This window comes from Marinomonas sp. TW1, from assembly GCF_001625355.1.
GTDB lineage: Bacteria > Pseudomonadota > Gammaproteobacteria > Pseudomonadales > Marinomonadaceae > Marinomonas.
Genome location: NZ_JSEE01000012.1, coordinates 57,091 through 113,429, shown reverse-complemented (window position 1 = coordinate 113,429; position 56,339 = coordinate 57,091). Strand labels below are relative to the sequence as shown.

The 56,339-nt window shown below is 43.6% G+C and carries 56 protein-coding genes and 11 tRNA genes (1 of these 67 running past the window's edge); 40 read left to right on the top strand and 27 right to left on the bottom strand.

What is annotated here, in order from left to right:
• Positions 1–145: 145 nt before the first annotated feature.
• Positions 146–613, top strand: a complete 468-nt coding sequence (locus tag OA79_RS12465; protein ID WP_156486265.1) for a hypothetical protein — start codon at positions 146–148, stop codon at positions 611–613.
• Positions 614–639: 26 nt separating this feature from the next.
• Complete coding sequence (locus tag OA79_RS12460; RefSeq protein ID WP_063333592.1) at positions 640–1,404, top strand: CLCA_X family protein; 765 nt, start codon at positions 640–642, stop codon at positions 1,402–1,404.
• A gap of 84 nt (positions 1,405–1,488) precedes the next feature.
• Here the strand turns inward: OA79_RS12460 and gcvP are convergent, their stop codons facing one another.
• From gcvP to glyA, 3 genes are all read right to left on the bottom strand, one after another.
• On the bottom strand, positions 1,489–4,353 hold the full coding sequence (gene gcvP, locus OA79_RS12455) for an aminomethyl-transferring glycine dehydrogenase (RefSeq protein ID WP_063333558.1): 2,865 nt from the start codon (positions 4,351–4,353) through the stop codon (positions 1,489–1,491).
• Positions 4,354–4,439: 86 nt separating this feature from the next.
• Entirely contained in the window at positions 4,440–4,823 is a 384-nt protein-coding gene (gene gcvH / locus OA79_RS12450) for a glycine cleavage system protein GcvH (protein WP_063333591.1), read from the bottom strand.
• A gap of 55 nt (positions 4,824–4,878) precedes the next feature.
• Positions 4,879–6,156: a serine hydroxymethyltransferase gene (gene glyA / locus OA79_RS12445; protein ID WP_063333557.1), complete on the bottom strand. Its 1,278-nt coding sequence runs from the start codon at positions 6,154–6,156 to the stop codon at positions 4,879–4,881.
• A gap of 372 nt (positions 6,157–6,528) precedes the next feature.
• Between glyA and gcvT the strand changes: the two genes are divergently transcribed.
• The 4 genes from gcvT (at position 6,529) to OA79_RS12425 (ending at position 10,132) form a co-directional block, all read left to right on the top strand.
• Entirely contained in the window at positions 6,529–7,629 is a 1,101-nt protein-coding gene (gene gcvT / locus OA79_RS12440; RefSeq protein ID WP_063333590.1) for a glycine cleavage system aminomethyltransferase GcvT, read from the top strand.
• 114 nt (positions 7,630–7,743) lie between these two features.
• Entirely contained in the window at positions 7,744–8,286 is a 543-nt protein-coding gene (locus OA79_RS12435; RefSeq protein ID WP_063333556.1) for an elongation factor P hydroxylase, read from the top strand.
• Positions 8,267–9,397 (top strand): 4-phosphoerythronate dehydrogenase, encoded by a 1,131-nt coding sequence (locus OA79_RS12430; protein WP_063333555.1) that lies wholly within the window; start codon positions 8,267–8,269, stop codon positions 9,395–9,397. Before OA79_RS12435 ends, OA79_RS12430 begins: the two co-directional genes overlap by 20 nt.
• An 18-nt stretch (positions 9,398–9,415) precedes the next feature.
• Positions 9,416–10,132, top strand: a complete 717-nt coding sequence (locus OA79_RS12425; protein WP_063333554.1) for a flagellar brake protein — start codon at positions 9,416–9,418, stop codon at positions 10,130–10,132.
• Between the two features lie 75 nt (positions 10,133–10,207).
• Here the strand turns inward: OA79_RS12425 and htpX are convergent, their stop codons facing one another.
• Both htpX and OA79_RS12415 read right to left on the bottom strand, forming a co-directional pair.
• On the bottom strand, positions 10,208–11,086 hold the full coding sequence (gene htpX / locus OA79_RS12420; protein ID WP_063333553.1) for a protease HtpX: 879 nt from the start codon (positions 11,084–11,086) through the stop codon (positions 10,208–10,210).
• A gap of 79 nt (positions 11,087–11,165) precedes the next feature.
• The gene (locus OA79_RS12415) at positions 11,166–12,380 is read right to left on the bottom strand and encodes a pyridoxal phosphate-dependent aminotransferase (RefSeq protein ID WP_063333552.1); all 1,215 of its coding nucleotides are present in this window, start codon (positions 12,378–12,380) and stop codon (positions 11,166–11,168) included.
• A gap of 65 nt (positions 12,381–12,445) precedes the next feature.
• On the opposite strand from OA79_RS12415, the gene msrB reads away from it, so the two are divergent.
• Positions 12,446–12,856 carry a peptide-methionine (R)-S-oxide reductase MsrB gene (msrB, locus tag OA79_RS12410; protein ID WP_063333551.1) on the top strand — a complete coding sequence of 137 codons (411 nt, stop codon included), beginning with the start codon at positions 12,446–12,448 and terminating at the stop codon, positions 12,854–12,856.
• A 75-nt stretch (positions 12,857–12,931) separates the two neighbouring features.
• Here the strand turns inward: msrB and OA79_RS12405 are convergent, their stop codons facing one another.
• Positions 12,932–13,501 (bottom strand): YajG family lipoprotein, encoded by a 570-nt coding sequence (locus OA79_RS12405; RefSeq protein ID WP_063333550.1) that lies wholly within the window; start codon positions 13,499–13,501, stop codon positions 12,932–12,934.
• A gap of 130 nt (positions 13,502–13,631) precedes the next feature.
• Here OA79_RS12405 and OA79_RS12400 point away from each other — a divergent pair.
• The 17 genes from OA79_RS12400 to OA79_RS12320 all read left to right on the top strand — a co-directional run bounded on the left by OA79_RS12400 (position 13,632) and on the right by OA79_RS12320 (position 21,777).
• A tRNA-Glu gene (locus tag OA79_RS12400) sits at positions 13,632–13,707 on the top strand.
• A 58-nt stretch (positions 13,708–13,765) separates the two neighbouring features.
• Positions 13,766–13,840: transfer RNA gene (locus OA79_RS12395), tRNA-Gly, on the top strand.
• 28 nt (positions 13,841–13,868) lie between these two features.
• Positions 13,869–13,944, top strand: a tRNA-Glu gene (locus OA79_RS12390).
• Positions 13,945–14,014: 70 nt separating this feature from the next.
• A tRNA-Glu gene (locus tag OA79_RS12385) sits at positions 14,015–14,090 on the top strand.
• Between the two features lie 58 nt (positions 14,091–14,148).
• A tRNA-Gly gene (locus OA79_RS12380) sits at positions 14,149–14,223 on the top strand.
• A gap of 28 nt (positions 14,224–14,251) precedes the next feature.
• Positions 14,252–14,327 (top strand) — tRNA-Glu (locus OA79_RS12375).
• Between the two features lie 58 nt (positions 14,328–14,385).
• Positions 14,386–14,460: transfer RNA gene (locus OA79_RS12370), tRNA-Gly, on the top strand.
• Between the two features lie 28 nt (positions 14,461–14,488).
• Positions 14,489–14,564: transfer RNA gene (locus OA79_RS12365), tRNA-Glu, on the top strand.
• A gap of 70 nt (positions 14,565–14,634) precedes the next feature.
• Positions 14,635–14,710, top strand: a tRNA-Glu gene (locus OA79_RS12360).
• Positions 14,711–14,768: 58 nt separating this feature from the next.
• Positions 14,769–14,843: transfer RNA gene (locus OA79_RS12355), tRNA-Gly, on the top strand.
• Positions 14,844–14,854: 11 nt separating this feature from the next.
• A tRNA-Glu gene (locus OA79_RS12350) sits at positions 14,855–14,930 on the top strand.
• Between the two features lie 47 nt (positions 14,931–14,977).
• On the top strand, positions 14,978–15,805 hold the full coding sequence (gene pabC / locus OA79_RS12345; protein WP_063333549.1) for an aminodeoxychorismate lyase: 828 nt from the start codon (positions 14,978–14,980) through the stop codon (positions 15,803–15,805).
• Positions 15,792–16,823, top strand: a complete 1,032-nt coding sequence (mltG, locus tag OA79_RS12340) for an endolytic transglycosylase MltG (RefSeq protein ID WP_063333548.1) — start codon at positions 15,792–15,794, stop codon at positions 16,821–16,823. Before pabC ends, mltG begins: the two co-directional genes overlap by 14 nt.
• 12 nt (positions 16,824–16,835) lie before the next feature.
• Positions 16,836–17,474, top strand: coding sequence for a dTMP kinase (tmk, locus tag OA79_RS12335; protein WP_063333547.1), 639 nt, complete (start codon positions 16,836–16,838; stop codon positions 17,472–17,474).
• A 2-nt stretch (positions 17,475–17,476) separates the two neighbouring features.
• Complete coding sequence (gene holB / locus OA79_RS12330) at positions 17,477–18,412, top strand: DNA polymerase III subunit delta' (RefSeq protein ID WP_063333546.1); 936 nt, start codon at positions 17,477–17,479, stop codon at positions 18,410–18,412.
• A 7-nt stretch (positions 18,413–18,419) separates the two neighbouring features.
• Positions 18,420–19,226: a TatD family hydrolase gene (locus OA79_RS12325; protein WP_063333545.1), complete on the top strand. Its 807-nt coding sequence runs from the start codon at positions 18,420–18,422 to the stop codon at positions 19,224–19,226.
• Between the two features lie 112 nt (positions 19,227–19,338).
• A complete protein-coding gene (locus OA79_RS12320) occupies positions 19,339–21,777 on the top strand; it encodes a Lon protease family protein (RefSeq protein WP_063333544.1) in 2,439 nt (812 codons plus the stop codon).
• On the opposite strand, the gene OA79_RS12315 is transcribed toward OA79_RS12320, so the two are convergent.
• A complete protein-coding gene (locus OA79_RS12315) occupies positions 21,774–22,106 on the bottom strand; it encodes a hypothetical protein (RefSeq protein ID WP_231908866.1) in 333 nt (110 codons plus the stop codon). The genes OA79_RS12320 and OA79_RS12315 overlap by 4 nt on opposite strands.
• 143 nt (positions 22,107–22,249) lie before the next feature.
• On the opposite strand from OA79_RS12315, the gene OA79_RS12310 reads away from it, so the two are divergent.
• The 9 genes from OA79_RS12310 to OA79_RS12270 all read left to right on the top strand — a co-directional run bounded on the left by OA79_RS12310 (position 22,250) and on the right by OA79_RS12270 (position 32,960).
• A complete protein-coding gene (locus OA79_RS12310; protein WP_197465391.1) occupies positions 22,250–22,681 on the top strand; it encodes a cytochrome b562 in 432 nt (143 codons plus the stop codon).
• A gap of 60 nt (positions 22,682–22,741) precedes the next feature.
• Positions 22,742–23,089, top strand: coding sequence for a hypothetical protein (locus OA79_RS12305; protein ID WP_063333542.1), 348 nt, complete (start codon positions 22,742–22,744; stop codon positions 23,087–23,089).
• A gap of 101 nt (positions 23,090–23,190) precedes the next feature.
• Complete coding sequence (locus tag OA79_RS12300; RefSeq protein WP_082825463.1) at positions 23,191–24,264, top strand: AraC family transcriptional regulator; 1,074 nt, start codon at positions 23,191–23,193, stop codon at positions 24,262–24,264.
• Positions 24,265–24,394: 130 nt separating this feature from the next.
• Positions 24,395–26,164, top strand: a complete 1,770-nt coding sequence (locus tag OA79_RS12295) for an acyl-CoA dehydrogenase (protein WP_063333541.1) — start codon at positions 24,395–24,397, stop codon at positions 26,162–26,164.
• A 41-nt stretch (positions 26,165–26,205) separates the two neighbouring features.
• Positions 26,206–27,855, top strand: coding sequence for an electron transfer flavoprotein-ubiquinone oxidoreductase (locus OA79_RS12290; protein WP_063333540.1), 1,650 nt, complete (start codon positions 26,206–26,208; stop codon positions 27,853–27,855).
• A gap of 117 nt (positions 27,856–27,972) precedes the next feature.
• Complete coding sequence (locus OA79_RS12285) at positions 27,973–28,422, top strand: YaiI/YqxD family protein (protein WP_063333539.1); 450 nt, start codon at positions 27,973–27,975, stop codon at positions 28,420–28,422.
• A 93-nt stretch (positions 28,423–28,515) separates the two neighbouring features.
• Positions 28,516–29,805, top strand: a complete 1,290-nt coding sequence (locus OA79_RS12280) for an NAD(P)/FAD-dependent oxidoreductase (RefSeq protein WP_063333538.1) — start codon at positions 28,516–28,518, stop codon at positions 29,803–29,805.
• Between the two features lie 157 nt (positions 29,806–29,962).
• Complete coding sequence (locus tag OA79_RS12275; protein WP_063333537.1) at positions 29,963–30,415, top strand: MerR family transcriptional regulator; 453 nt, start codon at positions 29,963–29,965, stop codon at positions 30,413–30,415.
• Entirely contained in the window at positions 30,399–32,960 is a 2,562-nt protein-coding gene (locus OA79_RS12270) for a heavy metal translocating P-type ATPase (RefSeq protein ID WP_063333536.1), read from the top strand. The genes OA79_RS12275 and OA79_RS12270 overlap by 17 nt, the downstream gene beginning before the upstream one ends.
• Positions 32,961–33,547: 587 nt before the next feature.
• Here the strand turns inward: OA79_RS12270 and yjjG are convergent.
• From yjjG to sppA, 6 genes are all read right to left on the bottom strand, one after another.
• Positions 33,548–34,219 carry a pyrimidine 5'-nucleotidase gene (yjjG, locus tag OA79_RS12265; protein WP_063333535.1) on the bottom strand — a complete coding sequence of 224 codons (672 nt, stop codon included), beginning with the start codon at positions 34,217–34,219 and terminating at the stop codon, positions 33,548–33,550.
• A 27-nt stretch (positions 34,220–34,246) separates the two neighbouring features.
• Complete coding sequence (gene yjjX, locus OA79_RS12260; protein ID WP_082825462.1) at positions 34,247–34,792, bottom strand: inosine/xanthosine triphosphatase; 546 nt, start codon at positions 34,790–34,792, stop codon at positions 34,247–34,249.
• Between the two features lie 76 nt (positions 34,793–34,868).
• A complete protein-coding gene (aroC, locus tag OA79_RS12255) occupies positions 34,869–35,966 on the bottom strand; it encodes a chorismate synthase (protein ID WP_013796222.1) in 1,098 nt (365 codons plus the stop codon).
• Positions 35,967–35,975: 9 nt separating this feature from the next.
• Positions 35,976–36,884, bottom strand: a complete 909-nt coding sequence (prmB, locus tag OA79_RS12250) for a 50S ribosomal protein L3 N(5)-glutamine methyltransferase (RefSeq protein ID WP_063333533.1) — start codon at positions 36,882–36,884, stop codon at positions 35,976–35,978.
• 50 nt (positions 36,885–36,934) lie between these two features.
• Entirely contained in the window at positions 36,935–37,702 is a 768-nt protein-coding gene (locus OA79_RS12245; protein ID WP_063333532.1) for a hypothetical protein, read from the bottom strand.
• A 137-nt stretch (positions 37,703–37,839) separates the two neighbouring features.
• Positions 37,840–38,850: a signal peptide peptidase SppA gene (sppA, locus tag OA79_RS12240; RefSeq protein WP_063333531.1), complete on the bottom strand. Its 1,011-nt coding sequence runs from the start codon at positions 38,848–38,850 to the stop codon at positions 37,840–37,842.
• 78 nt (positions 38,851–38,928) lie between these two features.
• On the opposite strand from sppA, the gene OA79_RS12235 reads away from it, so the two are divergent.
• Positions 38,929–39,351, top strand: coding sequence for a MaoC family dehydratase (locus OA79_RS12235; protein WP_063333530.1), 423 nt, complete (start codon positions 38,929–38,931; stop codon positions 39,349–39,351).
• Between the two features lie 73 nt (positions 39,352–39,424).
• Here OA79_RS12235 and sdhD read toward each other — a convergent pair whose 3' ends face one another.
• The 3 genes from sdhD to adhP all read right to left on the bottom strand — a co-directional run bounded on the left by sdhD (position 39,425) and on the right by adhP (position 41,454).
• A complete protein-coding gene (gene sdhD, locus OA79_RS12230) occupies positions 39,425–39,775 on the bottom strand; it encodes a succinate dehydrogenase, hydrophobic membrane anchor protein (RefSeq protein WP_063333529.1) in 351 nt (116 codons plus the stop codon).
• Complete coding sequence (gene sdhC, locus OA79_RS12225) at positions 39,766–40,146, bottom strand: succinate dehydrogenase, cytochrome b556 subunit (protein ID WP_063333528.1); 381 nt, start codon at positions 40,144–40,146, stop codon at positions 39,766–39,768. The genes sdhD and sdhC overlap by 10 nt, the downstream gene beginning before the upstream one ends.
• A gap of 291 nt (positions 40,147–40,437) precedes the next feature.
• Positions 40,438–41,454 carry an alcohol dehydrogenase AdhP gene (gene adhP / locus OA79_RS12220; protein ID WP_063333527.1) on the bottom strand — a complete coding sequence of 339 codons (1,017 nt, stop codon included), beginning with the start codon at positions 41,452–41,454 and terminating at the stop codon, positions 40,438–40,440.
• Positions 41,455–41,660: 206 nt separating this feature from the next.
• On the opposite strand from adhP, the gene OA79_RS12215 reads away from it, so the two are divergent.
• The gene (locus OA79_RS12215) at positions 41,661–41,960 is read left to right on the top strand and encodes a hypothetical protein (RefSeq protein ID WP_063333526.1); all 300 of its coding nucleotides are present in this window, start codon (positions 41,661–41,663) and stop codon (positions 41,958–41,960) included.
• Positions 41,961–42,009: 49 nt separating this feature from the next.
• A complete protein-coding gene (locus tag OA79_RS12210; protein WP_063333525.1) occupies positions 42,010–42,603 on the top strand; it encodes a CBS domain-containing protein in 594 nt (197 codons plus the stop codon).
• Positions 42,604–42,643: 40 nt separating this feature from the next.
• Here OA79_RS12210 and tusA read toward each other — a convergent pair whose 3' ends face one another.
• The gene (gene tusA, locus OA79_RS12205; protein ID WP_063333524.1) at positions 42,644–42,877 is read right to left on the bottom strand and encodes a sulfurtransferase TusA; all 234 of its coding nucleotides are present in this window, start codon (positions 42,875–42,877) and stop codon (positions 42,644–42,646) included.
• A gap of 34 nt (positions 42,878–42,911) precedes the next feature.
• The gene (locus tag OA79_RS12200) at positions 42,912–43,508 is read right to left on the bottom strand and encodes an alpha/beta family hydrolase (RefSeq protein ID WP_063333523.1); all 597 of its coding nucleotides are present in this window, start codon (positions 43,506–43,508) and stop codon (positions 42,912–42,914) included.
• A 138-nt stretch (positions 43,509–43,646) separates the two neighbouring features.
• On the opposite strand from OA79_RS12200, the gene hemN reads away from it, so the two are divergent.
• The 3 genes from hemN to OA79_RS12185 are packed head-to-tail and all read left to right on the top strand — an operon-like array spanning position 43,647 to position 46,367.
• Positions 43,647–45,017 carry an oxygen-independent coproporphyrinogen III oxidase gene (hemN, locus tag OA79_RS12195; protein ID WP_063333522.1) on the top strand — a complete coding sequence of 457 codons (1,371 nt, stop codon included), beginning with the start codon at positions 43,647–43,649 and terminating at the stop codon, positions 45,015–45,017.
• A gap of 22 nt (positions 45,018–45,039) precedes the next feature.
• Positions 45,040–45,801, top strand: coding sequence for a fumarate/nitrate reduction transcriptional regulator Fnr (fnr, locus tag OA79_RS12190; protein WP_063333521.1), 762 nt, complete (start codon positions 45,040–45,042; stop codon positions 45,799–45,801).
• A 23-nt stretch (positions 45,802–45,824) separates the two neighbouring features.
• Positions 45,825–46,367 (top strand): adenine phosphoribosyltransferase, encoded by a 543-nt coding sequence (locus OA79_RS12185; protein WP_063333520.1) that lies wholly within the window; start codon positions 45,825–45,827, stop codon positions 46,365–46,367.
• Between the two features lie 83 nt (positions 46,368–46,450).
• Here the strand turns inward: OA79_RS12185 and OA79_RS12180 are convergent, their stop codons facing one another.
• From OA79_RS12180 to OA79_RS12165, 4 genes are all read right to left on the bottom strand, one after another.
• On the bottom strand, positions 46,451–47,020 hold the full coding sequence (locus tag OA79_RS12180; RefSeq protein ID WP_063333519.1) for a YfaZ family outer membrane protein: 570 nt from the start codon (positions 47,018–47,020) through the stop codon (positions 46,451–46,453).
• A 10-nt stretch (positions 47,021–47,030) separates the two neighbouring features.
• Positions 47,031–47,870: a tRNA 2-thiocytidine(32) synthetase TtcA gene (gene ttcA / locus OA79_RS12175; protein WP_063333518.1), complete on the bottom strand. Its 840-nt coding sequence runs from the start codon at positions 47,868–47,870 to the stop codon at positions 47,031–47,033.
• A gap of 173 nt (positions 47,871–48,043) precedes the next feature.
• On the bottom strand, positions 48,044–48,574 hold the full coding sequence (locus tag OA79_RS12170) for a SprT family zinc-dependent metalloprotease (RefSeq protein ID WP_231908865.1): 531 nt from the start codon (positions 48,572–48,574) through the stop codon (positions 48,044–48,046).
• Between the two features lie 11 nt (positions 48,575–48,585).
• Positions 48,586–50,346 (bottom strand): RecQ family ATP-dependent DNA helicase, encoded by a 1,761-nt coding sequence (locus OA79_RS12165; protein ID WP_063333516.1) that lies wholly within the window; start codon positions 50,344–50,346, stop codon positions 48,586–48,588.
• A 96-nt stretch (positions 50,347–50,442) separates the two neighbouring features.
• Here OA79_RS12165 and OA79_RS12160 point away from each other — a divergent pair, with 96 nt between their 5' ends.
• The gene (locus tag OA79_RS12160; protein WP_063333515.1) at positions 50,443–51,078 is read left to right on the top strand and encodes a YecA/YgfB family protein; all 636 of its coding nucleotides are present in this window, start codon (positions 50,443–50,445) and stop codon (positions 51,076–51,078) included.
• A 5-nt stretch (positions 51,079–51,083) separates the two neighbouring features.
• On the opposite strand, the gene OA79_RS12155 is transcribed toward OA79_RS12160, so the two are convergent.
• The 5 genes in view from OA79_RS12155 to OA79_RS12135 are tightly spaced (at most 23 nt apart) and all read right to left on the bottom strand, a layout consistent with a single transcriptional unit that may run on beyond the window.
• Entirely contained in the window at positions 51,084–52,226 is a 1,143-nt protein-coding gene (locus OA79_RS12155) for a SpoIIE family protein phosphatase (RefSeq protein WP_063333514.1), read from the bottom strand.
• Positions 52,227–52,234: 8 nt separating this feature from the next.
• A complete protein-coding gene (locus OA79_RS12150) occupies positions 52,235–52,537 on the bottom strand; it encodes an STAS domain-containing protein (RefSeq protein ID WP_063333513.1) in 303 nt (100 codons plus the stop codon).
• Positions 52,538–52,560: 23 nt separating this feature from the next.
• Positions 52,561–52,866: a BolA/IbaG family iron-sulfur metabolism protein gene (locus OA79_RS12145; RefSeq protein ID WP_063333512.1), complete on the bottom strand. Its 306-nt coding sequence runs from the start codon at positions 52,864–52,866 to the stop codon at positions 52,561–52,563.
• 11 nt (positions 52,867–52,877) lie between these two features.
• Complete coding sequence (locus OA79_RS12140; protein WP_063333511.1) at positions 52,878–56,294, bottom strand: SbcC/MukB-like Walker B domain-containing protein; 3,417 nt, start codon at positions 56,292–56,294, stop codon at positions 52,878–52,880.
• Between the two features lie 9 nt (positions 56,295–56,303).
• Positions 56,304–56,339: the 3' end of a DUF4194 domain-containing protein gene (locus OA79_RS12135; protein WP_013796246.1), read on the bottom strand. The gene runs 612 nt beyond the window's last position; the window shows 36 of its 648 coding nt (coding positions 613–648); its start codon lies beyond the right edge, outside the window; its stop codon occupies positions 56,304–56,306.

The following is a 56,339-nucleotide window of genomic DNA, read 5'->3' as shown; positions in this document are numbered from 1 at the left end:
TTTTTTGTGGCTAGCTTGTCAGCATCGGACATTAGATTGTACAGATGAGATTCTATTGTGCATTTGCATAAGACCGTCTTGCCGCTATTCATTGGCTCAGGCTTAATGATTAGACTGTTAATGTAATGAGACCCTAATGATGTTGATGTCTACATTAAAATATTTAAAGTCGTTTACTGCGACATGTTTGGTGGTAATTTCTCCTATTGGGTTCACTGGCACTGTTGAGAATAATAACGAGTTTGTTCAGTCTATTACTGAAGTTAGAACCAGTTCCGTTTCAAATGGTCGAAATGATAGACGGGAACGAGACGATGAATTGCCATCACTATTGTGGCAACAAACATTCAATTCTGTTGGCAAGCAGCTGGAGTCTCAAGGTTTGACTTTGAGTTTAGAGCAGCAAATTGCTCTGACTAAGATCGAAGAAGCATATCAGGATGAAGTGGATCGCTTACTTGATTGGCAAGATGAGCAAGTGATAAAACTGAATCAAGATGAGCGAGCGATTGCCGCAGTACGTTCTCATGTGCAATGTGAGTTGTCAGTCTGCAAACAGGTTAAGCTGGCTAAACTTAAACAAGTTAATTGTCTATATTTACATAAGGTATAAACCTAAAAATAAGAAGCTAAATGCCAATGTCCCATCCTTCAGAAACACAAATTTCTTTTGTCTCGATCCGGCGTCAGTTTGATTTTCGCGGGATTGAAATGGGTCGTTGGGTTACGCCACACGAGCGAGATCGAGCCGCGATCAATTTTTATCAAGCCTTGTTGGATCTAATGACGGTCTTGCAGGCGCCGGAAGCCTTAATTTCATTGCGCGGTACACTTGGCTTGCAATATGGTAAGGGCGGGCAGCCAGGTGTGGCAGCGCATTACACTCCAGCAACTAGGCAGCTTGCCTTAGCGAAAAATGCAGGGGCAGGCAGTCTGGCGCACGAATGGTTTCACGCCTTTGATCATTATATTGCTGATAAGTTGTACCCTCAATCACCCGCTATGAGCTTTGCTTCTCGCCAATGGTTGAATCTGGTGGATGTGACGCAAACAGTGAATCACCCATTAAACCTTGCCTTAACAGAGTGCTTTAAAGCCATTATGTTGAATCCAGCAGGTGATGAACCAAGCGAGTTGTTTCGTGCCTCTCAGCAAGCTGATCAAGAATATAACATTCTATATTATGCAAAACCTGAAGAGCTGTGCGCTCGATCTTTTGAGGCGTTTATTGAGGATGCGTGTCCTAATAATGGCTTTTTGGTGAGAGGTTCGCGATATTCCACCGAAGCGAGCCGAGGTTTGTATCCACAAGGGCAGCAAAGGGAACGTATTAATCAGGCTTTTGCTGTCTATTTTCAGCGCCTAGGTGGCGCGCTTTGGCGGGAAGTAGATGGTAGCCAATAAAAAAGCGAGACTAACAGATGGTTAGGCTCGCTTTATGGCGATTCTGGTTAGATGCAAAGATTTGTCTCAGTTTTAATCGCAGAATTAGCCTTCGTAGCTTTCAATCGGTGGGCACTCACAGAACAAGTTGCGATCACCGTAGACATTGTCGATACGGCCAACGGGTGGCCAATATTTACGAGCTTTGATCCAAGCTAATGGGTAGGCGGCTTCTTCGCGAGTGTAACCGTGGTTCCAATCCGCGGCTAACAGGCTTGCTGCGGTGTGTGGAGCGTTAACAAGCGGATTGTCTTCCAAGCTCCATTCGCTAGTTTGAACCTTACTGATCTCTTTGCGAATTTGAATCATAGCGTCACAGAAGCGATCTAATTCTTCAAGGTTTTCAGATTCGGTTGGTTCGATCATCAAGGTGCCGGCCACAGGGAAAGACATGGTTGGCGCATGGAAACCAAAGTCCATTAGGCGCTTAGCAATGTCTTCTTCTGAAATGCCAGATTCCGCTTTCAACGGACGAATGTCGATGATGCACTCGTGAGCGACTGTATTGTTTTTGCCAGTGTAAAGCACAGGGTAGTGCTCACCTAGACGTTTGGCCACATAGTTGGCATTCAAAATGGCATTATAGGTCGCGTCTTTTAAGCCCTGATCGCCCATCATTTTGATGTACATCCAGGTAATCACTAGAATGCTAGCGCTGCCGTAAGGGGCGGCAGACACGGCGCCATGTTGTTCTTCCATGTCCAGAACTGGGCTAATAGTGTGGCCTGGTAAGAAAGGAGCAAGGTGCGATTTCACCCCAATTGGTCCCATGCCTGGGCCACCACCACCGTGTGGTATACAGAAAGTTTTGTGCAAGTTTAGGTGAGATACATCACCTCCAAAGCTGCCTGGAGGCGCAATGCCAACCAAAGCATTAAGGTTGGCGCCATCAATGTAAACTTGACCGCCGTATTTGTGCACTGTGTCGCATACTTCACGAATGTGCTCTTCAAACACGCCGTGAGTAGAGGGGTAGGTGGCCATGATGCAGCTTAGTTGCTCTGCGTGCTTTTCCGCTTTTTCAGCCAGATCATCAAGGTCGATATTGCCGTTCTCATCGCACTTAACAATGACTACTTTCATGCCAGCAAGAGCGGCAGAGGCTGGGTTGGTGCCGTGGGCTGAGCTCGGGATCAAGCACACATCACGATCATGGTCGCCGCGTGACTTGTGGTACTTATCAATGGCGACCAAACCGGCGTATTCGCCTTGGGCGCCAGAGTTAGGTTGCAAGGACACCGTGTCGTAACCTGTGGCTTTAGAAAGCATGGCAATCAGCTCTTGTAGCAAGGCATGATAGCCAGAAACTTGGTTGTCTGGTGCAAATGGGTGAATGCGACCAAACTCGGCCCAAGTCACAGGAATCATTTCAGAAGCCGCGTTCAGCTTCATAGTACATGAACCTAGTGGAATCATGCTTTGATTAAGCGCGATGTCTTTGACTTCAAGTTGATGCATGTAGCGCATTAACTCGGTTTCACTGTGGTGGCTGTTGAACACAGGATGGGTCAGAATCTCGTCTTGACGTAATAGGTTGTCAGCAATGCCAAAGCTGATGTTCATATTGGCAATGCTTTCAACATCCGTAGCAATGTCAAAACAAGCTAGGATGTCGACGATGTCTTGTGGTTTGGTGGTTTCGTTCAAGGCAATGGACAAGCGGCTATCACTGACTTGATAAAAATTCATTAACTTCGCTTGCGCTTTTTCATAGATGGCTTGAGTTTTATCGTCGCTATCAATGACAAGCGTGTCAAAATGACTGGCATTACTGTTAAAGCCGTTGGCTTGCAATTGAGACGCAAGAAGGTGAGTTAGTCCGGCAACGCGAGAGGCGATTTTCTTTAATCCATCAGGACCATGATAAACCGCGTAAAAACTGGCCATCATGGCGAGAAGGGCTTGTGCAGTACAGATGTTAGACGTGGCTTTCTCGCGACGAATGTGTTGTTCACGAGTCTGCATAGCCATACGCAGAGCTGGCTGATCATGGCTGTCTTTGGAAACGCCGATAACACGGCCAGGCATGGAGCGTTTGTATGTGTCTTTTGTGGCAAGGAAGGCCGCGTGTGGACCGCCAAAGCCCATTGGCACACCGAAACGTTGCGCGCTACCAAACACAATGTCCGCACTCATGTCGCCAGGAGATTTTAGCAAGACAAGAGAAAGTAGATCGACGGCAACGCTGACCAAGGCTTTTTGTTCGTGAGCGGCGGCAATAAATGGTGTCAAATCTTTGACTTCACCGTCAATGCCTGGATATTGAACAATGGCACCAAAGACATCATGATCATTGAGTTTCTCTAGATCGTCTACCACCACATCAATGCCAAGTAATTCCGCGCGTGTTTTCACCACATCAATGGTCTGTGGTAAACAATGATCGGCGACAAAGAGTAAATTACTTTTCTTTCGGTTGGAGCGCTTCATCAGCGTCATGGCTTCTGCGGCAGCGGTTGCTTCGTCCAATAGTGATGCGTTGGAGATCTCCATGCCGGTTAGATCGATAATCACTTGCTGGAAATTCAGTAAGGCTTCTAAACGACCTTGTGAGATTTCAGGCTGGTAGGGCGTATAAGCCGTATACCAACCTGGGGTTTCTAATAGATTTCGTAAAATAGGTGATGGCACAAATGTATCGTGATAGCCCATGCCGATAAAGGAGCGCGCTACTTTGTTTTGTTGTGCAATGGCTTTAAGTTCTACTAAGGCATCGTTTTCGCTGACCGCTTGCGCACTTAAATCTAGGTTTGCTTGGCAAATGGCCTCAGGAACCGTTTTTTCAATTAATTCAGCGAGATCGCTTGCGCCAATGGTGTTCAGCATTTTAGCTTGTTCTTGGCTATCTGGTCCGATATGGCGAGCGATGAATTCGTCGTTGTTCAACAAATCGCGGATGCACGATGTCATAGTTCAATCACCTATTAAAAGAAGAGAGTAGAGAATGTGCTCTTTCATGGTCGTGAAAGAGCAGGGCAATTCGAATGTGAGTCTAATTACTCAATGGAGTCAGCGTAGCCTGATGCGTTGAGTAATTTATCAAGATCCGCTGGGTCGCTAAGCTTGATTTTAGCAATCCAAGCGCCTTCATAAGGCTCTTCGTTGATTAGCTCAGGGGCATCTTCTAGTGCTTCATTGACTTCAATGATCTCACCATTAACTGGGGCATAGATGTCTGATGCCGCTTTTACCGATTCAATTAGTGAAAATTGCTCTGAAGCCGTTGTGGCTGCGCCTACTTCAGGTAATTCGACGTAAACAACATCGCCAAGCAAGTCTTGTGCGTGATCCGTAATACCAACCGTGACAGTGCCATCACCATTGTCTAGAACCCACTCATGTGAATCAGCGTATTTCAAATTTTCTGGGATAGTGCTCATAGGTTGTTTGCCTCTTAAAAAAATACCCAAGAGGAAATCCTCTTGGGCATGTTGATTAGCGGTAAAGTGGGAAGCGTTTGCAAAGTTCTTTCACTTCTGCAAGTACGCGAGCTTCTACTTCGGCGTTGCCTTCTGGCATTGCCACTAGACCATCTAAGACATCACTGATTAGGTGACCCACTTTACGGAATTCTTCCTCACCAAAACCACGAGAAGTCGCAGCAGGCGTACCAATACGAATACCGGATGTGATCATTGGTTTTTCCGTATCAAACGGGATGCCGTTTTTATTACAAGTGATACCAGCACGTTCCAGTGCTTTATCCGCCATATTACCTTTAATGCCTTTTGGACGTAGGTCAACGAGCATTAGGTGATTGTCAGTACCGCCGGTGACTACATCACAGCCACGTTCAATCATCACTTCGGCTAGTACTTTGGCGTTAGTAACAACTTGGTCAATGTACGTTTTGAACTCAGGCTTCAATGCTTCACCGAATGCAACCGCTTTACCGGCAATCACGTGCATTAGTGGACCACCTTGGTAGCCTGGGAAGACGGCGGAGTTAATTTTCTTGCCCAAATCCAAATCGTTAGACAAGATCATGCCGCCACGAGGACCGCGCAATGTCTTGTGAGTCGTTGTTGTCACAACGTGAGCGTGTGGAAGTGGTGAAGGGTGAGCGCCTGTTGCAACCAAGCCGGCGATGTGAGCCATGTCGACAAATAAGTAGGCACCAACCTTGTCTGCGATTTCACGGAAACGTTTGAAATCGATGACGCGAGGGATTGCAGAACCACCAGCGATGATCATTTTAGGTTTGCACTCTAGTGCTTGCGCTTCGATGGCATCGTAGTCGATTAATAGCGTATCAGGGTTAACTTGGTATTGAACGGCATTAAACCATTTGCCCGACTGAGCTGGTGGCGCACCGTGTGTTAAGTGACCGCCTGCATCAAGTGACATACCAAGAATGGTATCGCCTGGTTGTAATAGTGCTAGCATAACCGCACCATTTGCTTGTGCGCCTGAGTGTGGCTGCACATTGACAAATTCACAGTTAAATAATTGCTTCGCGCGGTCAATGGCCAATTGCTCGGTCACGTCAACGGCTTCACAGCCACCGTAATAACGACGGTTTGGGTAACCTTCCGCGTATTTGTTTGTCAGCACAGAACCTTGCGCTTCAAGTACGGCTTTTGAAGTGATGTTTTCAGAGGCAATCAACTCAATGCCAGTTTCTTGGCGTTCTTGCTCTTCTGTAATCGTTGCATAAAGTTCAGGATCTCGCTCAGCGAGCGTTTGGCTGAAAAAGGCTTCGGTGTTGGCCATGGGGAAATTTCCTCTTAAATAAACATGTATGCCCATAAGACAATGAGTCTTCGCTATAATAACACTTTGGCAGTCTAAGGTGATGAAAAAAGATCATCTTTCTTAGAGCGTCAGTCATTGTCCTGTTCACGTCAATTTTTGCTTATCATAATCAAAAAGTTTCCAATTGGAAACACGAAAAACTCACTTCTTCCAAAAAAAAGTTCTCGCGGTGAGTTTGACCGAACGGTCTGATTTGTTATCAATCTTCTACGCTTCAATGTGGTGTTTGGTTTAAATAAAAGCCTAATGGTACTTGTCAACACCTCTGCCTTTTGGGTAACCTGTTTCCAATTGGAAACTTTCTCAAACAAGAATCTTGCAGGTAATAAAATGAAACATACCGCCTTATATGAACAGCACATTGCTAGTGATGCCAGAATGGTTGAGTTTGCAGGTTATGAAATGCCTGTGCAGTATCCATTGGGCGTAAAGAAAGAGCACTTGTGGACACGAGAACATGCCGGATTATTTGATGTTTCCCATATGGGGCAGGTCATTTTAAAAGGCGCGAATGTTAAATCTGAGCTTGAAGCGATTTTGCCCGTTGATGTGCTTGGCTTGGCAAAAGGTATGCAGCGATATGGCATGTTTACCACTGAAAAGGGTGGGATTGCTGATGATCTAATGTTTGCCAACTGGGGTGACGACGTGTTTATGGTGGTAAATGCGGCTTGTAAAGAGCAGGACATTGCTTATCTACAAAGCCAATTGACGACCTCACAAGTTGAGATAGTTGAAGATCGTGCCTTATTGGCGATTCAGGGCCCCAAAGCACGTGAGGTGTTTTCTCGCCTTGTGCCGGAGGCGGCTCAAATGACCTTTATGCAGAGCTTGGTGTTTATTTGGCAAGGCGTCGAGCTTTGGGTTAGCTGCTCTGGTTACACAGGAGAAGATGGCTACGAAATTTCGGTTCCTAACGCGCACGCGGCGGAATTTTCTCAAGCCTTGTTGTCTCAAAATGAGGTTGAGTGGATTGGTCTTGGGGCGCGCGACTCTTTAAGATTGGAAGCTGGTTTATGTTTGTATGGTCATGACCTTGATACTAACACCACGCCGGTTGAGGCGTCCTTGAATTGGGCAATTCAGAAAGTCCGTCGTGTGGGTGGAGAACGTGCTGGTCAATTCGTCGGGGCGGATGTCATTCTGCCTCAGTTTGATCAAAAACCTACTAAGAAGCGTGTTGGTTACCTTGTTGAGGGTCGAGCGCCAGTTCGTGAAGGGGTTGAGCTGGTGACAGCTGACGGTACCAAAGTAGGGCAAGTGACCAGTGGTGGCTTTTCCCCCAGTTTGTCTCAGCCTATTTTGATGGCTTACGTGTTAACGTCTGCGCTTGAATCAGGTGAGCCTGTTTTTGCAGAGATGCGCGGTAAGCAAATTGCGTTAACTCAGGCAAGTATGCCATTTGTGCCCTCTCGTTATTATCGCGGTTAAGCGTATTTAATCATCATCCGATTTGTCATCTGTTAATGCGCCATGTAGAGAGCGGCTTTACATGGCGCATTTTTATTTCTTATGTGATAATTCTTATCTTTTGGAGAATCTGTATTGGCAAGTGTTACTCAACTTGTTGCTGCCTTTGATGCCTGCTTTTTATCGTCTTTTAACACTTGTTTGATTGGTAATGCCGAAGAGCCTTTGTATCGTCCGGCAACCTCAAATGAACCTGCGACAATTTTATTTCGTCTTGATTATGTATCAAGTGCTTTACATGAGATTGGTCATTGGTGCATCGCAGGCGCTGAGCGTCGGCGTCTTGAAGATTATGGTTATTGGTATGAATCTGACGCCCGTAATTTGACTACGCAAAAGCAATTTGAGCAGGTGGAGGTCAAACCGCAAGCCGTTGAGTGTCTTTTGCATTGGGCCGCCGGATTGGATTTTCGCGTCAGTGTGGACAATTTAGCCTTACCTGAATACGATCCTTTACCCTTTGAACAAGCCGTTATGCGTCAAGTTGATCGCTATATAAGTGAATGGAGCCTGCCTGAAAGGGCTTTGTTATTTTCGCGCTATTTACTAGCACAACGCCATCCTAATCAAGATTTGAGTGAGTTTTTAAAGCAAAAATATGAAGATTATTGCAGATGAGAACATGCCTAAGGTGGAAGCACTATTTTCACATTTAGGCGAAGTAACTTTAGTAAATGGCCGTAACTTAACTCATGAGCAAGTTAAGCAGGCGGATATTTTACTGGTGAGGTCTGTTACTAAGGTAAACAAAGCCTTGCTAGAAGGAAGTGGAATTCGCTTCGTTGGCAGCGCGACGATTGGTGTTGATCATATTGATTTAGATTACCTTGCGCAAAAAGGCATTCAATTTTCGAGTGCGCCTGGATGCAATGCTCAGGCCGTGGCCGATTACGTCTTCAGTGGCTTAGGCCATTTATACCTTACTAAGGATGTGAAATGGTTAGATCGTAAAATTGGCATAATTGGCTTTGGCAATGTGGGTAAAACGGTCTATCAAAGGTTTAAAGCGTTAGGTTGTGATGTTTGTGTTTACGATCCATTAAAGCAACACGAGAATAATGAAGCGGCCAATTTTGTCTCGTTAACCGAGGTTTTGTCCTGTCAGGTTATTTCCCTACATGCTCCTTTGACGAAAATGGGACCGTATCCGACGGTCGATATGCTTAATGTGGCAGAGCTCGAACGAGTGTCGGCCGACAGCGTTATTATCTCGGCTGGCCGAGGTGGTGTGATAAATGAATCGGCATTAATGGCACGATATCATGAATTACAGGGGCAGTTGCATTTGGTTATGGATGTTTGGCATGGTGAGCCGAGTATCAACCCATCCTTGTTGTCGCTTGTGGATATCGCTACACCGCACATTGCAGGATACAGTAAACAAGGCCGTGAGAAGGGCAGTTGGATGGTCTACCAAGCCTTGTGTGAATTTTTACAACAACCAACAAAAATCCCCTACAAAGAAGCCGTCAGTGCAGGAAATATCACATCTATTCAAGTGTTTGACGGGGTTTGTAAAGAAGAAATGCTGGCGAGAAGCATGCATGCCCTTTATGATGTGGCTAGAGATGATGCTCGTTTACGGTATCAATATCGACAAAATACAAAAGAGAACACATTTGATTGGCTTAGAAAGAACTACGTTGAACGTGATGAATTTAATACTTGTCAGGTGCAGCATGATTCTGAGCAGGCTAGTTTGACAGCAGTTGGCTTCAATCAATCATAAATAATACTAAGGTAAAGCATGGCTGGAGTAATGCAGGTTGATTTAGGCGACCTTGATGTGCCCATTGGCACGAGTGTGCAATTGGAATTTATTTCGCCACCAGGTCGCCATATGGTGAAGGTGTTGGGGAATCTCCCAGGCGTTTCTTTGATTCTTTCTTGTCCGAAATTGAATGGTAAAAACATTCTGGTTCGTGACAGTCAGGTCGTTAACATACGGTTAATGCTGAGCACTCATGTATGCGCATTTTCTAGCAAAGTGGCAAAAAGTTACCTGGAGCCGGCTGCTCACTTGCACATTGCCTATCCGAACTATGTTGAAGCTTCAGAGGTTAGGCAGGCGGTAAGGGTTGAAACAAGACTGATTAGTAATGTGGAAGGGGACGATAGTGATACTTCTATTCCGGCCGCTTCTTCTGCCATTATTACCGATTTAAGTTATGGTGGTGCTAAGCTGATTTCAAAAGAGGATTTTGGTGCCGTCAGCCAGACCATGAAAATGGCGTGTAGTGTTAAAGTGGGCCCTTATGTTCAACTGCTGAAATTGGATTGTGAAATTCGTTCACAAGAAATTCAGATGTTAGAGCAAGTTCAAGCAAGTATGGTGGATAATGAATTTCTTACCCGTATGGGGGTGGAGTATTTTTACGTCTATGGGATCCGATTTGTGAACCTTTCTAAGGATAATGGCATTCCACTTATGGCCTATATATTAGACACATTGAAGAAAAAATAACGACGTTCAAGAGCGTATCAATAACATAAAAAATGCCAGCAAAATTGCTGGCATTTTTGTTTTGGCATTAACTCATTAGAGTTTTTGTAATGCGTCAATTCGGTTGCGAATTGGCGGGTGGCTTGAAAAGAGTTCGCCTAGGGTTGGTCTCTTTCCTTGGCGGATACCAAAGGCCATCATAGAGTCTGGCATGTGAGTTTCTTCATGTTCCTGCTGTAAACGCGCTAAAGCGGCGATCATGGCGCCTTTACCGGCTAGTTTTGCGCCAGCTTCATCGGCGCGAAATTCACGGAAGCGCGAAAACCACATGACAATCATGGAGGCTAAAATGCCAAATAAAATCTCAAAAACGAAAGTGGCTATGTAATATCCCCAGCCCACAGAGCCTTCGTTGTCGTCTTTACGTAGAAATTGATCTACCGCATACGCCGCGATACGGGCAAAGAACATAACAAAGGTATTTACCACGCCCTGTATTAAAGAAAGGGTAACCATGTCGCCATTCGCCACATGACCAATTTCATGACCTAATACCGCTTTAATTTCATCTGGTGGAAAGCGGTCTAGCATGCCGCTGGAAACTGCCACTAAGGCATCGTTTTTATTCCAGCCTGTTGCGAAAGCATTGGCATCATGAGATGGGAAGACGGCGACTTCAGGCATACGGATGCCCGCTTTGTCAGACAGTTCTTTGACGGTAGCTAACAGCCAAGCCTCTTTATGGTTGCTTGGTTGTTCAATTACTACCGCGCCAGATCCACGTTTGGCCATAAATTTAGATAATAGCAACGAGATAAGGCTTCCGGCAAAACCGAATACGGCGCAGAAAATCAGCAAATTGCTAAAGTTCAAGCCATTGCTGCTCATATAGCCATTAACGCCTAATAAACTCAACACGATGCCGGCCACGACCATGACCGCAAGGTTGGTTAAAAGGAAAAGAATGATACGCATTTTACTATGCTCCTAGAAAGACTGGTAAGGAGCATAGTGGGGTTTTAATGGATTATTTCAAGATGCCAGATTAAGGATTTCAGCGTCTCAATCTATGCAAGAAGGCAGCGAATCGTTCCATTGCTGGGGTGAGTTCTTCAATGTGTGGTAGGAACACAAAGCGCACGTGATCCGGTGTTGGCCAATTAAAGCCAGTGCCTTGCACAATGAGCACTTTCTCTTCTTGCAGAAATTGCAGCACTAAATCCATGTCATTTTGTATCTGATAGACCTTGGGGTCCAGTTGTGGGAACAGATACATTGCCCCTTGAGGTTTGTAGCAATTGACGCCCGGAATCGAATCTAGCACATCAAAGGCGACCTTACGTTGTTCATATAATCGACCGCCAGGAATAATTAGCTCATTAATGCTCTGATAACCGCCAAGTGCCGTTTGTACTGCATGTTGTGCAGGGACGTTAGCGCAGAGTCGCATCGAGCTGAGAATGTCCAAGCCATCAATGTAATCTGAAATTTTACTGCGATCACCAGTAATGGTCATCCAGCCCGAACGAAAACCAGCCGTTCGGTATACCTTGGATAAACCGCCAAAGGTGACACAAGGAATGCGACCCTCTGTTAGTGAGGCCGTTGGTATGTGTTGAGCTTCGTCGTATAGAATCTTGTCATAAATTTCATCGGAGAAAATAAGTAAATTGTGTTCATCCGCTAAATCGACAATGGCCTGTATTAGGCTTTTTTCATACACTGCCCCTGTTGGATTGTTTGGGTTAATAATGACAATCGCTTTGGTCTTATTTGAGATTTTTGCACGTATATCATTAATGTCAGGTTGCCAGCCGGAACCAGGGTCACACAGGTAGTGTCTAACATAACCACCTGAAAGCGTGGCCGCTGCGGTCCAAAGAGGGTAGTCCGGTGCTGGAATTAAAATTTCATCGCCATCGTTAAGTAAGGCTTGCATGGCCATAACAATTAACTCACTGACGCCGTTGCCCATCCATACGTGATTGACGTCAGCGGACTTAATGCCCATGGCTTGGTATTTTTGCATGACGGCTTTACGGGCGGAAAAAAGTCCTTTGGATTCGCAATAGCCTTGGGATGTCGGTAAGTTACGGATGACGTCGACCAAAATTTCATCCGGTGCTTCAAAGCCAAATGGCGCTGGATTGCCAATGTTAAGTTTTAAAATGCGTTGACCTTCTTCTTCCATGCGCATGGCTTCTTTAAGAACGGGTCCACGGATTTCATAACAGATGTTGGCGAGTTTGTTTGATTTACGGATTTGCACCAAATTGTCCTTATATATAGCTGGGCGAAATGAGTAACTTTACACCTAACTTGGGAGCATTCAAGATGACTGAGTCAGTTAACGGGGAAAAAATTGTGAAATCAGAAGAAGAGTGGCAGCAAGAGTTGCCGGAAGACGTCTTTGATATTGTGCGCAAGAAAGGCACAGAGCGAGCTTTTACTGGAAAATATGAAAAATTCTATGATCCTGGAGAGTATCATTGTCGTTGTTGTGGGGCGTTTCTATTCGATTCGGCAACCAAGTATGATTCTGGATCCGGTTGGCCAAGTTTTTATGATGCCAACACCTCAAACATTGAAGAGAAAACGGATGGTTCTTGGATGATGCAGCGTACTGAGATCGTTTGTCGTCAGTGTGAGGCGCATCTAGGGCATGTGTTTGAGGATGGTCCACAGCCGACTGGATTGCGTTATTGTGTCAACTCTGCTTCTTTGTCCTTTAAAGATAAAGAGTGACATATTCATGGCGGGTCGCCATGCTGGTGGTCTGAAGAGGAAAGGGCAAGTCAACTGACTTGCCCTTTTTTTTGTTTATTTTAATAGGCTAATAATGTTTGGATCGGCTAATAGTCGAGTGACGGTTTGACTGGCTAGCTCGTTCATATCTTCCTGGATACTGGATTGATAAGGCATGGTGCCATATTCGCGTACTTTCTGAGAGCCGAAGTTGGCTTTATAGGTTTGATTTTTTGCGGCTAAGACGACATTTAACTCAAAATTCATTGTGGCAATGGTTTTAAGCGCGTCGACCTTGGTGGTATAGCGCATTTTAGTGATGTTAATTTGCAAATCTGCAGCTGGCAAAACGCCTTGGTCGGGGGTGAAGCCGAGTTGACGCAAGCCGGTGAGAACACTTTCTCTTACACTTTCTTTTACGTCATTGGTTGTATAAATGTCAGCGCGCTCATTTAGGCCCGTCTTAATAGAGCCAATACTGTTAGTGAGTTCGGTATTGGTGGAAACCTTAATGACTCGCTCATTGGTGAGGTTGTTGTTTTCGATGGCCGCCTTGGGTTCAACATTAATATAGTGTGTTGTTGAGCAGCCTGCTAAAAGGAGTGTTGAGATGGATAGGGCGAGAATGATGGATTTGTTTCGCATAAGAGCTCCGTTTATATTGATTTTAAAAGAGGTTTTTCTCTAAGTCGCTTAAATTAATGAAAAAAACTGTTGATTTTAAGATTAGTAACAGTAATATACGCACCCGCTCACACAGCAAGATTATGTTTTAGTCCCATTCGTCTAGAGGCCTAGGACACCGCCCTTTCACGGCGGTAACAGGGGTTCGAACCCCCTATGGGACGCCAATCTTAAATTGATTGCAACATAGTCTAACGGTAAAAGTAGTGAGTGATAAGTTTTTTTGCGGGAATAGCTCAGTGGTAGAGCACAACCTTGCCAAGGTTGGGGTCGCGAGTTCGAGCCTCGTTTCCCGCTCCAGTTTCGCACTTTCGTAAAAGTGTATTGTGTCCCATTCGTCTAGAGGCCTAGGACACCGCCCTTTCACGGCGGTAACAGGGGTTCGAACCCCCTATGGGACGCCATTCTTATGTTGATTTGGTGTCATGGTTCGTTATTGATAGTAAATTATAAAGATAAGAGTGTTTAGACTGTGTCCCATTCGTCTAGAGGCCTAGGACACCGCCCTTTCACGGCGGTAACAGGGGTTCGAACCCCCTATGGGACGCCACTAATTTTGACCATGTTGCTTGCGAGAGCAGGGTGGTGATTAAAGAAAATAGAGTTTTGCGGGAATAGCTCAGTGGTAGAGCACAACCTTGCCAAGGTTGGGGTCGCGAGTTCGAGCCTCGTTTCCCGCTCCAGTTTCGCACTTTCGTAAAAGTGTATTGTGTCCCATTCGTCTAGAGGCCTAGGACACCGCCCTTTCACGGCGGTAACAGGGGTTCGAACCCCCTATGGGACGCCACTAATTTTGACCATGTTGCTTGCGAGAGCAGGGTGGTGATTAAAGAAAATAGAGTTTTGCGGGAATAGCTCAGTGGTAGAGCACAACCTTGCCAAGGTTGGGGTCGCGAGTTCGAGCCTCGTTTCCCGCTCCAGTTTCGCACTTTCGTAAAAGTGTATTGTGTCCCATTCGTCTAGAGGCCTAGGACACCGCCCTTTCACGGCGGTAACAGGGGTTCGAACCCCCTATGGGACGCCATTCTTATGTTGATTTGGTGTCATGGTTCGTTATTGATAGTAAATTATAAAGATAAGAGTGTTTAGACTGTGTCCCATTCGTCTAGAGGCCTAGGACACCGCCCTTTCACGGCGGTAACAGGGGTTCGAACCCCCTATGGGACGCCACTAATTTTGACCATGTTGCTTGCGAGAGCAGGGTGGTGATTAAAGAAAATAGAGTTTTGCGGGAATAGCTCAGTGGTAGAGCACAACCTTGCCAAGGTTGGGGTCGCGAGTTCGAGCCTCGTTTCCCGCTCCATTTCAAAATACGTCCCATTCGTCTAGAGGCCTAGGACACTGCCCTTTCACGGCAGTAACAGGGGTTCGAACCCCCTATGGGACGCCATTCTTTTTTGCGCTATCATAGCTGACTTTAATTTGAGCTTATTAGCCATGACTTGGTTTGTTAATTACACAATAGATACCTCTATAGCGCCTGCTGATCGTGGATTGGCTTATGGCGACGGTGTGTTTGAAACCATTCATGCCAATCAAAATGGCTTCGTACGTTTACCCTCTCATTTAACTCGCTTATACAAAGGGCTAGAAAAGCTATTAATGCCCTTTGATGCAGAGCAGAAAGAGCAGTTGTCTTATTTTTTACAGGCAATGGTGTCTGACTATCTCGATGGCGATGCCGTTGTTAAAATAATGGTGACTCGCGGGCAGGGTGGTCGAGGTTATCAACCGCCTAAAACAGTACAGCACACCATCATAATCGGCATTTTACCGTTTCCTGACTATCGAGCTGAAAGCCTTCAGGGAGTCGAAGTGTCGCTGTCACCAATACCTGTCAACTCGAATCCGTATTTAGCCGGCATTAAGCACCTCAATCGGCTTGAGCATGTGATCGCCAAGCAGTATTTGGCACCCAATGACTTTGAGGCCATTATGTTGGATGGTCAGGGGGCTGTCATCGAAGGCATTCAAAGTAATGTGTTTTGGTTTAAAGATGGTCTTCTGTGTACACCTAGCCTTGATGTTGCAGGTGTGGAAGGGACATATCGTCAGGCCATTTTGTCTGAAATGACGTCACAAACAACCTTGATAGGACGCTTTTCCGTGGCGCAGTTGCTTGCGGCGGATGAAGTGTTTATGGCGAATAGTTTAATGAAAATCGTTCCAGTTGTTCGGATTAATCGTCAAGTTTTTGCGGTTGGGTCGAACACCAAAAAATTACAATCTTTGATGCAAGCTAAGGAAATGCATGGCATACATTAAATGGTTCTACCGAGCAGTGTTTCTCATAATTACCCTATTGGCCTTATGTGCTGGCTACCTGTATATGCAGGTAACCTCTCCAATAACCTTATCTGAATCAACAACGTTTGAAGTCGTCAAAGGAGACAGTGCTTACAGTTTGGGGTACCGTTTGCATTCAGACGGCCTCATTGAACAGCCGTTTCTGACTCGTGTTGTGGCCAAGTTAAAACCAACTTGGGTGCCTAAAGTGGGAAAGTATGCGCTTGATCCCAGCATGAATTTAATGCAAGTGATGTCACTATTTGATTCAGGCGAATCCATATCTTACGACATTACCCTGCTAGAAGGTAAAACGACTCAGGATTATCTATTGGCCATGAAAGCCAAAGGTAATATCAAAATGACTTTGCTGGGTCTGTCAGACGAAGAAATCGCCGAAAAGTTAGCACTTAAAGTGGCTCACCCAGAAGGTCGTTTTTTTGCTAATACTTATCGATATCACGATGGTGACACGGATGTCAGTATTCTAAAACATGCGAACGGTCTGTTGGTAAATACCTTGGACGTACTGTGGCAAAATAAGGCTGAGGGCTTACCCTATAAAACCCCTTATGACGCCTTAATTATGGCATCCATTATTGAAAAGGAAACGGCGGTACCGGCAGAGCGTCCTTTGATCGCGAGAGTCTTCATCAGTCGTTTACAAAAACGCATGCGATTACAAACCGATCCAACAGTCATTTATGGTTTAGGTAAAGAATTTACAGGCAATTTGACGCGCAAAGGGTTACAGTCAAAGTCGCCTTATAATACCTACCGTGTTTATGGCTTACCGCCGACACCCATTGCCAATGTGGGTCACGAAGCCATAGCCGCGGCACTTAATCCGGGGCAAACCAAAGCGCTTTATTTTGTGGCCAAAGGCGATGGTTCTCATGCCTTTTCTAACACGCTAAAAGAGCACAATCGAGCGGTTAGAAAATATCAGTACAAGCGTCGAGACGATTATCGTTCCACGCCTGACGTCACGCAGTAGAAGGTGAATGCCATGAAAGGAAAGTTTATTACCCTTGAGGGTGGTGAGGGCAGTGGCAAGTCAACCGCCATTGAGTCGATTGAGCAGTGGCTTGACGAACATTCCATTCCATATGTTATGACACGAGAGCCAGGTGGTACGCCTTTAGCAGAAGATATTCGCAATTTGATTCTGCAGGCAAGAGAGGAATCTGTCAGTGATATGGCGGAGTTGCTGTTGGTCTTTGCGGCAAGAGCACAACATATTGCGGAAAAAATTCAGCCTGCCCTTGAGCAGGGTGTCTGGGTGATTAGCGACCGTTTTTTAGACTCATCTTATGTGTATCAGGGAAATGCTCGAGGCGGATCCTTTGCGATCATAGATCAATTGGCTGAATGGGTTGTAGCCGATTGTCAGCCAGATGCGACTTTGCTGTTAGATGTTTCGGTGGAAGTTGGTCAGCAACGAGTGGTTCAGCGTCAGCAACAAGACCGATTGGATAAAGAATCGTTTAATTTTCATGAGAAAGTAAGGCAAGGTTTTCTAGATCGAGCCGAGGCGGAACCAAAACGTGTGTCTGTTATTGATGCAAGCCAAGACATCGAATCCGTAAAACGACAGATCCAAGCGGAACTGGGGCGTTTACAATCAAATTGGGCTTCAGGGGACTAACTATGTCACTAGCGCCTTGGTTGCAACAAAGTCAGCAACAAATCCAACACCTCAAAGTGTCTGGCGATTTGTCTCATGCGTTATTGATTACCGGAGCAGATGGCGTTGGGCAAGAATCTTTGGCATTTGCGATGGCGAAAGATTTAATGTGTGAATCCCCGCAAGCTGCCGCTTGTGGTCAATGTCACTCTTGTCAGTTAATGGCTGCTGACACGCACCCAGATTTTCGGGTGTTGGATGGCGAATCCGGCACGATCAAGGTTGATCAGATCCGTAATTTGGTGCAAAAAATCACCCAAAAACCACAAGTAGGTCAAACCAAAGTCGTGTTCATTAGTCATGCCCAATCAATGAATATTAATGCGGCAAATGCGGTGCTCAAGGCCTTAGAAGAACCCTCTGATCGCACTTTCTTTTTGCTAACCAGTTCGCAATCAAGCCGTTTATTACCAACCATTCGCAGCCGCTGCTTACTAGTGAACGTGCCGACGCCTAATGTAGAACAAGTTGATGCGTGGCTGGCGGAACATAATCCAGAAGCCAATTTAAGTCGTTTATTCTGGTTAACGACTCAGCCTTTTCGTTTATTGTCGATTGAAAAAAACCAAAAAACCGACTTGTTCTTAACCTTGCCAGAAAAGGTGAATCAGTTTTTACAACAAGAAATGACCGTGGCGGAATTGTTAAAAGGATTGGACAGTCAAAATATAGAAGATTATTGCAATGGTTTAGCGGCCATCCTTCATCAATCATTATGTCATTCGGCAGGGGCGCCATTGCACCCGGCACTTGAGGCGGTCTACGCCAATCTGATTCATCGAATTGGCATTCGAGTTTTGATGGATCGCTATCAGGCCATACAAAATTTGAAATTGGCCCTACAAAAAACAAATTTAAACCCCATTATGCAATTAACAAACGAATTAAATCAGTGGTAACTCTTGTATGTTGATCGACACCCATTGCCATTTAGATATGTTAGATTTGGCGCCTTACGATAATAATTTAGACCTTGCAATTGATGCGGCTCACCAGCAGGGCGTACGTCAACTTCTTAGTATTTCAGTCGACCTCGATAAAATAGACACAATTCTTGGCTTTACTCAGCGTGATGGTGTTTTTGCCAGTTGTGGCGTGCACCCATTGCAAACTGAGGGGTTATTAACCAGCCCTCAACGCCTGCTTGATCTAGCTCAGCACTCTAAAGTGGTGGCGATTGGAGAAACAGGACTGGACTATTTTTACGAAAAATCCAGTGACATTCACGCGGCGCAACAAGACAGTTTCAAGCATCATTTGATCGCTGCTGGTGAGCTTGGGTTGCCTGTTATTGTTCATACTCGTGAGGCGAAACAAGACACCTTGTCCTTGATTCGACAGCATGGCAATCCTAATTCTGCCGGTGTTTTGCATTGTTTTACGGAAGATTATGACATGGCCAAAGCCGCTGTGGATGAAAATTACCTGATTTCCATTTCTGGTATTGTGACCTTTAAAACGGCACAAGATTTAAAACAAACAGTGCAAAAATTACCGCTTGAGTCTTTGATTGTGGAAACCGATTCGCCTTACCTTGCCCCCGTACCATACCGCGGCAAGAAGAATGAGCCCAAATATGTCGCCGAGGTGGCACAGTATGTGGCTGATTTAAAAGGCATTCGTTATGAAGAACTAATAGAGGCAACGGCGGCAAACTTCCATCGTGTCTTTAACCGAGTATCCGCGAACGAACGCTTAATTCTTAGTGTTTAGTATTTTTGTGAGACTGGCGTTCAACTGAGTGTTAGTCTTAGCTATTTATCATTTTCAGACCCCAAGCATGACAAGTTTCCCATTGCTTGTTATCTCATAAGGAAGCTCATTGATGTCCAATATGGTTACTGCTTTACCTTACCAAGCGCTTGCTGCCAAAGTACCAACCGATCATTTACCTTTTGAAACGCTAAAAGACATTGAGCCTCTTAGTGGCATTCTCGGTCAGGAGCGTGCCGTAGAGGCGATTCAGTTCGGTGTGGCCATGCAGCGCCCTGGTTACAATATCTATGCGATGGGCGATTCCGGAACGGGCCGCTCATCTTATGTGATGAGCTATTTAAAAAGCGAAGCCAAGCGACGACCAGCACCAACTGAATGGGTTTATGTTAATAACTTCACAGAAAGCTACCGTCCAAAAGCCATTGAATTTGCGCCAGATATGGCGTCTGAGTTTGAAAAAGAAATTCGTGGTTTGATTGATGGTTTAATGGCGACGTTTCCAGCCGCTTTTGAAAACCCGACTTACCAACAGCAAAAGAGCATCATAGATCGCGCCTTTAATGATAAGTATGAGGCGGCAATTAATCGTGTTGAGCGAGTGTCAGGCAAGATTGGTGTGGCCATGTTCCGCGACGCGTCATCAGTCAGTTTTGCGCCGATGAAAGAAGGTAAGGCACTGGAAGAAAATGAATTTGCTGCCTTGACCGATGAGGAGCGTGATGCGTTTCAGGAAGGGGTTTCAACATTAGAAGGTCTGCTTAACGAAGAGTTATTAGGTTTACCTCAATGGAAGCGTGAAACCTATGACCTGTTACGCCAGTTAAATTTAGATACGGTGAAAGAAGCGCTTGATCCCTTGATGCAACCGCTACTAGATACCTACAAAGATCACGAGCAAGTGTTGGCGTACCTTACTGCTCTGCGTGCCGATCTCGACAAAACCATCATAGATCAAATGGCGGACGATAAAGCGTCTGAAAATCGTGATGAAGTGGGCCGTCGACAAATGTATGAAGATTTGTATTTGCCAAACATTGCGGTGACAAACGAAAAAGACGGTGGCCAGCCAGTTATTTATGAGCCGCACCCAACTTACCGTAATTTGTTTGGTCAAGTCGAACACAGCAGTGACCAGGGGATGCTGGTGACCAGTTATCGCCTTATTCGCTCAGGCAGTTTGCACGCTGCAAATGGCGGTTATTTGATCTTAGATGCTGAAAAGTTACTGACGGATCATTATTTGTGGGAAGCTTTGAAGCGAGCCCTCAAGAGTAAGACGCTTAAGATTGAGCACCCTTATTCAGATATGGGACTCATGAATACCACAACCTTGACGCCACAAGATTTGCCTTTGCAGGTTAAAGTTGTGTTGATTGGGGCTCGAGATATTTATTACTTGCTGCAAGACGCCGATCCAGATTTTCAAGAAATGTTCCGTGTACTTGTGGACTTTGATGACAGCTTAAAGCGCACTAAGGAATCAGAATACGCGTTCGCTCGTTTGATGAAAGATCGAGTCGATAAAGAGGAATACGCTAACGTAACGCGTGATGGCGTGGCGGCCTTAATTGAATATAGTAGTCGCCTAGCGGAGCATCAACGCGAAATGGCGGCCAAAATTGGCGATGTTTTTGAGTTGCTTGGCGAGGCGGATTTTGTGCGTCAAATGGCTAAGGACGAAGAAATTAATGCCGATCATATTCAGCGAGCTTTGAAAGCCAAGAAACATCGTACAGGCCGTGTTAGCGAGAAGATCATTGAAGAAATCATTGAAGGCACGGTGTTACTGGAAAGTGATGGTTATGCCGTAGGGAAAATCAATGGTTTAACCGTGATGCAGATTGGTGACAGTAGCTTTGGTGCACCGGCACGTATTTCCACTACGGTTTATCCTGGTGGTAAGGGCATTATCGACATTGAGCGTGAGTCTAATCTTGGTCAAAATATTCACTCGAAAGGTGTGTTGATTCTGTCAGGTTACTTAGGCAACAAATACGCACAACGTTATCCCCTCGAGATTTCAGCCTCCATCGCTATGGAACAAAGCTACGGCTATGTGGATGGTGACAGTGCGTCAACGGCTGAATTGTGTTGCCTTCTTTCTGCTTTGATTCAAGTGCCATTACGCCAAGATTTGGCCATCACAGGTTCATTGAATCAATACGGTGAAGTGCAAGCGATTGGCGGTGTGAATGAAAAAATCGAAGGCTTCTTTAATGTCTGTCAGGCGCGAGAATTAACGGGCAAGCAGGGGGTGATTATTCCCAAGTCAAATGCCAATAATTTGATGTTAAATGATGACATCCTTGTCGCAGTCAAAGCCGGTTTGTTCCACATTTATACAATTGAGTCAGCTGATGAAGCATTGCACCTGTTAACTGGTATAGAGCCGGGTGTTCCAGATGAAAATGGCGACTATCCTGAAGGAACCTTGTCTTTCAAAGTCATCCAGCGTTTGGAAGAAATAGCTAAACTTGGAGAGGATGACGAAGAAGAAGAGGAAGATGAAAGCGACGAAAATACAGAAGAAAACACGAAAAAAGCTTAGTGTTTTCCATTGGTTCGCTTAATTATCTGTGCTTTACATTTTGAGTTGATCAAAGAGAAAACGGAATAGTAGAGGTCGTCCGCTTTAACATAAACATAGCTGGCGACCTCTTTGCGTTTACTCGGTAAGTGTTTTTTCAGTACCATTGCGCGTTTGAAGGTTTTGCCTGAGACATATTTTTCGGCGGCCTTATCGGCAGCGGCTCTCGCGTCCCAATCGGAGCATTCAGCATAGGCTTGTGTTGTGCTCAATATGATTAGGAAAGCACATAGGCGTTTGACATGATACATGGTTTCATCTCTTAATCTTTCATTCCCTCTAGTATCCATTAACGACGCCTCTACTGGCAAGCTTAGTGGTGAAAACGAAAATCTACTTTCATTCTCTGGTGCTTTTCTGTTTGAAAATGCTATTTTAATAGCGTGGGAAAGGCGAAGACCAAATTACAATGAATATTGAAAGGGTGTTTTTTATGAAAAAAAGTTTGCTTGCCGGGGCAATCTTGTTGTCGACGTTCTCGTCTGTCAGCATGGCACATGGTTCATGTGGTGATACGGACTTACATGGTTATATGCAGGATATTAAAAGTGAGATGCGTCAAATGTCAACGGCGGTGAAGTCTGGTAACAATGATGCCGCAACGGAACACGTTGAGCGCTTAATTGTGTCTTTTCAGAAATCGCGTAAGACTCAACCTCATCAGTTTGAAATGGATGGCTTAGAAGGGGAGGTGCTGGCTCAACAAAAAGAACAATATGTTGAGTTGATTGATAGCACAATTAAAACCTTAGAAGATTTGAATGTCGCCTTGGTGGCGAACGATAAAAAAACCATTCGTCAGCTGGTTGGCGAGATAGGTAAGCATCGAAAAGCTGGCCATAGCACTTTTAAAGGAAGTTGCTAATCCCCTTGATGACCTAGACTTTAATCGCTGTTACAATGCGCGCGTTAAAGAGAGGAAATTATGGCTCGTTTAAAAAAATCACGTTCAATGCGTGGAAAGTTAGGCAAAACCGGCTCAAAAGAGATGATGAAAGAGCAAAATAAAGCTCGTAAGGCATCCTCTGTGCGTCGCTTTGCAACCAAAAAATCGAAGCAGCGTAAAGATCAAGCTCATAAGAAATTAGAGCGTTTAGGGCTTTTACCAGAAAAAGAAGAGGCGGTTGCTGCAACTCGCCCTCGTCGTTTTGTGTTTGTTAAGCCTCAGACAGAAAAGCCGTCAGAGCCTATTAAGGTGTCTGAATCTGTCCAGTCTGATCGCGAAGATTTGTCTGTAGATGAACTTTTGTCCGCATTTACAGAAGAAAATTAAGCAAAAGTATGTAGAATTAGAAAGGCTGCCTTGCAGCCTTTTTTTATGCCCCAAGTTTCTGATTCGTATTGATTAAATTTTAATTGATTAAGGTGACAACATTGAAAGCTTCCGTTCCCATGTCGAGTGTTCGCTATCTTCTAAAAGCAGTAGAGAAACAGGGGCTCGATCGAGAAGCAGTATTAGAAAGTTTAGAGATAACCGCTGAAGAGTTGGAACAGAGTGATTCTTTCTCTGCTTATCGGTTTGGTATGCTGTATCAAAAAATCATGTGGCTAATGCAGGATGAGTCATTCGGCATGTTGAGTGGCGGTAAGATTCCGAACGGTACTTTTCGTATGATGTGTCTGTGTATTATTCATGCACGAAGTTTGGCTCATGCTCTGTATCGTTGTAGTGATTTTTATGAAATTTGTCGTGGTCCAACGGTGAAGCCTGTGCTGATCAAAAAAGGTCGCTTTGCTATGGTGACCTTTGGGCCATTAAGCTCATCCGATGAAGACATCGACAGTTTGGTGTTAGCTGAGTCAAATGAACAGCTGAGAACGACTCTGTCTATGTGGCATCATTTTATTTGTTGGTTAATCGGTCGTCGTTTAAACCTTAAAGCCGCGTATTTTACCAATGAGCGCCCCAATGATGTGGAATACTACAAAACGTTATTCCAGTCAGAAGTGAAGTTTAATCAGCATGCCAATGCATTGGTTTTTCCGGCCAGTTATCTTGATATGCCTATTGTCCAAACCGAAGACAGTCTACGAGGTTTTTTAAAAACCGCGCCTTATCAATTGCTGGTGATGGTCGAAAACGACAACAGCTTGAAGTCACAAGTCATGGCTATGTTAGGGAAAGACTTTTCTCGAGAGATGCCAAGTGCAGAAGAGGTGGCCAGCGGTTTAAACATGAGTGTTTCCACTCTGCGTCGACGCCTAAATGATGAAAGCACCTCTTATCAGCAGATAAAAGATGAGTGCCGCAAGGAGGCTGCGATCACTTACATGAACGCACCACAGTTAAGCATTAACGATATTGCCGCCTTGATGGGATTTGATGAACCGAGTGCATTTTTTCGCTCATTTAAAAAATGGACAGGTATGACGCCAGGTGAATACCGAAAAAGTGAGGAATATTTAAAGTTCGGTAAGGATATGAAACGCCCTGATAATAGGGGCTGAGTCATGCCTTGTTGGTATTGTGAATGTATTTGTTAGAAATATAGGTTTGAAATGTTATTGAGGAATTGGCGTTCTTTTTCCATTCTATAGGTATACATCCGCTCGGATAACTTATACCGGAGAATAAAAAATGAGCGATTACCAATATCCTGTAAATGACATTTTGTTTAGCCTGCTCTCTGTTGCCGACATTAATAAGTTGGCGCCTTACCTGGAAGAGCCCATTGATCAAGAGTTGCTTGAAGCCATTTTAGGCGAAGCCGGAAAACTTTCTGAGCAAGTTATTGCGCCAATTAATGCGAGTGGCGACAGTGAAGGTTCAAGAGTTGAGAATGGTGAGGTAATTGAAGCGAAAGGTTTTAAAGAAGCCTTCAAAGCCTACACGGATGGTGGCTGGGTTGGATTGTCTGGAGACCCTGAATACGGCGGTCAAGGGCTACCATCCTTCATTGCGACGGCGGTAAACGAAGGCGTTCAATCCGCTAACTTAGCTTTTTCTTTATGCCCATTGTTAAGTCATGGCGCAATCGAAGCCATCAGTCATCATGCCAGTGATGAATTAAAATCTCAGTACCTACCTAAAATGCTAAGCGGAGAGTGGGCTGGCACCATGAACCTGACTGAACCTTCTGCTGGGTCGGATCTTGCTGCTATTGCTTGTAAAGCCATACCCGATGGTGATGCTTACCGCATCAAAGGTCAAAAAATCTACATTACTTGGGGCGACCATCAAATGAGCGATAACATCATTCATTTGGTGTTGGCTCGCCTACCTGATGCGCCTGAAGGGGTTAAAGGTATCTCGTTATTCTTAGCACCGAAGTTTTTATTGGATGATGCTGGAGAGCCTTCGCAGCGAAATGATGTGCAAGTGGTTTCAGTAGAACATAAGTTGGGGATTCATGCATCGCCTACTTGTGTGATGAGCTTTGGTGAAAACGAAGGAGCACTAGGCTATTTAGTTGGTGAAAAACATCAGGGTCTAAAAGCCATGTTTACCATGATGAACAATGCTCGACAGGGTGTTGGATTACAAGGTCTGGCGATCGCCGAGCGCGCTTATCAGCAAGCGTTGGCTTATGCCAAAGAGCGTAAACAAGGCATGAAGGCTGACCGTTCTGGTAAAGCGGCGATTATTGAGCACCCAGATGTACTTCGTATGCTAATGATGATGAAGTCGCAAATTGATGCGATGCGTTCATTGGTTTATGTGGCCGCTATCGAAAACGACCTTTCCCACCTAGCCGATGGAGAGGTGAAGCAAAAAGCGGTTGCAAGAACAGCGCTTTACACGCCAATCGTGAAAGGCTGGATCACTGAGCAAGCTCAAGAAATCACTTCCTTAGCCATTCAAGTCCACGGTGGTATGGGCTTCATTGAAGAAACAGGTGTGGCGCAACATGCACGTGATGCTCGAATCTTACCTATTTATGAAGGTACCAATGGCATACAAGCCATCGATTTGATTGGACGTAAACTTTACGCCGATCAAGGTGCTGCGATGCAAGATTTATTGACTGAAATGGCCGTTGATTTAGACCAATGGAAAGCAATCAATTTTAATGCACCGCTTGAAAAGCTAAGCGCTGCTTTAGAGCAAGCTAAACAGGCGACCGATTATTGTTTAGCCGCAATGCAAAAAGACAGCACATTAGGTACGGGTTCTGCCTATGCTTATATGATGTTAATGGGTTATGTGGTTGGCGCTTGGCTGCAAATCAAAGCCTTGGTGGCGAGTCAGCAAGATACGCAAATGGCTGATCAACAGAAACAATCTTGGTGTCAATCAGTGGTCTTTTATTGTGATCATGTTTTGCCAAGAGCGAGCGCTTTCTATCAGGCCATTGAGTCGGGCCATCAGTCGGTAGAAGTGCTGAATGAAGCAAGCTTTGCGCGTTAATATCGCGAATAACAATAAAAATGCCGTTGTTGGGAGGCAGTATGACAGATAGAGAAGTGATGGAATTTGATGTGGTTGTTGTCGGTGGTGGCCCAGCAGGTCTTTCCACTGCGTGCCGCATTATGCAAAAAGCGCAGGCGGATGAAAAAGAAATCAGCGTTTGTTTAGTCGAAAAAGGCTCAGAAATTGGCGCGCACATTTTATCTGGCGCGGTGGTAGACCCGAAAGCCTTGACCGAATTGTTCCCAGACTGGCAGGAAATGGGCGCACCGCTTGAAACCAAAGTGAATGTCGATGAGTTACATTGGTTGGGTTCAGCAAGTTCTGGTCGCCAGTTAAGCCGTTGGATGATGCCAAAAACCTTGCACAATGATGGTAATTACATCATTAGTTTAGGCAACCTTAGTCGCTGGTTGGCGGAGCAAGCTGAAAACCTAGGCGTAGAAGTCTTCCCTGGATTCTCTGCTGCACAGTTGGCTTACGATGAAGAGGGCAAGGTTGAAGGCATTATCACAGGGGATATGGGCATAGCGGAAGATGGTTCGGAAAAAGACAGCTACATGCCAGGTATGTTGTTAAAAGCCAAATACACGATTTTCTCTGAAGGCTGCCGCGGCCATTTAGGTAAAGAGCTTATTGCTCAATACAAACTGGATGAAGGGAAAGCACCACAGCATTATGGTTTGGGTATCAAAGAGTTATGGGATGTTCCTGCTGAAATGAGTAAGCCGGGTACGGTGATTCACACGGCGGGTTGGCCATTAGGCAAAGAAGCGGGTGGTGGCGGTTTCCTGTACCACCTTGAAAATAACCAAGTGGTTGTCGGTTTGATTGTGGATCTTAATTATAAGAACCCTCATTTAAGTCCTTATGATGAATTCCAACGTTATAAACATCATCCTGTTATCGCAAAGCATTTAGAAGGGGCTAAACGCGTTTCTTACGGTGCACGAGCCATAGCGAAAGGAGGCTGGTCTTCATTGCCAAAATTAAGCTTCCCTGGTGGACTAATTATTGGTTGTGATGCTGGCACACTAAACCCAGCTAAGATCAAAGGAACACATACCGCAATGAAGAGTGGCATGATAGCCGCTGACACTGTTTATGATGCATTGCAGGCTGATGTTCATTTGGCTGAGCTTGCTCATTTTAATGAGGCATTGGCTTCATCTTGGTTGGGTAAAGAATTACAACAAGCACGTAACTTTGTTCCTGTGATGCACAAGCTTGGTACTTTCTGGGGCGGGGCTTATAACTGGTTGGATCAAAATATCTTTGCGGGGAGCTTACCTTTTACCTTTAATGACATGATGCCAGACTACGCTTGTCTTGAGATGGCGGATAAACACACTGCACCAGAATATCGCAAGCCAGATGGCTTATTAAGTTTTGATAAGCCATCTTCTGTCTTCCTTTCTAATACCAATCATGAAGAGGATCAGCCTTGCCATTTGAAGTTGAAAGATGCCGCGATTCCATTAAATCACAACTTGCCTAAATATGATGAGCCTGCTCAGCGATATTGTCCGGCAGGTGTGTATGAAGTGGTTGAGTCCGAGGGCGAGTCTCGCTTTCAGATTAATTCACAAAACTGCGTCCACTGCAAAACGTGTGATATTAAAGATCCCGCTCAAAATATCACTTGGGTCACGCCTGAAGGCGCAGGTGGCCCTAACTATCCTAATATGTAACATAAGCAGGGTGAAACAAAACAAGGAGACCATAGTCTCCTTGTTTTGTTTCATATTCCTCACTGGATTTACATGTCAGCCTGTTTAATAATGTGCTCCACAATATAAGGGGTTATTATGCGTTTATGGGTTGATGCGGACGCCTGTCCAAATGTAATCAAAAATATACTATTTCGTGCCGCTGAACGCATTCAGGTGCCATGCATTTTAGTCGCAAACCAAGCGATTGCTATTCCGCCTTCAAAATGGGTTGAACGACGTGTTGTAAGCTCAGGTTTTGATGTTGCTGACAATTATATTGTTGAACAAGCCTCTCCAGATGATTTAGTCGTTACCGCTGATATTCCATTAGCGGCGGAAGTGATTGATAAAGGGGCCTTGGCAATCAATCCTCGTGGTGAACTTTATACGAAAGAAAACATCAAGCAGCGCTTAAATATGCGTGATTTTATGGAACAAATGCGCTCCTCAGGCGTGCAAACAGGTGGACCGGCTAGCTTTAGTCAGCAAGATAGAATGGCATTTGCCAATACGCTCGATAAGCTATTAGCACAACGGGCAACCTAGTTGCCTGTTAGTTAGCGGAACGAGAATTGTGTTATCGGGAAAGGGTTTCAAGGAATTTTTTCCCGATGATTCAACAGTTATAGGTGAGCACATATGAAAAAAATTGTGGTTGTTGGTGGTGGTGCTGGCGGGTTAGAGCTGGTTACCAAACTTGGCAAAGCATTTGGGAAAAAGCGTCAAGCAGAGGTCGTGCTGATTGATAGGAGTCAGACGCACATATGGAAGCCACTGCTTCATGAAGTGGCGACAGGGTCATTAGACATCAATAATGATGGTCTAAATTACCGCGCCCACGCTGCAAAACATCACTATCAATTTCAATTGGGTACATTAATTAATGTCGACCCAACTCAACGAGTGCTTACTTTAGCGTCCATTTTGGACGATAAAGGTCATCAAGTCCTACCCGAACGAAATGTCAGTTACGATATTCTGGTGATGGCAGTTGGCAGTGTTAGCAATGATTTTGGCACTCCAGGTGTTGCCGAACATTGTTATTTCCTAGACTCTCATCGCCAAGCTGAGCGCTTCCAGCAAGCATTACTACAACAATTTTTACGCGTGAATCAAGAGGGTGCTGACTCTAAGCTTAAACTTGCGATTGTTGGTGGTGGCGCAACTGGAGTTGAATTATCCGCTGAATTATTCCACGTAGCTGAATTAATGAAGTCCTATGGTATGCCAGACATGTCAGGCAAACGGGTTCAGGTGCAATTAATTGAAGCGGGTGAGCGAATATTACCGGCTTTACCTGAACGTATTGCTGGGCTGGCCAGTAAAGAGCTTCAACACCTTGGTGTTCAAATAAGCGAAAAAACTCGAGTTGTCCGAGCCTTTGAAGGTGGTTTCGAAACCGCCGAAGAAGAAACCATTGATGCTCATCTTATGATTTGGGCGGCAGGGGTGAAGGCGCCAGATTTTGTGGCGAACATTGAAGGCTTTGAAACGACACGCAACAATCAAATTTTAGTAAAAAACACGCTGCAAGCAACTGAGTTTGATAACGTTTATGTTATTGGTGACTGTTGTGCCTGTAAGCAAGCAGATGGTTCTTTTGTGCCACCAAGAGCGCAATCAGCGCATCAAATGGCCTCATTAGTGTTTACCAATATCAAAGCGTCTTTTTTAGGCGAAACTCAAAAAGAGTACACCTATAAAGACTATGGTTCTTTAGTGAACTTAAGTCGCTACAGTACAGTGGGCAGCTTAATGGGCAATTTAAGCAGTCGTTCAATGTTTATTGAAGGGCGTTTGGCTCGATTTGTTTATGTATCCCTTTATCGTCTTCACTTGATTGCCATACACGGTTGGTTCAAAGCGACCATCATCATGGCAGCGCAGAAGGTGGGTAAAGTTGTGAAACCCAAGCTAAAGCTCCACTAAGTAAATTTTGGGAGAGGTTCTTTATTGAGCCAAATTGACTTTCGTTGATGTCTTAAACCGATATACAGGAGTATGTCGGTTTTTTTTGCTCTGAGATTTGACCTGTGTGTTACACATAGGTTCTATACTCTCTAGAATTGTTTCAGATGGAGGTGATATGCGAGTCAGTGAAATAGCGAAAAAAGCGTTGGTCACACCGGATACAGTACGTCACTACACTCGATTAGGCTTAATAACGGCTGAGCGAAATCCTGATAACGACTATCAAGTTTATGACAAAACCGCTTTGCAAAGGCTGAAATTTATTCGCCAAGCAATAGAGTTGGGGCTTAGCCTCAAGCAAGTAGAGAATATCCTACAACAATCAGACAGTGGCGATTCTCCTTGCCCTATGGTGCGAGATCTATTGCAACACAAGGTGCCGGAGACAAAGGCTAAGATAGCACAATTACAAGCACATCTGGCTAAAATGGAAACCGCTTTAGCGGCTTGGGACTCCATGCCAGACGGCGTGCCAGATGGTCATTCTATTTGTTGCTTAATTGAAGACTGGGAAGACGTTTCTCTATCAGAAAAAGCCTCGGAGGCCTGCCATGACGGATGTAAATAAAGAGAAAGTGTCTTTGTCTGTCTATGGCATGACCTGCCAAGGCTGTGTTCGAAAAATCCGCGAACAGATTCAAGCATTCAGTTCCAATGCTGATGTGACTGGTGACCCAAAGGCGAATCATTTAGAGGTTTTATCGGATTTGAACTTTGCACAAATTCAGAGAGCCGTTGAGCAAGCTGGGTTTGCAATAAGTGAAAATAAACCAAAGCAAGAAGTAGATACTTCCTTATTGAATGATCATGCTCAATTAAAAAAACAAACCAGCGAACGAGAAAGAATACAGCCAGCAGAATATCAGATTGCGGTCTCGGGAATGACTTGTGCGGGTTGTGTGAATACCGTTCAGTCAGCATTAGCCAGAGTGACTGGAACCAAAAAGGTTGAAGTGAATTTTGCAAGTCATCTGGCTCAAGTGTCTAGCTCCGCTAGCCATCAAGATTTGTTGACGGCGATCAGCGAGGCCGGTTATCAAGGTGAGCTAGTGACAGATTCGCAACAAAATGCAGAACAGAAAATCGTTAAGGATGCCAAAGAATATCGATACAAAATCACCTCGTCTTTAATGGGGCTTACCGTGGGTGTGCCGCTTATGCTGTATGGCCTATTAGGCGGAAGCATGATAGTGAGCTCGCTCACCGAACAGTTTGCTTGGTTTTCTATTGGCTCATTATGTGCGTTCATTATGTACTTCGCAGGCAGGCATTATTTCATAAGTGCATGGAAAGCCTTGCGTTCACATCATGCCAATATGGATTTGTTAATTGCTATTGGGACTGGCAGCGCTTGGTTATATTCCATGCTGGTCGTTGTGTTACCAGATTATTTTCCAGTCAATACTCGGCATTTGTATTTTGAGGCCGCTGTCATGATCATTGGTTTAATCAATCTCGGCCAGGCGCTTGAAGTCAAAGCCAGAAGCAAAACCAATCAAGCCCTGCAGAAGTTGTTAGATCTAGCGCCCAAGCAAGCGATACTGATTCGTGATGGACGAGAGGTGCCTGTCCAAGTCTCACAAATCAATGCAGGGGATTTAATTCGATTGCGTTCTGGTGATGCCGTCCCAATTGATGGCGATGTTATAGAAGGTCAATCTTATCTAAATGAAGCCATGTTAACCGGTGAGTCCCTTCCTGTTTACAAAACAAAAGACGATTCTGTTAGGGCCGGTACCATCAATACGAATGGTAGCTTGGTCATTAAGGTGCTTAGAACAGGCAAGCAGACTCAACTTGCTAAAATAGTAGAAATGGTCAGTCGAGCGCAAAATTCAAAACCACCGATCAGTAAATTGGCTGATAAAGTATCTAGTGTGTTTGTCCCTAGCGTGATTATCATTGCGATATTGACTGCGTTAGCTTGGTATAACCTCGCTGATACTCTCGATTATTCATACATGCTAGTAACCGCTGTTTCTGTGTTAATCATAGCTTGCCCCTGTGCACTCGGTTTAGCAACGCCAATATCAACTATGATTGGTGTGGGGAAGGCGGCTGAAGTAGGAGGGCTGATTCGTAATGGTGAGGCATTACAGGTCGCCAGCAAGTTGGATTGTTTGGTGTTTGATAAAACAGGCACCATCACGCAAGGAAAACCCAGTGTTACTAAGGTTGACTATGTTGGTGAGCGCGCTCATATAGATTTCGTTAATGCTTTGGTTAAATCCCTTGAAAGCAAAGTGAACCATCCGTTAGCCCATGCCTTACTTGAACATGTTGATAAACAAGCGTCAGAGCAAACCATAGACAAGTTTTCATTTGATCGCATCTCATTGACTGAATATGAAAGTCTGCCAGGTTTAGGTGTTCGTGGTCGATACCAAAATGACTGGTATTACCTAGGTAATGAAAAGTGGCTTATTCAGACTGGCCTTTCTGTTCCTGCTTCAGTGAACGCAAAAGAGGCTGGTAGCCATGTTTACTTGTTTACGAATGACACAGTGCTAAGCCATTATTTATTGCAAGATCCGCTTCAAGATGCGGCAGAAAATGCGTTGAAAAGCCTAAAAAAAATGGGCATAAAATTAGTAATGTTGACCGGTGATCAAAAAACAAACGCTATGCAAGTTGCCAATCAATTGGGCTTGGATGACTATCATGCCGAGTTGATGCCAGAAGATAAGCTGAATTGGATCAAATCTCTTCAAGGTCAGGGGGCTGTTGTAGGCATGGTAGGTGATGGGATCAATGATGCGCCAGCATTAGCGCAGGCAAATGTGGGCTTTGCAATGGGTGAGGGTACGGATGTTGCGATGGAAAGTGCGGATGTCACTTTATTGCATAATAACCTGAATGCTTTGGTGGATGTCATTGCGGTGAGCAAGGTAAGCATTCGTAATATCAAACAAAATCTTTGGGGAGCCTTTACATACAACGCCTTAGGCATACCTATTGCTGCAGGTTTGCTCTACCCCATAACTGGCTGGTTGCTCAGTCCTATTATTGCAGGCATGGCCATGTCTTTGTCTTCTGTTACAGTCGTGTTGAATGCGAATAGGCTTAGACGAGCGATTAAAAACAAACTGAAGGAGGTTGAGCGTGCTCATTAATTTGTTAGGAGTACTTGCAATGGTTTTTGTCGTTTATTGGTTTTGGGTGGCTAAGAAATGATCGATCAAGGTGCTTGTTTATTTATAAGACGATAATCCAAATACACCACATTATTATAGAAAGTTTTCATTTATAAGGTGATATGGTTTATCACTCCATACCTGAAAAAGGCTTTAGCCCCATAGAGGTTGTTTTGAGCATAACAACCTGCCCATGAAACACTGTAACTCCACGATAGACTGGAACCGTTCGAGACGATCACTGATAAAACATCGGAATTTAAAAATCATGCTGTTGGCCCCAAAGATGTTGCCAACCAAGCAGATATGGAACTCGTCACGGCCTGAACTTCACCTATGGAATGTTTCTTTGAGAATGGGGCTGAAGCATTCCGCATTTCGGCTCAAAGAGGCAGTGAGGTCACGCCTGAATCTCTTAATAAATAACTTAACTGATTGAAAAACATAAACTACAACTAAAATTGTAGGCTGTTTTGTAATAATTTGCTATTTCCGATAATAACATTTATCGGAAATAGTAAGTGTAAATAAGCGTCCTATTTTGATTCTGTGCTGTTATCGATAGCTCAAAGATGATTCTTCAGCTCTAATAAATGATTAACGGTATACGTTGGCTTGATGGTGTCATGCTGATCGAGTTTTTGATGATTTAACCAGCATGTATCAATACCATATTGGTTGCCACCTAAGATATCCGATTCTAACGTATCGCCAACCATGAGCACTTTATCTTTGCTTGGTTGTGCCATTTTGTTAAAAGCGTATTCGAATATTTTGGCATCTGGCTTCGCCACACCAACTTGCTCAGAAATGATCAAATGTTCGAAATATGGACTCATACCGGTTTTTTCTAAGCGAATCTCTTGTAACTGGGTAAAGCCATTGGTGATAATGGCCATTTTAACGCCTGACTGGTGTAGGCTCTTAATTAGGTCGTCTGCACCTGGTAATGTCTGGCAGATCTCTGCCATGGCATTCAAAAATTCTTGATTGAGTTGGCTCGAACTCACCTTGAGTTTATTGGACCAGAAGTCAAATCGCCTCGTTTGTAGTTCTAAGGCGCTGATCTTGCCGTTCTGATAATCTACCCAAAGTGGCTTATTCACGTTTTGATAAGCTTGGAAATCAGCTGTTTCAAATGTGACGCCATACTGGCTAAACATGCGCTTTAGGCCTGAGAAATTATCGAAGTGAAATAAGGTTTCATCGGCGTCAAATAGTACCCACTGATACTTCATAGTTAGGCTTCTTTCGTGTCATTCAAGTTAAAAGTGTTGAGGGTGTAAAATCGGAGCCAAGGCTAAAATAATGGCTTGTGAATACACGCTTTGTCTGGTTGCGGCATGATTGGTAAATAGGCCGATGGCACCGCCTTTTTGACGAATGTTTTCTGTGTTAAAGACTTGATCCATTATTGGCCCAAGTTCTTCTTGATTTTCAAGTCGTTTAAATATTTGATCAGGAAGAGGCAAATTCGCGGATCGGCCAATATGTTGAGCTCCTTGTTGATCCACAATTGCGATATAAGCGAAAGTAGCAGCGCCCTCCTCAAATTGATCAACGCCACCTTCCATGGAAATGTAAAAAGCGAATTGCTTATTGCTGTCATCTCGTTGGCAAGTTAGCGCTCTATTGATCGCGCCAAGGCGTGTTTCTGACTCTGTCATCGGTTGATCCGCTACGCCCGATGGTGTCGATCGACCTTCACAATGAATAATATGATCTGGATGACACTGCTCGAAAGCCTGTTTCGCCGCGGCAATTTTAACAGGATTGGTTGAGCCTACTTGAATGCGAATCACGGAAGTCATGTGTTCCTCATTAATATACCGTTTGAAACGAAAAAAACCGCAACCAAAAGGATGCGGCTTTTGAATGCGTTTATCGTTATGCTTGCCCTTTAATGATCGGAGTTGGGCACATTACATCAGCATTTTGACCTCGGTGACGCAACAAATGGTCAATTAGCGTGATGGCCAGCATGGCTTCAGCGATTGGCGTGGCGCGAATGCCGACACAAGGGTCGTGCCGCCCTTTCGTAATGACGTCAATGGCATTACCATCACGATCAATACTCTTGCCTGGTGTGGTGATGCTGGACGTTGGCTTTAGCGCCATGTTGACGACGATGTCTTGACCTGACGAGATGCCGCCCAACACGCCGCCTGCATGGTTTGTAAGAAAGCCTTCTGGTGTCATCTCGTCTCTATGTTGACTGCCTTTTTGTTCGATGACATCGAAACCGTCGCCAATTTCAACGCCTTTGACAGCATTGATGCCCATCATGGCTTTAGCAATGTCCGCATCCAAGCGATCAAATACGGGAGCGCCGAGTCCTGGCATGACATTTTTGGCGATGACTGTGATTTTGGCGCCAATCGAGTCGCCTTCTCTGCGAAGTGCTGTCATGTAGGTTTCTAATTCTGGAATAGCGTCTGGATCTGGGCTAAAGAAGCTGTTGTCATAGACTTGAGATAGATCCTTCACCGCCAGTTTGATGGGGCCAAGCTGTGACAAGTAGCCTTGTATTTCGATGCCAAACGTTTGTTTTAGGTATTTTTTAGCGATCGCACCAGCGGCCACTCGCATAGCGGTTTCACGGGCTGAAGAACGTCCACCACCTCGATAATCTCGGAAGCCGTATTTTTGATCATACGTGTAGTCGGCATGCGCCGGTCTAAAGGTGTTGGCAATGTTGCCATAATCTTTGGAGCGCTGATCGGTATTTTCAATCAACAAGCCAATCGGTGTACCGGTTGTTTTTCCTTCAAACACCCCTGATAAGATTTTGACTTCGTCTGCTTCACGGCGTTGGGTGGTGTGTTTTGACGTGCCGGGTTTTCTAAGATCCAGATCACGTTGTAAATCGGCTTCGCAAATTTCAATACCTGGAGGGCAGCCATCTACGATAGCGCCCAATGCTAAACCATGACTTTCACCAAAAGTGGTGACCTTAAATAGGGTTCCGAACGTATTGCCTGACATAGGTTTATTCTACTCGTTTAATAATTCGATTAATTGTTCTTTGGTTAAAATGAACACGCCATTACCGCCCTGTTCTAACGTCATCCACATAAATGGTGTGTCAGGGTATGCGGCTTGCAGTGCCACTTCAGAGTTGCCAACTTCGTACACCAAAATGCCTTCATCATTTAAGTAATGTGCGGCTTGTGATAAAAACTGATGCGTAAAATCCAAACCATCTTCGCCTGATGTCAGTGCGATTTCTGGTTCGTTATGAAATTCTTCTGGTGCGCTCTTAAAATCATCCTGATCGACATATGGCGGGTTACAAATGATGAGATCATATTGCTTGTTGTCTAACCCAGCAAACATATCGGAATGAATGGCACGCACTCGATCTTCAACGTCATGGCGATGGATGTTTTGCTTTGCGACGGTTAAGGCCGCTTCACTGATGTCGCTTAGATCGACCTCTGAATCTTCAAAGATCAAGGCGGCCGCAATGCCGAGGCAACCTGAGCCAGTACACATATCCAAAATATTGAAAGGATAATGCATTAACCAAGGGGAAAATTCAGTCTCAAGTAAGGATAATATGGGGGATCTTGGTATGAGAGTATCTTTGGTAACGTGAAACGGTAAGCCCATGAACCAAGCTTCACCTAATAAATAAGGCAACGGCTCTCGTTGATTGATTCGTCGATGTACCAGTTTGAGTATGTGTGTTTTTTCATTTTGCGTTAATGCACAATCCAACATATAGCGATCAAAGTCCAGAGGCAGTTTAAGAGCCCCCATGACCAATTGGATAGCCTCATCCCAAGCGTTGTCGGTACCATGCCCATAGAATAAGTTGGCATTTTGAAAGCGCGTAAAGGTCCATCTAATGAAATCTTTGATGCTGTGCAAATCGCGAATGGCTGTTTGTTTACGGCTCATTGTCTCTTCTTTTTGGTTGGATCATTTAAAAGCATGCCTCATTATAACGACTATTTCCCCCTGCCTCTATCTTTGTCTTTATCTTGCAGTCGATTTACGGATGCGTTGAGAGATTCGAGCTGAGAGTGAATCTCTTGCCATTGTCGATTTGCTTGATCGGCTTGCTGTTTTTGATTTTGTTGCCGTAAAAGTGCATCTTCGTGCGTCTGTTCTAAGTGTTTAATGTGAGCGTCTTGTTTAGCCAGATCTAATTCTCGCTGCGCTAGATTGAGTCGTAAGGTTTCATTTTCTAAACGGGCCTCTTCAAGTTGTTTCTTTAGGATTTGGTTATGCGATAAGACGTCGTTGAGGCGCTTTTCTTGGTGCTGGTTTTCTTGATTAAGGCTGTTCATTTGGATTTGCTGGCTATGATGCGCGGTTTTTAATTCTTGATGTGCTTCTCCTAATGCCGCCAGACTTTCACTTAATGACAGATAATCTGAGTCAATTGCTGAGAGCTTAAGCTTGCGCCCAGCCTCTATGTCAAAAATTTGTTCTTCAAGCAATTGATTCAACTGTTTCGAGGCTTCTCGCATGAATTGTTTTATAGGAGGTGCGAGTCGTTCATCAAGATTGTGTTGGGTTTGCTTTTCATGCTCTTGATAATCTTTTTGCCATTGGTTGATGGCATTTAGCAAGGTGGTATTGGAGCACTGTCGACCGTCTTTATCGAGAAAGTACTGAGCGACCCTTGGAATGTTTGGGTATTGCTGTTTGTCGATTAATGCCCAGCATGCCTGCTGGATTTCTTCTCTTGAAATGTTCGCTTTTCTTGCCATAGGGGTCTTTAAAAGTAAATTTGATAATTAATGTAAAAATTTATTTAATTTATCATTTGATATCACGTTTTCACACCCTTTTGAGACATAAAAAAGCGCCTAGTTAAACTGGGCGCTTTTATTGACACGAACGAATGTTACTGCCACTGAAACTGGTTTAAGGCCTTAACTGCAAATTCGACGCCAAGCTCTTTTGCCAATTCTTTTAATGGTTCTTCTTTGGGTTCAAATAAAATCGGTCTAGCATTTGGAAAACGGGTTTCAAGCAGTTGATTGAGACTTGCCAGGCCGTCAATTAATCCGATCTTTTCTGCTTGGGTGCCAGTAAAGATCATGCCTGAAAAAACATCATCCGTAATGGTTAATCGATCTTTACGGCCCGCTTTAACCGCATTGATAAATTGCTGATGCGTTTCGTTTAACACGGACTGCCATTTTTCTGACGCCTCCGCTGTCATAGGCGTAAATGGGTCAAGAAAAGCTTTGTTTCGACCAGCAGTAAACACTCGCCGCTCTATGCCAATTTTATCTAACAGCTCTGACGCCTCAAAACCAGCCGAAATAACACCTATTGAGCCGACTAAACTGGCTTGATTCGCATAAATTTCCGTCGCAGCAGAGGCAATGTAATATCCACCCGACGCCGCCATATCTTCCACTACCACTAAAATCGGAATGTCTGGATACACGGCTTGTTTGTTACGGATCGCATCATAAATAATGCCTGAATGCACAGGACTGCCACCTGGACTGTTCATTTCAATGATCACGCCTTTTAATTGGTTACTGCCGTATGCACTGTCCAATAAAGACACCATTTCGGATGATTCAATATCGGCTTCTGCACCAATGACGCCTTGCATTGGAATTATGGCGACGGTATCCCCTTGTATTTGCATATCGCTCAATTCACCACGGGTAAACCAAGCGGCCAATATGCCAACGAAGATGGCTAGAGTGGTAAATCGAAAGAAAATTTTCCAGCGTCTTGCTCGTTTTTTTTCTGCTATGTTTTCAAGCAAGGTTTTTTCGAGCAAGGTCCAAATTTCGTTCTTTGCATCGATGTCTTGTTGCTGAGGTTCACTGTTTGTATTAACGGTGGGTTGATTGTGCTTCGCTGCCTTGTCTTCTTCTTCCGTCCAACTCATGTATTTAAGCCCTAAAGATTTGTTAATGTATTGACTGAAAGTGTACCATAGCGAAAATTTTCACGATAAGGATTACCAATGAATTCAGGGTTTACATTAGAAGAGCTGACATTAGATCAAACTGTTGAATACAGAAAGACAGTTACACAACAAGACGTCCATGCATTTGCTGAAGTAACAGGAGACACAAATCCTGTGCATTTAGATGCTGACTATGCAGCCACAACCTCTTTTGGGCAGCCAATTGCACACGGTATGCTGACAGCGGGCTTCATCTCTGCTGCCATTGGTACACAATTACCGGGACCTGGCTGTATCTATCTGGAGCAAACCTTGAAGTTTCGTTCCCCCGTATTTATTGGACAAGAAGTCGTCACAAAAGTGACGGTCGCTGACATTAATGAACGTCGTCGCCGTGTGACATTGAAAACCGTTTGCGAGTGTGAGGGGAAAGTCGTAGTGACTGGTGAAGCAACCATGATGTTGCCTGCCGCTAAATAATTATTGGTTTGAAGGTGTTATCTCTGAACCCATGTTTGTGATAACACCTTCAGGTTTTAGCGAAAATAAGTGTTTAACTCAATCCCCATAAAACATACAAACCAACCACAAGGTATACTAGGCTTACTAATCGAACTAAAAGGTTGAAGATCAGATTGATCGCAAGACCTTTGATGTAATCCGTACTGATTTGCCAGCCGGCTAATACGGAATTGAATGCCGCTAAAATCAGTACAACACTCGACAAACCTTTATACCAAACAGGCGCAAGCAAAGCCGAAAAATCCGCTAAATTAGCTGGCTGATGGTCAATAAGTAAAACGATCGTAATGATAGCCCAAACGCAGATTAAGGCATTTGTGATGCGTTGAAATAACCATTCCTTTGTGCCACTTCTGGCTTTATCTGCTGCACTTATAGCCATACCCAAACTCCTGATAAAATACTTAAAACAATACCAACCGCAATCGCCAGTTTGGATACCAACATACCACTTTCTAACTCTTCAAAGTGTCCAAAGTCTTGGATAATATGCTTAATGGTAGCGACCACATAATACCCCAATGCCGTCAGCATTCCCCAAACAACAAATTGACCAATGAAATTATCAGTCATGAAGTTGTAGACTAAGTTAAAGCGGTCGTCAGACTGCAAAGAGAAGTAACCTGCTGTTAGTGACATACCCAAGCCAACCCAAATGATGACGGCTGAGATGCGATGCAGGATAGAGGCGATAGCCGTAATCGGCAGGCGAATAGTCTTCAGATCTAGGTTGATCGGTCGAGCTTTGCTCATTAGTGAGCTCCTTTATCAATCATTACGCAGTGAGATGATTTAATCTGGTCAAGATTATTAGTTAAACTAATGCCAATATAGTCATGACATTAAAAAAACGCACACATTCTAATACAATTTGACGCAGAACAAGAGTGTTAAATACGAGGTTGGAGGTTAAATCCATTAGAATGGTGAAAATAGATACTGAAAATGGCGGTGTTTTAGATCACAACATTTTTGTTGATGTACATAAAAAAGAAAAGAGCCACAACTAAGTGACTCTTTTAATAGAAGGAAGTGGTATTTGTATCACGGGTTTAATGACATCACTATCCGGCCGGTGATTTCGCCCTTCTCCATGTCGGAAAAAATATCATTAATGTCTTCGAGTTGCTTCTCTTCAATAATCGCTTTCACTTTTCCTCGAGCGGCAAATTCAAGACATTCTTCTAAGTCTTTGCGAGTGCCAACAATAGACCCAACCACACTGACGCCATTTAAAACCGTATTAAAAATAGGCAAAGGCATGTCTTCCGGAGGGAGGCCCACGAGTACGCATTTACCGCCTCGTCGCACCACATCATAGCTTTGTCTAAAGCCTGCTTTGCTCACTGCGGTACACACCGTGGCATGAACGCCACCGGTTAGGCTAATGATGTCATCAACGACATCGTCTGTTTTAAAGTCAAAATACTGCTCAGCACCAAGCTGTGTTGCTAATTGACGTTTTGCGTCTCCTGTGTCGACGGCGATCACGCGTAACCCCATAGCAACGGCATACTGAACGGCCAAATGCCCTAACCCACCAATGCCGAAAATAGCGACCCAGTTGCCAGGCTTAGCTTGAGATACTTTTAACGCTTTATAAGTGGTCACGCCAGCACAGAACAAAGGTGCGGCATCGACATAGTTCAAGCCATCAGGTACTTTGACCACATAATCGCCGTGGGCCGCACAGTATTCTGCATAACTGCCGTCAACAGAATACCCTGCATTTTGTTGAGATAAGCAAAGGTTTTCGTCGCCAGATAGACAGTATTCACAATGCCCACAAGCACTGTATAGCCAAGGTATGCCGACTCTGTCACCAACACTCAAATGCTCAACATTGGCACCCACCTCAATAATTTCACCGACGCCTTCATGCCCTGGAATTAATGGAAGAGTGGGTTTTACATGCCAATCACCATGACAGGCATGTAAATCCGTATGACACACGCCGCAAGCGTGTATTTTGACTAAGACTTGATGAGGATGGATGTTAGGTTTGGCGACCTCTTCAATTTTTAATATGTTACCAAATTGGTTTGCGACAGCAGCTTTCATCATCTTCTCCTATTGAAAGAGTGATTTCGACACTTGATAGTAGTTGATTAAAGCGGATAAAGACGCGATCTAGATCAAGATTTAAGCTGCTTTTCTGGCGAATAAAGTACGATATAGTGCAAATACAGGGCAATTTAATAAAAAAGCTGTGATTTACCCTTCAGCAAGCCTATATTAATTTCTTAGAACATGTCTTTAGGTGTGATATGAAAGTGCAGTTACTCATTATATTAGCGGTTTTGTTATCGTCATTATTGACGATAAGCCAACGCGCTAATGCAAAAGAAGTGAGTCAATTACGCTGGATTGAACCCAGTATAGAGCAACGATTCTGTGAAGTCTCTGTTCCAGATCAAGACTTTGGTTCGGACAAAAGCCTTTTATTGGCCTACCGCGACCACAATCTACTGAACGACACCTTAATCAATCCATACATCTCACCCGTTGAGATATCGTCTAATTACGACATCAACCAAACTGAGCCAAGAGCCCCTCCCGTTTCATAACGCATTCAGAATAGCTTTATATAAACTAAATTTTTGAAGGAGTTTCGTTATGAAAACACTTACCTATGTTTCGACAAAAGATGTCAATGAATTAACTTGGCCAAATGCATCAGATAATACAAACCTATATTCTTCTGCTTTAACGGTGTTTACTGATTTTTCGGCTGGCGGACCTAGAGTAATTGAATCCAGTGTTCGTGCTGATGAATTGGTTACTTTAATGCGTAAGGAGCATGTACGCATGAAGCTAGTCGTTGATTCAAACAATCAATTTATCGGCGTGATCAGTTTAGAAGATTTATCTGAAGATGTTTTTATCCGTAAAGTCGCGGATGGTTATCAGCGATCCGAGCTGCTTGTCGCTGATCTAATGCGCCCTAAAGAAGCGCTTTTGGCTTTGTCTTACAAGTCTTTAAAGAATTCAGACATCGAATCACTGTTGTTCAGCCAGCGTAACAATCCTTACCAACATTTATTGGTCATCGATGAAGCGACTAAGGCGATTCGTGGATTAGTTTCTTCGAATGATGTGGCTCGGGAGTTAAGATTAGACATAGATGTGTCTTTCTCTAGCTTTCAACAGATCTACACAATCGCACTAGAGGAAGATAAAAAAACAACACAAAAACTAAGAGTAGCTTAGCGGTTTAAAGTAACGGAATAGATAAAAAGAGGCTTAATAATTAAGCCTCTTTTTTTTGAATCCAATAGTAGTATGTGTCTTCTTGTTGAATCTGCTCAACCAGCTTGTGACCAAGAAATTGACAAAATTTGGGTATGTCTCGAGTCGTTGATGGGTCGGTTGCCGTTACCTTTAATACATCTTTTGCCGAGATTTCTCGCATTTTTGCATGCAACATCATGACGGGTTCTGGGCAAAGTAATCCGCTTGCATCAAGCTCAGCCTGGTGATCCATGTCTATCCTCTATATTGAATTTCAGCAGTGAAAATTAGAATGATGACAGAATTTGCTTATTCTGTAGCCACTCAATTGTAAGTTGGGCAATCTCTTCGATCACTTCATTTTGGGTTTTATTGTATTTCTTTAATACTTTGAAGTCATGGTCTGCACCATCAACCCAATGAATCTCTACATTGCTAGGCAAAACTTGTTGGCTAACCCAATCCAAATTCCCTAATGGGTCTCGAGTCCCCTGAATAATTAAGCATGGCTTTTCTAAGCCCTCCAAAAAAAGCAAACGGTGCTTTTCTGGCTTTCTTGGTGGATAAAATGGAAAGCCATAACACACAATGGCCTTAACTTGCTCGTGTTTCGATAGCTGAGTCGCAACTCGTCCTCCCATCGATTTCCCCGATACGATGCAAGCTGTTTCGGATGATATACGGTTTTCATATTCGGCGACCAAAGTCTTAAATTGTGGTGGCGGTCTTCGTTTTCTTGTGGCTTCTTGTTGGCTCATATAATCAAAAGTCATCGGTGAGACGAGGATCGATGATGCACTTTGTAGCCGCTGTTGAAGTTGAGTCAAAAAATCACTTTGATGCCCTGCTCCAGCACCATGAGCCAAAAAAAACGGTAATGTCATAAGGTTAAGAGGCCTGTCAGAAATAAAATGCATTATAAGGATTTGTCACTTAAGGGTCTAAGTTTATTGATCTGTGTCAGGCTTTAATTGAGGGCGAAAGAGTACACTTCCTATTAGAAAATTTAATAGGAACACTTCATGATTTGGGATGACTCTTTAATTAAAAAGTATGACTTGTCCGGTCCTCGTTATACCTCTTACCCGACCGCGCCACAGTTCGATTCAAGCATCAATAAAATAGCTCTGATTGATCGCATGATGGCGCCGTCAAATTCACCACTAAGCTTATATTTTCACATCCCTTTCTGTGCCAATCTGTGTTACTACTGTGCCTGCAATAAAATTGTGACAAAGCAATATCAGAAAGCCACAGACTATGTTGAACTTCTAGGGGAAGAAATGCGTCTTAGAAGTTTAATGATGGACACTCAGCGTCCGGTGACGCAATTGCATTTCGGTGGTGGTACACCGACTTTTTTAAGTCAAGAAAACATTAAAACCTTGTTTGACTATATTCGGCAGCATTTTAATCTGATCAATGATGGTAGCCAAGACTACAGCATTGAAATAGACCCAAGAGAAATTGATCGTGAAAAACTCGCCCTGCTAGTGCAGATGGGCATTAATCGAATCAGTTTAGGCGTTCAGGATTTTGACCCGAAGGTTCAGCAAACCATTCACCGTATCCAATCCATCGATTTGGTGACTCAGTTGGTAAACGATGCTCGAGAACTGGGTATCCAATCCATTAACTTTGATTTAATTTATGGTTTACCCTTCCAGTCCGAAGCCGCCTTTCGAAATACCCTTGATGAAGTCATTAAATTGTCCCCTGAGCGAATTTCATTATTCAATTATGCGCATTTGCCAGAGCGATTCCGAGCCCAAAAACGCATTCCAGAAGACAGTTTGCCCCTCGCCAGTGAAAAGTTATCTATACTCAAAATGAGCATTCAATATTTGGTTGAGGCTGGTTATGAATACATTGGAATGGACCATTTTGCTAAACCTGAAGATTCACTTGCCGTAGCTCAAGCAACGGGCCATCTTCATCGTAACTTTCAAGGCTATACGACTCACGCTGACACCGATTTAATCGCGTTTGGCGTATCCGGAATCAGTAATCTGCATGGTGTTTATATGCAGAACCATGTAGATTTAGCTCATTATAAAGACAGCATCGAAAAGGGGCAGTTAGCCATTTCAAAAGGTTATATAAGTCATCAAGATGACAAAATACGCCATGACGTTATTATGACCTTGATATCTCAATTTTCATTACGCTTTGACAAGATTGAAAATCAATATAATATTAGATTTTTCGAATATTTCAAAAATGAACTGGAAATGCTCCAGCCTATGTTGAACGATGGCATGTTAGAGTTTACTGGTTCGCATCATAAGACAGGGATGCAGGTTACAGAGCGCGGCAGATTGTTAATACGTGGAATTTGTATGGTGTTTGATAAATACCTTAATGGAACAATCAAATATTCTAAAGTTATCTAGATCAGGATTAGGGAGAATACACATGGCTATCACACACACACAGCCAAGGTTCAGCAGCAAATTAACATCTCAATGCCAGAATTGCAGTTTGAGTGCACTGTGTCTGCCCATCGCTTTAGCCGATGAAGACATTAATCGCTTAGATCAGATTATAGAACGAAAGAAACCCCTTAAAAAAGGTGAGTTTTTGTTTAGACAAGGTGACCATTTTGATTCACTGTATGCTGTTCGTTCAGGCACCCTTAAAACCTACAACATCACGTCATTAGGCGAAGAGCAAATTACAGGGTTTTATTGCCCAAGTGAATTGCTTGGTTTAAGTGGTATTGATTCGAGTGCTTACCCTGTTTCTGCAAAAGCGCTAGAAACAACAACTGTTTGTGAAATACCTTTCAGTCATTTAGAAGAATTGTCGACGAAAATCCCATCTTTAAAACACCAGATCTTTAAGATCATGAGTCGTAAAATCTCTGATGATCAACAAATGATGGTGTTACTTGGAAAGAAAAACGCAGATGAAAAAGTGGCGTCATTTTTGCTAAATTTATCCAATCGTTTTAAACGTCGAGGCTACTCTGCGTCATCTTTCCGCTTGTCCATGTCCCGTGGCGAGATTGGTAATTATCTAGGGTTAGCTGTTGAGACAGTGAGTCGTGTTATTACACGCTTTCAAAAAAATGAATTGATTCATGTAGACGGCAAAGAGATTGAGATTGTTAATTTTGAAGAAATGCAAAAACTCGTTGGCGTAGCCCATGATTGTGATAAGATTGCACACTTTTGATTAATGCAGAGGCAATTTAAGAGATGCTCTACGATGATTTTTACGTCAAATCACTCATTCAGACAGTAGAAGACTGGCCAAAGGAAGGCATTAGTTTTCGGGATATTACCCCGATTTTTAGTGACCCAAAAGGAATGAGGATGGTTGTGGATGCATACATTCATCGCTATATCGACTCTGATATCACGCACATTGCTTGTATTGACGCGCGTGGCTTTTTGATCGCCGCTGTTTTGGCCTATGAGTTACAAAAACCACTTATTCTAGTGCGTAAGAAAGGTAAGTTGCCAGGTAAAACCATTTCACAAAAATACGCATTAGAATACGGCGAAGCAGAGCTTGAAATTCAACAAGGCTCGGTGAAAGCAGGAGATCATGTGTTACTTTTTGATGATCTTATTGCAACTGGCGGCACCCTATTCGCTGCAATAGAGCTTCTTACTCAACAAGGTGCTGAAATTAAAGAAGTGGCCGCTATAATTGACTTACCTGACTTAGGTGGTAGTCAAAAGCTGAGGGACAGTAACGTACCTGTTTACAGTCTTTGTGCTTATAACGGCGAATAATAAACGCTCTATATAAAAAAAGGTGGCCAATCTGGCCACCTTTTTTTATATCAAAATTTAGTACCTATTGAGATTAGACTGCATTAGAAGTCTACATTGGCACCAATAGAAAAGCCTTTATTTGTCTCTTTGCGAGTATTGTCATCATAGACAATGACCGTGTTACCATATTTGATGTAAGCGCGAGCATTTCTCATCGTCATATACTCTAAACGGAAATCATATGTGTACATGTGATCTAAGTTAGTAAACGAGAGAATTTCTGGTGAGTAATAGACGGATCCATATACACTAAGTCGATTCGCTTGTTGTAATGTATAGCGATACCAACCACCTAAACTTAAAGCGAGGGAGATTTCATTTTCGTCGTTTTCAAGCTCTGCATCCATTGCGTATAAACGAATGCCAATGCCTACTTGTAAAGGGCCACTACCACCTTCTGAATCTTCAACGCTTAAGCCAACATATCCAGTTGATGTATCTTCATCTTTATCGTGAGAAACCCCACCATTGATACCAAAAGATCCCATGTTAAGATTAACGTCGCCCTGCACTGTTTCATTGGTTAAGTTAACCCCAGCTGTAGAAGCGCCTGCAATAGAAGAACCTAACAGGCCAAACGCTAAAAAAACGGCTTTAACATTCAAATTCATTTCTCAAATCCTATAGTGAAATAATGTTCAATCGATCAAAAGCTGATGGCGATTGCTTCAGCTCTTTAAAGTCAAAAAGTTCTGTGTCTGCCAAGTGAGAAGGTACGACATTTTGCATTGCGGTGAACATAGTATCCGTTCTACCTGGATAATCTTTCTCCCATTTCTGCAGCATATCTTTAACTACTTGGCGCTGTAAATTTTCCTGAGAACCGCATAAATTACATGGAATGATTGGGAAGTTTCTCAATTCAGAAAATGCTTCAATATCCTTTTCTTTGCAATAGGCAAGAGGTCGAATGACAACATGCTTACCATCATCACTTAGTAGTTTCGGTGGCATTGATTTGAGACGCCCACCAAAAAACATGTTCAAAAACAGCGTTTCTAAGATGTCATCACGATGATGGCCTAGTGCAATTTTTGTCGCGCCAATTTCTTCTGCAAACCCATAAAGTGAACCACGACGCAAACGTGAACAAAGTCCACACGTGGTTTTGCCTTCAGGAACCACTTCTTTCACAATACTGTATGTATCGCGCTCTAATATATGGAAATCTACCCCTGTTTCTTTCAGGTAGGCTGGCAAAATATGCTCTGGAAAACCAGGTTGCTTCTGGTCTAAATTCACGGCAACGATTGAAAAATCAATAGGGGCACTGGCTTGTAAATTCCTTAAGATCTCTAACATTGTGTAAGAGTCTTTACCACCAGAAAGACAGACCATCACTTTATCGCCTTCTTCAATCATATTGAAGTCAGCAATAGCTTGGCCTGTTTGTCTTCTCAAACGCTTTTGAAGCTTATTAAGCTCTAATTTTTCTTTGGGACGATTTGTTAAATCCATCATTCACACACTAAAAATAAAACAATCTTATTTTACTATAAGCTCAACGACATCGCATCAAAAATGAAATAGAAGCGTAAAATGTGCATGAAAATCCATTATTTATACGAGCTTATTATGCTTCTAAGCTATGAACTGAGGTCGTAATTAAGATCGCGAAGATCTCAACTGATCAATTATGACTTCAATTCATGTTCAGCTTGATGAAGGCCTTTTAAAAAGGACAAACTTGAGTGGCATTCTTTGCAGATGTATTCGACACCTTTTTGGGCACGCGAATGGCGCCGTTTGGTAAATTCATGCTGTCGACAAGCGCAAGCATATAGATAGCTGTTTTTAAGCGGAGGGACGTCGAACATGTGTGTTCTATTAGGAGAAAGTTGATAGACTTTTTTCATAACGGCTTGCCATTCTTTTCCATGAGGACGAACCGACGTGCCATAAATCTGATAGACAATGATATGCGCCACTTCATGAGGAACCACTGTTTTTAAAAATTCAACCGGGTTTTGTTGATACATAAAATGGTTAAACCTTAGTTCATTTTTCTGTAAATGAGCCGTACCAGCCGCCCGCCCTCTTTGCTTGAAGTTACAATGAGAGTGGCAGAATTTATGATTAAAAAACACTTCTGCAAGCTCAAAACAACGTTCAACCTTGTTTTGAAGCTCAACTATTTCAGAATCTCTTATCGTTTTGGTACTCATAACGTCGGACATCAAGATGGCGTTTTGTTAATACATTGTTCATGAAGAAGGCTTAACAATGAATCTGAAAAGCGACTTACTTCGTCAATAGAAATACCGGACAAACGGCTTAGCGAAGCCGCATTGGTTGGTTTATGTAGGCATATTTTTCGTAGCTGTCCATCTGTCATATTAATTTCGACCTGGTTGTATAACCAAGCTTTGGCTTTGTGCCAATTAACATGATCTGTCACCAGTTCGTCTTCTGTCAGCCTTGGATAGTAGTGATCATTTACCAGAATAACCTGATTTTCTCCTTTTAGAATCTGGCGAGCTTTCTCATTTAGCTGCACAAGGAAAGAGTGGTTGCCGACTACCTGAATATACTCAAATGCCAAAAGGTGTCTAATAACGGATTTCCATTGAGCTTCTGTTAACTCCTTGCCTTTGCCAAACAAGGACAACTTTTCTGCTTGGATGCTGGTGGTTGCTTTGGTTCTTTTGCCCAATAAAATTTGGATAAGAGTAGAGAAAGCCTGAGCGCCTTTTGTGTGATAGATCAGGGACAAAATTTTCTGACAGGCAATCGTAGTATTATGCTCAGATTGTTTATTGACACATCGATCACACATCCCACATGGCGCCGACGTTTCATCAAAATGTGCCAGAACACTGACTTTACGACATTGACGATCTTCTAATATTTGAAACAAAGCGGTCAACTTTGTTAACTCTAATCGCGCTTGCTCAGGCGTATCACTTATCAATTGCTGGGCTTTTAGCATATCTTGCAAGCCATACAAGAGAAGCGCTTTTGCCGGTTTATCATCACGACCAGCACGCCCTATTTCCTGGTAATACGCTTCTGGCGTGTTAGGGATATCCATGTGAATCACAAAACGAATTTGAGGTAAATCAATCCCCATTCCATAAGCGGTTGTGGCGACCATGATGGCGCCATTATCCCGAGAGAAGGTTTCATGGTTTCTCTGTTTGTCCGCATCTTTCATCGCGGCATGATAGGTCAAACTATGAAACCCCAAGTGCCGTAACCAAGCACAAAGTTCTTCTGTTTTGTTGCGTGATCGGCAATAAATAATGCCCGATTGGCCTGAGACTTCATGGTGAAGAAAATACAATATTTGCTGTTTTGCTTGTTTCTTCTGAGCAATTTGGATTTGGATATTAGGGCGATCGATGCTGCCTTTGATGACCTCAGCATTGAGGATACCTAAAGAAGATTGAATGCCTTTTAATGTTTGATTGTCTGCACTGCCGGTTAACGCAATGATTGGCACCGTTAAGAAACATTGCTTAACCTGGCCTAGCTGACTGTACTCTGGTCGAAAATCCCCTCCCCATTGCGCAATACAGTGAGCCTCATCAATTGCAAACAGCGCAATATCAACACTTTGCAAAAGCCCCATGATGGATGGCTGGATTAACTTTTCCGGAGATAAATACAAAAACTCAATGCGATGATGTCGGATAGACCAGACCAAATCATCTTGTTCACCGGGGTTTAGCGTCGAGTTGAGGAATTTGGCATGAATGCCTTTTGCATTCAGCTGATCAACTTGCTGTGTCATTAGAGAGATCAACGGGCTGACAATGACAGCAACACCATCACGCAGCAAACCAGCGGACTGATATATGAGTGATTTACCGCCGCCTGTTGGTGCCGCAAGAACCACATCCTGCCCTGCAGATAAGGCATCGATCGCTTCTTCTTGAAGTGGTCGATAATCTGTGTAACCTAAGCGTTTAAGAGCCTGTTGTTTTTTCGAGTTCATACAATAATTATCTCTGATTTACGAGGCTTCTGCATCGATTTTTCTGGGTCTTTTCGCTAGAATCACAATCTAAATTAACATTAGGAAATGAAATACATGGCACACCAACCTCTTGATGATCTGGAACTAGAAACATTAGAAGATTTTTTGGATTCAGACCTGGTTCACGAAGAATGTCAAAACTTTGTGATGGCACATGGTTTTTTAACCGCTTTGGCAATTTGTCCCAAACCGATTTCCGAATCAGATTGGCTGCCTGTTGTATTTGAAGAAACCCCTAAGTACGAAAACGATAAGCAAGAAAAGCAAATTGCTCAATATCTCACTCGCCTATTAACGGACATTCAAAAAGAACTTGAATCAGAAGACGGTTTTTTGCTGCCTTGTGAAATTGCAATGGGCTCTTCTGCTGAAGAACTCAGTGAGTTGCAAGAGTGGGCAACAGGCTTCATGGAAGGGGTATTCATGACAGAAGCCCAATGGTTTGAGCCTGAAAAAGAAGAGATCGTGGCAGAATTATTGCTGCCAGTGATGGTCGCGTCAGACCTGTTTGATGATAAAGAAGTGCTTGAAATTCGTGCCAGTGACAAGCTTACCGCATCCTGCATTGCACAAATCCCCGAAGTGGTAACCGATTTATTTTTGGTTCTTAGAACGGAGCCAGAAAAGAAACCAACACCAAAAAAAGCACCTTATAAGGGAAGCAATAATAAAAAGAAAAAAGCCAAGTAAACAATTTACTCTGTGCGCAGTGCAACCAATGTGATGTCATCGAGTTGTACTGCGTCGCCTAGATATTCCTCTAATACTCGCTCTGTTCTTGTTTGTGCCCGCATTAGATTTTTATCACCATAGGACATCTTAATGAGCGCTTTTACCTGCTCTTCACCATACATATTTCCTTCAGTATTTTTAAGCTCCAATACGCCATCCGATAAAATAACCAATGTGTCTCCCGCTTTTAACTGATTGCGCTCTAAGCTTGGATCGAATTCGCAAGTGGATTGCACACCTAATGGCATGTGACGGGATTTAAGGCAATCTAATTCACCAGATGAACGACGAATCATGGCATCAGGCATGCCGCCACCCCAATAATTGAAATGACCGTCCGGTGACAACAAAATCAAATAACCGGCGCAAAACATATAATCAGGTAAAATGCTGTTTAATGTTTTATTAATTTTGATGGCTAATTCACTTAAACTTGTGAGGTCATCAACGGCATCAAAGAAAGTCTGCATAACCGGCAACGCTCCAATGGATGCTGGCAAGCCATGCCCAGTAAAATCTCCGACAAAAGCCAACCTCGCACCATCCGCCCGCGTTTTGACAAGCGCCAAGTCACCATTAAAACTGGCCGCCGCAATGCGTGTTATGACGACCTGATCAGAATTTTTTTCACTTCTGGTTTGAATATGGTCAAGCACTTGATGAGCCATCTCATGTTCGCGCTCAATCATGGTCTGAAAGAAGGTCAGGGCTTTATTTTTTTTATACATCTCTTTCACCAAAGCAACGTGACGCATATGGGTCTTAAGACGTATATTGAAAAGCATTTCGTCAAACGGTTTTGGTAGAAAATCATCCGCACCAGAATGAAAGCACTGATCCATGACGGAATCAGACGTATGTGAGGCGAGAAAAAGCATAGGAACAAAACGGCTGCCGCTTAAGTTCTTTAGCTTTTTTACCAATTCGAGACCGTTACCACCTTTAATGATGACATCCAAGGTCACAATATCTGGCACGAAATCTTTAAAGGCATCAATGGCTTCATGATATGACGCCACTGTTTTGACATTCAGGCCTTCTCTTTCTGCACAAAGTGTCAGGATGTCTCGGTAAACAGGCTCACTATCTATGCATAATAATTTCATTCTTCCCTTTATATAATATTAAAGCGCTTATCAAAGCGAGAAATCATTAGGATGTTTTTGATAAAGGCATTCGCCCCTTTAAGGTCAATTTCTTGTTCAGCGGGAATGGCATTGCGCATACTAAGAAGCATGCCAAGTGCTGCACTGTCTAGATACTCAACCGAAGACATATCGATAACGTAACGATTAAAACTTCCATCCAAATCAGTATACGCTGCTCTGAAATCATTGAACAAAGAAAAATCAAAGCTACCAATTAAGCTGATCGTCACAGTGTTATTTTTGTCATCTTGATTTACCGTAATACTCATACAGTTTGAGAGGGCCTAATAGCCTACTCTCCTCCGTGGCACTTAGGTGATAGAGGGGCAGATTGTTCACGATCTTGCCATTCATCTAAAGTATAAAGATGCATAGCAAGGGCATGAATACGCTGCATTTCTTCTTGTAAACTAGCATATATTAGTTGGTGTCTCTGAACGAGCCTTTTGCCAATGAAGTCATTCGACACCAACACCAATCTAAAGTGAGACTCACTGCCATCTGGTACATTATGCTTATAACTTTCGTTCTCTAACGTCATATGATGAACATCAAATGACGTGTGTAAGCTTTGCTCTATTTGCTGCTGAATGATCATGCTTATCTCAATTAAGCTGGTGTTAACAAATTGTCAGATTGACCATTTAGTAAAACCTGACCTTTTTCTTTCGGATAGGCAACATCAATCGAGACCGCGCCACCTTCACGCCAGACACTGATAATGGTATCCATGTTGGCCGCCATTACCGCTCGTTTATCATCTGGTGCCGCGGCAATTACCTGTAAACCTATGTCTTTCATAAAGCCCATACAAGTGGATGTTTTTACCATATCAATCTTATTGAAGGCTTCATCAAACATGGCCAAAGAGAATCCACCAACAATATCCCCATCCATCGTTTCATGTAAACGATATGTAGTCGATAGCGCCGCTGCAATGGCCAAATAAAATGGAATTTGGTGCTCACCACCAGAACCTGTCTGAATACGCTGACTCAAAGTGGTTTTCTTATTGCCATCGCTGTCTAATATGTCGACCTCAAAGTTGTAGAATTTACGATAATCGGCGAGGTCTTGCTGCTTCTCTTCATCCGAAATCAACTCTTGAATGGCCTCAATGGCACGAGCATGTTCTGGATCATCACTCATTTGAGGGTCAAATAAACCACCAACATTGGCTTGATCTTGTGCACTAAATCGCTCTACTAGATCCAAGATATCTTTCATATCCCCATTTGGGTAATAGCGGAATTGATAGATTTCTTGGTTAAAGGGACGACGCTTCAAACTGTGATTCAATTCTCGGATGATGTGTGCCACTTGATCCAAAGAATCTTTGAGTTTTGACACATAGTCAGAGCGGAAAGTTTCTTCTGCTTCACGACGAGCAATCTCTGCGCGTTTTGCGTATTTCGCCAATTCCGTTTCACTTAAAACATCAATTTGGTAAGACACATAATGTTCAAACTCTTCAAACTTAGATTCCAAGTAATCCAATTGATTATCATCGTCTAAATTGGCTTGATGGTATTTAGCATAATGATCGGCCACTTCTTTACGAACTTTTTGATCAAAACTGCGAGCTTTTTCACTGGCTTTGTCCGCTCGGCTAATGGCTTCCTTATAAATGGCGGCGCCATGAACCATACTGCTTTCCAGCAACGAATATCGTTCACTGGCAAACTCCGCGTCGTATTTTGGATTCGATGTTAAACGAGTACGCTCTTCATCTAAGGCAGACAACGCTGAGCTGAGTTGCGTTTTTTGCGTGTTCAGGGCACCAAATTGCTCTGCAATTTGTTGGCGTTCGCGATCCAATTTCTTCTGTTCTAATTCCACATTCGCGACACGTGTCTTCAGCTCTTCAATGCGCTCTTGTAGATCCGTATCATCATGCTGTTGTAATTGCTTGATCTCTGCGTTCACCGCTTCCAGTTCTTGTACCAAACGGGTTACGGCATGGCTAGCATTACCCAATGTCTCAACATCAAACTGATTATTCGCAATGACTCGGCTAAGCAACGCATCCGCTTGCTCGAGACGCTGATCGGATGTTAACAAGTTGGCCAGTTCCGCACTGAGCGTTTTTAGCTGCTGCTCACGAGATTCGCGCATACCTTCAGTGTTAATACCGACCATCATATGAGGCACAGAACGAATAGTTGAAATGGTGCCCGACAGTTTCAACATACCATCGGCGGTCATAGCACTGTCTTCTCTTAACAACTCACGTTCTGTTTCAACGGGTTTGATGCCACCAAGTCGGCGATTTAAATACGCTTGTGCATGATCGTTATTGCATCGAATAAAGCGCAATGCAGATTGTCGATCGCCTCGACTCAACCATAAACGCGTTTGAGTAGTATCCACCACACGACAGCCCATTAATTGACGACGATGGGCGCGGAAGATACGAATGGCTTCTTCGGCGTCTTCCGGTTCAACAATCAAGGCTTCTCGTTGCGCACCTAAATAACCTTCAATGGCATCTTGCCATTTACGTTCGGTGACTTCAGCCAAATGACTTAATGGTGTCGCTGTGATATTGGCATCTTTTAATAATGCAATCAGTCGCTTAGTATTTTGCGATAATGGGCTGACGCCACCTTTTAATGAAGACACGTCAGATTCAAGCTGTTTGCACTCATCTTTGAGATTCAAAATGCTGCGATTTAACTCTGATCGCTGAGCAAACAAGAGTGATTTTTCTTTATCCAAAGCATCATTTAGCAAAGACAGTTTCTGAGTTAAGGGTTTTAAATTACCCTCAATGCGACCATCTTCACTAATGACTGTCTCCAATGACGACAATTCTTGAGCAAGCTCAATCGAGTCTTTTGATAACACTTCCGAAAAGCCATCCAAAGCCTTTAAAAGTACGGCCATTTGACGTAACTGTAAAATGGCTTTTTGATCTTGCTGGCCTTGCAGTTCAATCAGCTTTTTATTTTGTTCAAGCTGTTGCAGTTTTAAACCAACGTCTGAGTGTTCATATTGCTGCTCTAGGCGTAAAAGCTGACCTTGAAGCTGCTTCAGCAAACTTGATTGAGTCGCTAGCTCTTCTTCAATTTCCTCTTCACGTTCTTTTTGTAAATCGTACTGATCTTGAATGTCATCTTGCTTACTGCCCAACTCATCAAATCGAGCCTCTGTCGCTATCCATTGATAATTAATGGCATTTTGATCATGTTGATGCTTTTTCTCACAGTCTTGTTGAATAACTTTGAGGTCATCAATACGTTTAGAGACTTCCAGCGTTTTGGCTTCTAACTGGCGATATTCATTAAGCGATTTTTGGTATGCGCCAACTTGCAGTGGCGCTTCCGTCAAAACAAAGTCCTGCACAAATCGAGTGGGTGACGCAATAGGCACAAATTTCAAAGCATTTTTGAAATTTTTCAAAAAGCCGTCAATGGTAATGAGCTGATCAGAACTTGGGCTCAATTCTTCCAGGTAGCGGTTAATGTATTGTGTCGCAGAAGCACTACCAGACTTAATAAAAGGGTCTAAACAGATTTTCTTTAAGCTTTCACGAACCTCAATCCAAGGCTTGGCTTTGTAGCTCTTACCTTCCATCGCATCAATGAAATCAGATTTACGAGCGCCAAAGTTAGGTAGAACAAAACGTCCAAGCACATCTTCTTCTGGCGACGCCAAAGAGGCGCTTAAAGTAAGTCCAACCGTCGACTCTTTTCCTGTAACACTGTCTTCAAACACTAATGCAAGATAACAAGTCGCATCTTGTCTTGGTTCCGTTCCAAATACTTTCGCATTGGCTTGGCCTGAGTCGATCATGCCCAAAATATAAGAGCGGATGCTGCGGCCACTTGCCTTTCCGTCATTGGCACTGGCGTTGTAATTTAGGTGGCGTTTACTGGCACCAGTCAACACAGTTTGGATGGCATCCAGTAGTGAAGATTTACCGGACCCTGTTGGCCCAATGATGGCCGTATTGCCACGGATATTGATTTCTTCTGCACCAAGCAGGTACCAATTTACTAATACAATTCGATTTAATTTTTTCATTATCAGGCCCTAGTCTTGATTCGTCTCAGAGGTGATTTCAACATC

What these genes read in the sequence shown, in the direction of transcription:
- OA79_RS12465 (WP_156486265.1), top strand. Translation starts at nt 146, where the DNA reads ATGTCTACATTAAAATATTTAAAGTCGTTTACTGCGACATGTTTGGTG.
- OA79_RS12460 (WP_063333592.1), top strand. Translation starts at nt 640, where the DNA reads ATGTCCCATCCTTCAGAAACACAAATTTCTTTTGTCTCGATCCGGCGT.
- gcvP (WP_063333558.1), bottom strand. Translation starts at nt 4,353, where the DNA reads ATGACATCGTGCATCCGCGATTTGTTGAACAACGACGAATTCATCGCT.
- gcvH (WP_063333591.1), bottom strand. Translation starts at nt 4,823, where the DNA reads ATGAGCACTATCCCAGAAAATTTGAAATACGCTGATTCACATGAGTGG.
- glyA (WP_063333557.1), bottom strand. Translation starts at nt 6,156, where the DNA reads ATGGCCAACACCGAAGCCTTTTTCAGCCAAACGCTCGCTGAGCGAGAT.
- gcvT (WP_063333590.1), top strand. Translation starts at nt 6,529, where the DNA reads ATGAAACATACCGCCTTATATGAACAGCACATTGCTAGTGATGCCAGA.
- OA79_RS12430 (WP_063333555.1), top strand. Translation starts at nt 8,267, where the DNA reads ATGAAGATTATTGCAGATGAGAACATGCCTAAGGTGGAAGCACTATTT.
- OA79_RS12425 (WP_063333554.1), top strand. Translation starts at nt 9,416, where the DNA reads ATGGCTGGAGTAATGCAGGTTGATTTAGGCGACCTTGATGTGCCCATT.
- htpX (WP_063333553.1), bottom strand. Translation starts at nt 11,086, where the DNA reads ATGCGTATCATTCTTTTCCTTTTAACCAACCTTGCGGTCATGGTCGTG.
- msrB (WP_063333551.1), top strand. Translation starts at nt 12,446, where the DNA reads ATGACTGAGTCAGTTAACGGGGAAAAAATTGTGAAATCAGAAGAAGAG.
- OA79_RS12405 (WP_063333550.1), bottom strand. Translation starts at nt 13,501, where the DNA reads ATGCGAAACAAATCCATCATTCTCGCCCTATCCATCTCAACACTCCTT.
- pabC (WP_063333549.1), top strand. Translation starts at nt 14,978, where the DNA reads ATGACTTGGTTTGTTAATTACACAATAGATACCTCTATAGCGCCTGCT.
- mltG (WP_063333548.1), top strand. Translation starts at nt 15,792, where the DNA reads ATGGCATACATTAAATGGTTCTACCGAGCAGTGTTTCTCATAATTACC.
- tmk (WP_063333547.1), top strand. Translation starts at nt 16,836, where the DNA reads ATGAAAGGAAAGTTTATTACCCTTGAGGGTGGTGAGGGCAGTGGCAAG.
- holB (WP_063333546.1), top strand. Translation starts at nt 17,477, where the DNA reads ATGTCACTAGCGCCTTGGTTGCAACAAAGTCAGCAACAAATCCAACAC.
- OA79_RS12325 (WP_063333545.1), top strand. Translation starts at nt 18,420, where the DNA reads ATGTTGATCGACACCCATTGCCATTTAGATATGTTAGATTTGGCGCCT.
- OA79_RS12320 (WP_063333544.1), top strand. Translation starts at nt 19,339, where the DNA reads ATGTCCAATATGGTTACTGCTTTACCTTACCAAGCGCTTGCTGCCAAA.
- OA79_RS12315 (WP_231908866.1), bottom strand. Translation starts at nt 22,106, where the DNA reads ATGGATACTAGAGGGAATGAAAGATTAAGAGATGAAACCATGTATCAT.
- OA79_RS12310 (WP_197465391.1), top strand. Translation starts at nt 22,250, where the DNA reads ATGAAAAAAAGTTTGCTTGCCGGGGCAATCTTGTTGTCGACGTTCTCG.
- OA79_RS12305 (WP_063333542.1), top strand. Translation starts at nt 22,742, where the DNA reads ATGGCTCGTTTAAAAAAATCACGTTCAATGCGTGGAAAGTTAGGCAAA.
- OA79_RS12295 (WP_063333541.1), top strand. Translation starts at nt 24,395, where the DNA reads ATGAGCGATTACCAATATCCTGTAAATGACATTTTGTTTAGCCTGCTC.
- OA79_RS12290 (WP_063333540.1), top strand. Translation starts at nt 26,206, where the DNA reads ATGACAGATAGAGAAGTGATGGAATTTGATGTGGTTGTTGTCGGTGGT.
- OA79_RS12285 (WP_063333539.1), top strand. Translation starts at nt 27,973, where the DNA reads ATGCGTTTATGGGTTGATGCGGACGCCTGTCCAAATGTAATCAAAAAT.
- OA79_RS12280 (WP_063333538.1), top strand. Translation starts at nt 28,516, where the DNA reads ATGAAAAAAATTGTGGTTGTTGGTGGTGGTGCTGGCGGGTTAGAGCTG.
- OA79_RS12275 (WP_063333537.1), top strand. Translation starts at nt 29,963, where the DNA reads ATGCGAGTCAGTGAAATAGCGAAAAAAGCGTTGGTCACACCGGATACA.
- OA79_RS12270 (WP_063333536.1), top strand. Translation starts at nt 30,399, where the DNA reads ATGACGGATGTAAATAAAGAGAAAGTGTCTTTGTCTGTCTATGGCATG.
- yjjG (WP_063333535.1), bottom strand. Translation starts at nt 34,219, where the DNA reads ATGAAGTATCAGTGGGTACTATTTGACGCCGATGAAACCTTATTTCAC.
- yjjX (WP_082825462.1), bottom strand. Translation starts at nt 34,792, where the DNA reads ATGACTTCCGTGATTCGCATTCAAGTAGGCTCAACCAATCCTGTTAAA.
- aroC (WP_013796222.1), bottom strand. Translation starts at nt 35,966, where the DNA reads ATGTCAGGCAATACGTTCGGAACCCTATTTAAGGTCACCACTTTTGGT.
- prmB (WP_063333533.1), bottom strand. Translation starts at nt 36,884, where the DNA reads ATGAGCCGTAAACAAACAGCCATTCGCGATTTGCACAGCATCAAAGAT.
- OA79_RS12245 (WP_063333532.1), bottom strand. Translation starts at nt 37,702, where the DNA reads ATGGCAAGAAAAGCGAACATTTCAAGAGAAGAAATCCAGCAGGCATGC.
- sppA (WP_063333531.1), bottom strand. Translation starts at nt 38,850, where the DNA reads ATGAGTTGGACGGAAGAAGAAGACAAGGCAGCGAAGCACAATCAACCC.
- OA79_RS12235 (WP_063333530.1), top strand. Translation starts at nt 38,929, where the DNA reads ATGAATTCAGGGTTTACATTAGAAGAGCTGACATTAGATCAAACTGTT.
- sdhD (WP_063333529.1), bottom strand. Translation starts at nt 39,775, where the DNA reads ATGGCTATAAGTGCAGCAGATAAAGCCAGAAGTGGCACAAAGGAATGG.
- sdhC (WP_063333528.1), bottom strand. Translation starts at nt 40,146, where the DNA reads ATGAGCAAAGCTCGACCGATCAACCTAGATCTGAAGACTATTCGCCTG.
- adhP (WP_063333527.1), bottom strand. Translation starts at nt 41,454, where the DNA reads ATGAAAGCTGCTGTCGCAAACCAATTTGGTAACATATTAAAAATTGAA.
- OA79_RS12215 (WP_063333526.1), top strand. Translation starts at nt 41,661, where the DNA reads ATGAAAGTGCAGTTACTCATTATATTAGCGGTTTTGTTATCGTCATTA.
- OA79_RS12210 (WP_063333525.1), top strand. Translation starts at nt 42,010, where the DNA reads ATGAAAACACTTACCTATGTTTCGACAAAAGATGTCAATGAATTAACT.
- tusA (WP_063333524.1), bottom strand. Translation starts at nt 42,877, where the DNA reads ATGGATCACCAGGCTGAGCTTGATGCAAGCGGATTACTTTGCCCAGAA.
- OA79_RS12200 (WP_063333523.1), bottom strand. Translation starts at nt 43,508, where the DNA reads ATGACATTACCGTTTTTTTTGGCTCATGGTGCTGGAGCAGGGCATCAA.
- hemN (WP_063333522.1), top strand. Translation starts at nt 43,647, where the DNA reads ATGATTTGGGATGACTCTTTAATTAAAAAGTATGACTTGTCCGGTCCT.
- fnr (WP_063333521.1), top strand. Translation starts at nt 45,040, where the DNA reads ATGGCTATCACACACACACAGCCAAGGTTCAGCAGCAAATTAACATCT.
- OA79_RS12185 (WP_063333520.1), top strand. Translation starts at nt 45,825, where the DNA reads ATGCTCTACGATGATTTTTACGTCAAATCACTCATTCAGACAGTAGAA.
- OA79_RS12180 (WP_063333519.1), bottom strand. Translation starts at nt 47,020, where the DNA reads ATGAATTTGAATGTTAAAGCCGTTTTTTTAGCGTTTGGCCTGTTAGGT.
- ttcA (WP_063333518.1), bottom strand. Translation starts at nt 47,870, where the DNA reads ATGATGGATTTAACAAATCGTCCCAAAGAAAAATTAGAGCTTAATAAG.
- OA79_RS12170 (WP_231908865.1), bottom strand. Translation starts at nt 48,574, where the DNA reads ATGAGTACCAAAACGATAAGAGATTCTGAAATAGTTGAGCTTCAAAAC.
- OA79_RS12165 (WP_063333516.1), bottom strand. Translation starts at nt 50,346, where the DNA reads ATGAACTCGAAAAAACAACAGGCTCTTAAACGCTTAGGTTACACAGAT.
- OA79_RS12160 (WP_063333515.1), top strand. Translation starts at nt 50,443, where the DNA reads ATGGCACACCAACCTCTTGATGATCTGGAACTAGAAACATTAGAAGAT.
- OA79_RS12155 (WP_063333514.1), bottom strand. Translation starts at nt 52,226, where the DNA reads ATGAAATTATTATGCATAGATAGTGAGCCTGTTTACCGAGACATCCTG.
- OA79_RS12150 (WP_063333513.1), bottom strand. Translation starts at nt 52,537, where the DNA reads ATGAGTATTACGGTAAATCAAGATGACAAAAATAACACTGTGACGATC.
- OA79_RS12145 (WP_063333512.1), bottom strand. Translation starts at nt 52,866, where the DNA reads ATGATCATTCAGCAGCAAATAGAGCAAAGCTTACACACGTCATTTGAT.
- OA79_RS12140 (WP_063333511.1), bottom strand. Translation starts at nt 56,294, where the DNA reads ATGAAAAAATTAAATCGAATTGTATTAGTAAATTGGTACCTGCTTGGT.